This is a genomic window from Sphingomonas sp. NIBR02145 (assembly GCF_027359115.1).
In the GTDB taxonomy this organism is placed as follows: Bacteria; Pseudomonadota; Alphaproteobacteria; order Sphingomonadales; family Sphingomonadaceae; genus Sphingomonas; species Sphingomonas kyeonggiensis_A.
This window is the reverse complement of the sequence record NZ_CP114791.1, coordinates 3,497,159-3,552,376: the sequence shown is the minus strand read 5'-3', so window position 1 is coordinate 3,552,376 and position 55,218 is coordinate 3,497,159. Positions and strand designations below refer to the sequence as shown.

Below are 55,218 nucleotides of genomic sequence, written 5' to 3'. Positions count from 1 at the left end.
CGCATCGCCAGGTCGATCGCCTTGCGGATCACCGGCTCGCCGGCGCGCGCGACCACCCGCATCAGCGCGGCGCCCAGCCCGCGATCATCGGCGCTGTCGACCAGCTTGCCCGTCACCACCAGCGCCCAGGTCGCCGCGTTGACGAACAGCGACTTGCCGCCGAGATGCGCGCGCCAGTCGCCATCGGCCAGCTTGTCGCGGATCAGCGCGTCACGGGTGGCGTCGTCGGGGATGCGCAGGAGCGCCTCGGCCAGGCACATCAGCGCCACACCCTCCTCGCTCGACAGCGCATATTCCTGGACCAGCGATTCGACCGCGCCGCTGCGCTTGCGGGCGCGCAGCCCGGTGACGAGCTGCGTAGCGGTTGCACGGATCGCGGCGCGGGTGCCCTCATCAAGCGTCGCCGCCGCGATCAGCGGGGCCAGCGCCTCGGCCTCATCACGCCGATAGGCGGCGGTGATCGCCTGGCGGAGCGGAGTCGGCTCGCGGACGGGTGGAGCAAAGGCAGCGAAGGGCGCGGGCTGGGTCATAGGCACAATATAATCGCTTCGCGCAGGTCGATCCGACTTATCCGCGCCACTTCGCAGGCGGGATCGCCATATTATCGCACATCTGCTAGGCGGAAATCATGAAAAAACCCGCCCTCGCAGTCGAATTGGACGATTTCGACCGCAAGATCCTCGCCGCTCTGGCCGAAGATGGCCGAATGACGGTCACCGAACTCGCCAAACGCATGGGCCTGTCCAAGACCCCGGCGCAGGTTCGCCTGAAGAGGCTGACCGACAGCGGCGTGATCCGCGGCTTCCGCGCGATCATCGATCCGGCAAGACTGGGGCTCGATCATATCGCCTTCACCGAGGTGAAGCTGGCCGATACCCGCGAAAAAGCGCTGCAGGAGTTCAACGCCGCCGTCCGCCGCATCCCCGAGGTCGAGGAATGCCACATGCTGGCGAGCAATTTCGACTATCTGCTCAAGGTCCGCACCGCCGATATCCGCCGATATCGGATCGTGCTCGGCGAGAAGATCTCCAGCCTGCCGCACGTCGCCAGCACCTCCACCTATGTCGCGATGGAGACCGTCAAGGATTGAGGCGAGTGCCCTTGGCGCCGAAGTTCAGCCGCCGCGTGACGTTATAATCAAGCACCGCCATCACGAAATACGCCGCCGCCTGCTTGATCCGCATCCAGGGGCCGGTGCGCGCCTTGTAGAGCTCGGGGGTGATCCGCTCCGACTGCGCGATCTCGCCGTCGATGAAGCCGCGGATATAGGCAGCGAACGCCCTGTCCTCGATCCGGAACATCAGCTCGAGGTTGAGGAACATCGAGCGGATGTCGAAATTGGCCGAGCCGATGTTCACCACGTCGTCGATCAGGAACAGCTTCGCGTGCAGCTTGGTCGGCTGATACTCGTAGATCTGCACGCGCTTGCGCAGCAGGCCAGCATAGGTGAAGCGCGCCGCCCAGATCGCCGCGCCGTGATCGAGCTTGGAGGGCAGCACCAGCCGCACCTCGCCGCGCTTGCCCGCCCGGTCGAGCCGGCGGAGCATCGCCGGATTGGGGGCGAAATAGGCGGCGATGATGTCGATCGACCTGGCCTGCTCCATGTCGCGCTTGACCACCCGCGCCCAGGGCGAGAGCCGCCGCATCGGCCCGCCGAGCAGCCAGCGGGTCTTGCCCTCAGGCTCGCTCCAGGCACGCAAGGTGCGGCCGAGCCGGCGCAGCGACGGCCGCGGCTGCCTGGCCCAGTTCGACAGCGAATCGAAATAGCCGACCAGCCGCCGCGCCGCCGGCCCCTCGACCAGCAGGCCGAGGTCGCGCCATGCTTCCTCGGCGATCGTGCCGAAATAGCTGTCCTCGATGTTGAACCCGCCGACGATCACCCGCTCCTCGTCGGCCAGCGCCAGCTTCTGGTGGTTGCGCAGCAGGTAGCGCCGCCCCCAGCGCGGCACGAAGCGGCACACCTCCACCCCCGCCTCGTGCAGCGGGTCGAAGAAGCGCCGGCTCTGGGCATGCTCGCTGCCCAGCCCGTCGACGATAAGGCTGACCTTCACGCCGCGCGCCGCCGCGTCGATCAGCGCCTGGCGCACTGCGGCACCGGCCTCGTCATCGACATAGATGTAGTAGAGCACGCGCAGCGACCGTTCGGCGCGGCGCATCAGGTCGAGCAGCGCTTCCAGCCGCTCGGGGCCGTCGGGCAGCAGCGTCAGCCGGTTGCCCTCGACCTCGAAGCTCGGCTGGGAAAATTCCATCGGGCCGTGATGCGGGAGCGGCGGGACGGGGGCAAGGGGGGCGAGCGCTTCCATGCGGTTCCACTGAACGTTGCGACAGCGTTCCCAACGCGCCGCACCCGATTCGGTTCGGCAGCCGGGGCCGCAAGCCCATTTTCTTGACTTTTCCACAGCCGGGCCCTAGATCGCCGCCTTTCCCGGACACTCCGTTTTTCAAGGAAGCGTAGATGGCGCGCGTCACTGTCGAAGATTGCGTCGACAAGGTTCCCAACCGTTTCGATCTCGTGCTGTTCGCGGCGCAGCGTGCCCGCCAGATCTCGGGCGGCGCCGAGCTGACCCTCGATCGCGACCGCGATAAAAACCCGGTCGTCGCGCTGCGCGAAATCGCCGAAGAGACCGTGCGCCCGACGCACCTGGAAGAAGCCGTGGTGTCGAGCCTGCAGCGCGTCCAGATCGACGACGAGGAAGCACCGGACGAAGTCGGCTCGATCGCCGCGTCGGCCGAGGCGCTCCGCCTCACCGCCGCTGCCCCGCCGCGCAACCAGAATCTGGGCGGCGACTACGACGGCTGAGCATGCGGCCCGAGGCCAGCGCAAGCTGGCCGAGGACAAGCCGCATGCCGGCCGGCGGGCATCGCCCGATCGACGGCGTGGCTTTGCCGCGACGGGCAAGAGATAGAGAAGGGCCGGGGGCAACTCCGGCCCTTTTGCTTTGTTTGGCTATTCCCGGTCGAAGCCGGCGAAGGGGCTGAACGCTACCCCGTCTTCCGCGAGGTGCGCGGCGATCTCGTCCTGAGAAGGGAATTCTTCGCTGAATTCAGGCCACGCTTGGGCAACATATTCACCCCAGCCGGCCAGTGGCAGCATCAGGCCTTCGGGCAACACATCTTCGAAATCATAGCCCATGGCCTGAAGCGCGCGGACACTCTTTACCACCGCTTCACGCGGCTCGGCGGCAACCGAGAAAGCCGTAACATAGGCCGCGATCAAAGGGCTGGGCAGAGGCTGCGTTCCAGGGCGGACCTTCAGCCGAATGCCATGGATCGTGACGTCCTCACGCTTGCGGCCGGACAGTTTCACGCCCCGTCCGGCTCCGCCTTCCGCCCCTTGAAGCCCTGCGCCACCACGAACCACTCGACCGACCCCTTGCGGCTCGACGGCGGCTTGGCGTGCTTCACGGTGGCGAAGCTGCGCTTCATCGCGGCGACGAACTGCGAATCGGCACCACCGGCAAACACCTTGGCGACGAAATCGCCGCCCGGCTCGAGCACCTGGATCGCGAAGTCGAACGCGGCCTCGACCAGGCCCATGGTCCGCAGCGCGTCGGTCTGCGGATGGCCGACGGTGTTGGCCGCCATGTCCGAGATGATGAGGTCGGGATTGCCGCCCAGTTCCTCGATCAGCCGGTCGGGCGCGGCATCGTCCATGAAGTCCATCTGGAGGATGATCGCGCCATCGATCGGATCGACGGGCAGCAGGTCGATGCCGACCACCGGCGCCTTGGGCAGGCGCCGCCGCACCACCTGGGTCCAGCCGCCCGGCGCGATGCCGAGGTCGAGCACCCGCTTCTTGCCCTTGAGGAACCCGAACTTCTCGTCGAGCTCGATCAGCTTGTAGGCCGCGCGGCTGCGATAGCCCTCGGCCTTGGCGCGCTTGACGTACGGATCGTTGAGCTGGCGTTCGAGCCAGCGGGTCGATTGCGCGGTGCGCTTGCGCGCAGTCAGCACGCGGGTATGGCCGCGTCCGCCGCCTCTGCTCACAAGATTCTCCCGTTGATCAGGCGGCGGAGGATTCCCTCGCGAATGCCGCGGTCGGCGATCCCTAGCCGCTCTGCGGGCCAAAGGTCGAGGATCGTTTCGAGAATCGCGCAGCCGGCGACGACCAGATCGGCGCGTTCCGATCCGATGCACGGCACCTGGCTGCGCTCGGCCATGCTCATGCCCGAGATTCGCTGGCTCACTTCGCGCATCGCCGGCGCGGGCACGATCAGGCCGTCGACCACCGAGCGATCATAGGCCGCAAGCCCCAGATGCACGCTGGCAAGCGTGGTGACGGTGCCGGAGGTACCCAGCAGCCGCCGGGTGCCGCGCGGGGTGCGAAGGCGGCTGGCGAAGGGCGCGAAGCTCTCCGCCACCCGCGCCCGCATGCTCGCATAGAGCGCGGCCCGGTCTTCGGCGGTCTCGGCGCTGCCCGATGCCTCGGTAAGCGAGACGACGCCCCAAGGCGCGCTGTGCCAGTCGAGGATGCGGGGCACGTCGCCGCCGCGCGAATCGACCAGCACCAGCTCGGTCGAGCCGCCGCCGATGTCGAACACCAGCGCCGGGCCATCGCCGGGCTCGAGCAGCGCATGGCAGCCGAGCACGGCAAGCCGCGCCTCTTCCTCGGCAGTGATGATGTCGAGCGCGATGCCCGTCTCGCGGTAGACCCGCTCGATGAACGCCGATCCGTTCGAAGCCTGGCGGCACGCCTCGGTCGCCACCGATCGGGCCAGGATCACATGGCGGCGCTTGAGCTTCTCGGCGCAGATGCGCAGCGCCGCGATCGTACGTTCGATCGCGGCATCGGAAAGCTTGCCGCTGGTGGCGAGCCCCTCGCCCAGCCGGACGATCCGCGAAAAGGCATCTACCACCGCGAAACCCGCCCCCTGCGGACGCGCGATCAGCAGCCGGCAATTATTGGTGCCGAGGTCGAGCGCCGCATAGTGGCGCGCTTCTCCCGGTCGGCCGCGCACCGGGCGTTCCCGGGGCCGCTCCATCGGCGGCGGTGCCCTCCGGATTTTTCCGGAACCACGGCCGCGGGGCATCTTGGCAGTGCCATCCCCCATCATATCACTCGCTTATGTTCTGTTCCGTCACGGCTTTTCTGCCGCCGGTGCTTGAAAGCGAGGCTAGCGGAGAGCGGAGGCGGGAGCAAGAAGCCGACTGTACCGGGCCCGTTGACAGCGCCGGATCAGCACCGTATTGCGCCCCGCCTGCCGGCAGTGATGCCGCGTGATGCCCCGTCGTCTAAAGGTAAGACTACGGACTCTGACTCCGTCAATTGAGGTTCGAATCCTCACGGGGCATCCAATTTTCCTTCTGAATGAAGATCTTGCGCGAGAATGCGCTCCACATCCGATGGCATCGGTGCCGACGGAAGCGAATGCAATCTTCCGCAATCATCAGAATAAATCCGAGACGGGCAAATAATCCTCAAGGATATTTTGGCGATTCCGTCGAGAAGGCTATTCATTCTTCTCATACATCCATAGCCAAGCTTCAGAATACTTCAGGCACCCTTGGCAAGATTCGGCACACCATTCTGCCGGCATCTTGCATATGCTGAACTGACTTTTGGCCTGCTCGTCGCAAAACCCGCCGGAATGACCGACTTGGTCTTCTGGATAGCCGCCTATGTCGCAAAATGCGGGCCGCATCGCGCCCGAGCCCCCACCGGAAACACCGCCGAGCCGCGTCCGCGCCCGGCCATCCGAACCAGTAAAGAGGGGCTTATCTCGTGAAATCGACCCACAGCTTGAAGAATCGCACGTCCGCGCGCCGGTTTCAGGGTCGCGCGGGGCTCCTCCTGGGCAGCGCATTGCTGCCGCTCATCCTGGCCGGGACCGCGCACGCCCAGAGCACCGAACCGATGATTCTCGAGGAAGGCCAGGCCCCGCGCGAAGTGCATCTGGGCACCGGCGACGACCGGGTCGTTGCCGATATCGGCCGAGTCAACGCGGATACCGGTGTGCTCGACCTGAGCGGCCTCGTAACCGGCACGCTCACCGATGCCGGCGGCCTCGACACCCTGTGGCTGCGCGCTACCGGTAGCCGGACCGCAAATCTGGTCTTCACCACGCCGGCGAGCGGCACGGGCAGGCAATTCGTCACGGCGGACGGCACCCCGTTCGATGGCGGTATCGTCTATGAAGCCTCGGGAAACGACACGGAACTGCGCCTCGAGAATCGCTCGCGTTCGGATCCGCCCGGCGCCAATGCCAAGATGAAGCTCAATCACGAGCCGGTGCGGCTTGCCGGTGACGGCACGATCTTCGTCGGCGCCAGCCTCGATGCCCAGGACCAGGGCGGTGCCGCCGCAACCGATCAGAAGGCCATCTATGTGGAGCCGGGCTCCACCCTGGCCCAGCAGGGCGGCGATGGCGACGCGCTGCTTACAGTCGTGATCGCCGCCGACATGGACGGGCGACGCTCGGATACCGGTCTTGTCGATGTTGCCTATGCCCAGGAGCTCCGGCTCATCGACAGCGCCCGCGTGCGCTTCCAGCAGGGCCTCGGCATCGCCGGTGGATCCGCCGACATCTTCCTGGAAGCGAACACCACTATCGCCTCGACCGACCCGGAGATGGGGGACGTCCGGCTGATCCAGAGCAGCGGACGAGTCTTCAATTCGACCAAGATCACAGTGGGTTCGGTGAATGGCGGTACGACCGCCGGCGGTGTCGGCGTCGAGCTGATCGGCGGCAAGCTCTACAATACGCTCACCGAGAACAGCACGCGCAGCGGCGTGGCGAGTGGCGGTCTCGGCATCGTGCTTGCCAGCGGCAACGCGGTGCTCGCCAGCGAGGGCGCGAATTATATCGAGAATGTCGGCCGGCTCGAATCGGTGGTCGATGCCACGATCCGCAACGAGGGCCAGGTGCTGGTCACCCGCAACGCGATCAGGCAGTTCGCCAATGGCGGCTCGCAGGCGGGCGTGATCGTCGGTGGCACGCGATACATCCCCCTGACGGGATCCCTCGCTCCGACCGATAAGCTCGCCTATCAGGGCACCGGCTACGCGACCGACGTCCTAGTCAATTCGGGGACGATCGAAGGCGACGTCCAGTTCGCCGACGGCGAGAGCATGTTCCTCTACACCGGCGCCACCAATGGGGTGAACGGCCAGATCGACGGCGGCTATGGGATCGACGGCTATGGCAAGTCGTTCGGCGCCTCGGCGACCTACACCGCCAGCAACGCCATCCTGAGCCAGCCCGGCATCATCAATTTCGAGATGCACGGCATCGAGGCGAATGGTGCGGATACGGTTGTCACCGTCGCGAGCGCGGAGACGCTCGGCAATGGCCTGATGGCCATTGGTGACGGCACCGTGGTGAACAGCGCCAATATCGACACCGACGGCTTCGGTGTCTGGATCCGCGATATCGAGGGCGTCGGCAACAATATCGACTTCGTCAATCGAGGTAACATCCGGTCCAGCGAGGAGAGGGGCGTCTACGCGGAAACCCTGTCCAGCTTCCGCAACGAAGGCTCGATCCGAACGGAGACCTCGCTCGCGGTTCTGGTCAATGCCTTTGCCAAGGGGCCCGGATCGACCTTCCAGTTCACCAACACCGGCCTGATCGAGAACAGCAGCGCCTATGAATCGGCCGCGCTGGTTCTGTTCGAGAACCAGGCGACGACCGAACTGATGGGCGACATCGTCAATTCGGGCACGATTCGCACCACGGGCCATGTCGGCCCCACTGGTGACGCCCAGTACGCGCTCGCGGTGCAGAGCCGCATGTCTTACGGCCTCGGCACCAATTATCTGATGCGGGTGACCAATAGCGGCACGCTCGAAGCCACGGGCCAGGGCTATTCGGGCCTGCTGCTGTCCGGACACAAGATGGAAGTGGTCAACGACAGCCTGATCCGCGGTACCAACGCGGCCAGCGGCGGCGTTCGTTTTGCCACTGGTACCGACGGCCCGCGTCCGCGTACCGCCGCCTCGCTGACCAATCGCGGCACGATCAGCGGCGGCTCGGGCGCGGTCAGGGACGACGAGTTCGGCACCACGATCTCCTATGGCGCGCTGTTCGATTTCGGCGCGGCAACCGCAGGGGCGAATGCCAACGTCGTCAACCTGGGCACGATCGAAGTCGGCGCCGAAGGCGTCGCGATCGGCGTCGATGGTGGCAACGACCTGGAAGCGACCTTCACCCTCGACAATCGTGGCACGATCCGCGGCGGCGCGGGCTACACGCTTGGCGAGGAAGACTTCCTGGCAACCGCGCGCCTGCTGGACGATGGCGAGTACACGATCGCCGGTGCGATCCACACCCGGAACTCCACCGATCTGATCACCAATAGCGGCACGATCATCGGCAACATCCACCTCGGCGATCTCGGGGATTCCTTCGCCAACTACGGCACGCTCAACGGCGACCTCAATCTCGGCGGTGACCATGACTACTACGTCACGGGCTCAGGCGCCCAGATCATCGGCAGCGTCGATGGCGGCGACGGCATCGACGGGATCGCAGTCGATCTGACCGGCAGCGATGCCAAGAAGCTCGACATGAGCCAGTTCCGCAACTTCGAGGGGCTGACCAAACTGCAGAACAGCTTTGGCACCGGCACGGTCTCGCTCTTCGGCTCGATCGACCAGATGTCGATGCGCCTGAGCGACATCGCGCTGCGGATCGATGCCGGCGACACGATCGGTTCAGCCTCGGGCAGCACGGGATACACCTTCGACAATGCCGGTGCGGACAGCGTCGAATCGCTGACCAACAATGGCACGATCACCGGTGGCGTCGCACTCGGCGGCGGGGGCGATACGCTCGTCAACACCGGTACCATCGGCTTCGACGTCGACATGGGCGACGGCGATGACAATGTCGTCAACTCCGGCACCATCCATGGCAACCTGAACCTTGGCGCCGGCAACGACCGCTATGAGGCACTTGGCGGCGGCCTGGTCACCGGCGCGATCGACGGCGGCGACGGTACCGACACGTTCGTCTTCCGGATGCACGGCAACAGCGGCTCCATCCCCGGCGGCTTCACCAATTTCGAGTCGTTCGGCGCTTATGGCCCCGGTACCCTCACCCTCGGCCTCGACCGCAATTATGAGACGATCGAACTGTGGGAGCAGGCCAACCTCACCCTGCTCGACGGAACCGGCACGGTCGACCTGATCAAGGGCGACGACACCGCGCAGGCGGTGACGATCCAGGATGCCGACTTCACCGGCGGCGTGTCGCTGGGCGGGGGTGACGATACGCTGTCGATCGCGCTTTCCGGCGTACTGCGCGGCGCACTGGACGGCGGCTCGGGCACCGACACGCTCAACCTCAACCTGACCGGAGCCGCGTCGATCAACGACCTGTTCGGCTTCGAGATCGTCAATGCCGCGGGCGTCGCGCCGCTGACGCTCACCGGGCATCTCGGCGCGGGCCAGCAGATGAACTTCGACGGCGCGGACAGCCACTTCATCATCGGCACCGGCGCTGTGTTCGAAGGCAGCGCCAATGGCGGCGATGGCACCGACACGCTGGAGATCAACACCGGCGCGGCGAACAACCGCACGATCGTGGCAGGGCAGCTCACTTCGTTCGAAAAGCTGGTGGCCGGTGGTGCAGGCACGCTCGCGCTCCAGGGCGAAGCCTATCATTTCCAGACCGCGCAGGTGGAGGGCAACCTCTCCATCGGCACCGGGGCCTCGCTCACCTCGTCGGAAGGCGTGCACTTCGGCGCCGGCGACAATCGCCTGACGCTGCACGGCACCGGCACGGTCGGCAGCCCGGTCGATGGTGGTGGCGGCACCAACACGCTCGCTTTCGAGCTCGATGCCAACAACAGCCGCAACCTGAGTACTGCCGGCACCTTCACCAATTTCCAGCAACTCTCGACTTCGGGCACGGGCGCCTTGGTGGTCGACAGGGACGCGACCTATCAGCAGGTTCTGCTCGAAGGCGGCACCCTGAACATCGCCGGCGGCGCGACGCTCGCCGCGCCGGTACTCGGCAATGCGCAGGTCGACAGGCTCGGCCTTGCCGCGGGCGCCACGCTGAACGGTTCGGTCAATCTCGGCGGCGGTGACGATACGGTGAACAATGCCGGCACGATCCACGGCGACGTGCTGCTGGGCGACGGCGACGACCGCTACATCGCCCGTTCGGGCAGCACCGTCACCGGCACGATCGACGGCGGCGCGGGCAACAACACCTTCATCTTCAACCTCGCCGGCGCGAACGGCAGCATCCCGGGCTCGGTCACCAACTTCAATTCGTTCGGCGTCTATGGGCCGGGCACGCTGACGGTGAACCTCGACCAGGGCCAGACCTATCACAATCTCGAGATCCTCGAGAGCGCGAACCTGGTGCTTTCCGGCACCAACGGCTCGGTTGCCAATGTGATCGGCGACGACAGCAGCCAGTCGGTCACGATCGACGGCAGACTGACCGGCGGCGTGTCGCTGGGCGGTGGGGACGACAGCCTGACCATGCATCTGTCGGGCCTGCTCCAGGGTGCGCTCGATGGCGGCGCGGGCACCGACACGCTCAACCTGACGCTCGACGGCGCCTCGTCGATCGCCGGCATGTTCGGCTTCGAAGTGGCGAATATCGCCGGCACAGCGCCGCTGACGCTGGCTGGAGACCTGGGCGCCAACCAGCGGGTGAACTTCACCGGCAACACCGACAACGAGCTCATCATCGCGGCCGGCGTGAAGTTCCAGGGCAGGGTCGATGGCGGCGCGGGCAATGACACGCTGCGCGTCCAATCCGGCATGGCGGACAGCCGCACCGTGGTGGCATCGCAGATCGTCTCGTTCGAGAAGCTGATCTCCGAGGGCGCCGGATCGCTTGCGCTCACCGGCGGCGACTACAGCTTCGATTCGGTGACCGTGACCGGCGGCAATTTCGAACTGGGCGCCAACACCCGACTCAGCACCGCGACCGGCGTGACCTTCGACGGGGCGGACAATCGCTTCACGCTGGGCGCCGGCGCGACCGTGGCCGGCGGCGTGGATGGCGGCGCGGGCAATGACACGCTCGTGCTGCACCAGGCCGACAATACGGTTCGCCTGCTCAGCTCCGTACATCAGACCGGTTTCGAGCGGCTGGAAGCGTCGGGCGGCATCTCGGGCGAGCTGAGGATCGACCAGAATGCCAGCTTCGCCAACGGCGTCGGCATCGATGGCGGTGTGTTCAACGTGACGGCGGGCAACACCCTAACCGCCAACGTGGCCGGTGGCGCGAACCGTGACATCGTAACCGTATCCGGCCGGATCGAAGGCAATCTCGACCTGGGCGCGGGCCATGACTTCCTGACCATCTCGGGCGCGGGCACGATCACCGGCGCGCGGAACGGTGGGGATGGCACCGACACGCTGATCTTCAACACCAGCGGCACCTATGCGGCACCGACGCTGCTCGATCCCAACGCCTATACCGGCTTCGAGGCGCTCAACGTCGATGGCGGCGTGATCTCGACCACCGGCACCAGCAGCTGGGCCGCGATCACCCTCACCGGAGGACGGCTGATCGGACAGGCGGGCAGCGTGATCACCGCGACCAGCGGCGTCCTGATCGCCCGTGGCGCTACTTTCGGCACCGCCGGCACGGTGAACGGCAACATCCTGGTCGAGGGCACCCTCTCACCGGGCGCATCGCCGGGCACGATGACGGTGAATGGCGACGTCCATTTCTTCAGCGGCTCGAACCTGCTGCTCGAGCTCTCGCCGACGGCGAGCGACCTGCTCAACATCTCGGGCAAGCTGGTTATCGCCAATGGCGCCGGGATCGACATCACCGGCACGCTCCGCAACGCACCTGGCGCACGGCTCGACCTGGTGGTTGCGCAGGGCGGCATCACCGGCCGCTTCACGACGATCAACAAGTCGAACGACATCTTCGGCTTCGTTGTCGTCAACGGCAACCGGCTGCAGCTCCAGAGCGAGTTCCAGAACAGCGACACCTATCCACTCAACACTCGCGCGAGCATCGCCTACGCCAATGCCACGCTGGGCGCAGGCAAGAGCGTGCAGACCTATACGGCGGCGCTGCCGGCGCTGGTCAGCGCTACTGGCAGCGTGAATGAGCAGGCCTTTGCCCAGCTGACACCGGAAGCCTATGCCTCGGTCATCCAGCTCGGCATCGAGAACAGCCTGTCGCTGTTCGACAGCGTATCGGCGGACAGCGCCGCCAATGCCGGGCGCCGCGGCTTCTTCGCCTTTGGCCGCTTCACCGGCGGCACTGCGGATGTGGGCGGCGATTCCTACACGGGCGCCGTGAAGACTCATGGCTCGAGCCACGGTTTCCAGGGTGGGTTCGGCTATGGCCTTGACGAGGATATCCAGGTTGGCGCCTTCTTCGGCGGCGGCAGCAGCCGGCAGACCATGGCCTGGCTCGGCGCGCGTACCGATTGGGATCAGCTCTCGGGCGGCATCTTCGCCGATGCGCGACTGGGCGGGTTCGGACTGCACGGCGTCGCTGCACTCAGCAGCGGCACGGCGGAAACGAAGCGCCAGCTGCTCGCCGCGCCGACTGCGGTGAAGTCGAGCTACAATCTCAAGAGCTGGCTGGCTGCAGGCGGCGTCGATTACCGCCTGCGTTTCGGCAAGCTCGCGATCACGCCGCGGGCCGACCTGATCTACATCCATGCCGGACGCGAGGGGCTGAGCGAGCAGGGCGGCAACGGCTTCGCGCTCAACGTCGCGCGGCTCAACAAGAACAGCCTGTTCGGACGCGCGTCGCTCGCCGTTTCGGGCAGCTTCCAGGCCGGCGGCGTCGGGATCACGCCCTATGCCGAACTCGGTGTGCAGCAGCGGCTCGGCAGCGGCTCGCTGTCCGCCTGGGGCGGGCTGCAGGACACGACCGAGGGCTTGTACGCCTTTGGCGTCGAGCGGAAAGCGACCGCGGGCCGGGCCGCACTGGGGCTTGGGCTGGACGTCACGCCGGGCGTGCGCGTGCAGGGCGGCTATACGGTTGAGTTCTCCGGCACCAAGCGCCAGAGCTTCACCGGTGGCCTCTCGATCCGCTTCTGATCCGCGACGCGTTCACGCGGCATCGGAAAGGGGGGCGGTCCGGATTGTCCGGGCCGCCCCTTTTCGTTTCAGGTCAGTAGAAGGCGCCGCGGATCACGTCGACGACGCGGCGGGTGCGGATGTTCACCAGCAGCAGGTCCGGACCGTAGCGCACCCAGCGATAGCCCGGGGGCGGCGCGCCGAGGCCGAGATCGTACCAGCTGTCATAATAATAGTTGTTCGACAGGAAGAGCAGCGGCAGCAGCCCGCCGATCGACCAGCGCTGGTAGCGATAGCCCGGCGGATAGCGGAAGGGCGGACGGTGGATCGGCCGGAACTGGGGCGGGCGGCCTGCACCGGGACGGTGCGGCGGGCGAGCGACCGGCGGACGCGGCGAAGGCGGACGCACCACCGGCGGGCGCGGCGCGGGCGGACGAGTTCCCGGATGCCCGGGATTGGGCCGGCCAGGACCACCCGGTCCACCGGGGCCGCCATGATTGCCTCCCGAAGGCGGGCGCTGGCCTGATTGGCCAGGGCGATCGCCGCCCGGACGGTGCTGCTGCGCCTCGGCAAGCGCCGGGGCCAGGAGTATCGCCATTGCGGCGAGGGAAGTCAGCTTCTTCATGCTTGCTCTCCGACTTCGAGAAAACCCACCCCCGAAACGATCCGCCCCCGGAAAAGCTGCGCCGATCAGCCCTTCTGCCGGCTCTTCATCAGCGGCTGGATGCGCGTGCCGAAATTCTCGACGCCCTCGAGGAAATCGTCGAAGGTCAGCAGCACGCCCCCGGTGTTGGGCACTTCCGCCATCTCGTCGAGCATCCGCGCGACGCTTTCATAGCTGCCGACCAGCGTCCCCATGTTGATGTTCACCGCTCCCTCAGGCGCGGCGAGCTGGCGGACATTGGTCGTCGGATTGTTCTTGTCGGCCGCGCCCTGGTCGATCAGCCAGCGTACCGCATCGATATCCAGGCCGTCGCGGTACGACTGCCACTTGGCCATCGCCGCCTCGTCGGTCTCGTCGGCGATCACCATGATCAGCACGAACACCTTCACGTCGCGCCCGGTCTTGGCGGTCGCCTCCGCCAGTCGCTCATTGTTGAAGGCGAAGGCCTTGGGCGTGTTGACGCCCTTGCCGAGGCAGAAGGCATAGTCCGCCCATTTCGCCGAGAAGGCGAGACCCTCGTCCGACGAGCCGGCGCAGATGATCTTCATCTCGCCCTGCGGCGTGGGGCGGACGAGGCAATCGTCCATCTGGTAATATTCGCCCTTCAGGTCGCTACGCCCGGTCTCCCACAGCTCGCGCAGGATCTGGGCGTACTCGTCGAGCATCTGGTAGCGGTTGCGGAAATGCTCGTCGCCCGGCCAGAGACCCATCTGGCTATATTCGGGGCGCTGCCAGCCGGTGATCAGGTTCAAACCAAAGCGGCCATGGCTGATCGAATCGATCGTGTTGCACATGCGCGCGGCAAAGGCTGGCGGGATGATCAGCGTCGGGCAGGTGGCGTAGATCTTGATCTTCTCGGTGACCGCGGCGAGCCCGGCCATCAGCGTGAAGCTCTCCAGCCCATATTCCCAGAACTCAGTCTTGCCGCCGAACCCGCGCAGCTTGATCATCGAGAGCAGGAAATCGAGGCCATGCTCCTCGGCCTTCAGGGCGATCGCCTTGTTCATGTCGAAGCTCGGCATGTACTGGGGCGCGTTCTCGCTGATCAGCCAGCCATTGTTGTTGATGGGAACGAAGACGCCGACTTCCATGTGATTAGCTCCCCAGAAATGCGCGCACGCGGGCCTCGAAGCCCGTCGGATCGGTAACGTTGCAGGCGTGCCCTCCCCAGGGCATCCGGACAAGTTGCGCCCCCGGAATGGCTTGCGCAAGCACTTGCGAGCAGGCTGGCGGGACCAGCGCATCATCGTCGCTGGCGAGCAGCAGCACCGGCGTCTCGAGCGGCGTCGCTTCCAGCCGGCCGATCAGGTCGAACGCGAGCGCTTCGAGGATGCGCGCCTCGACCATCTCGACCGGGAAGCCGGCGACATGGTGCCTGGCCTCTTCGTCCAGCCGGTCGCTATTCTCGGAGATCCACTGCGGCGGGAACAGAAAGATCGGCTGGGCATCGACATATTTGCCGGCGCCATAGGCGCGCAGCAGCGCCAGCCGGGCATCGAAGCAGCGCCTGGTGTAGGGATCGAGCCGGCCCCAGCCATTGACCACCACCAGCCTGTCGACCCGCTCCGGCGTGTCGAGCGCCAGGCTCAGTCCGCCCATGCCGCCGATCGCATGGCCGAGGATCGAGGCCTTCTCGATCCCGAGTTCGTCCATCAGCAGCCGGATATCGTCGCCGATGCTTTCCAGCCGCGGGGTGACCGTCCGGTCCGAGCGGGCGGTGCCGCGATGATCGTAGAGAATAAGGCGGTAATGCTCGGCAAGCGCGGGCAGGTTGGGCCGCCAGTAATTGCCGGAACCGCCCATGCCGGCGGAGAGGATCAGCGGCGGTCCGCTGCCATGTTCCTCATAGTAAAGGCCCGCCGCCTCGGGCATCAGCCGATATGCGCCACCGAGGCGATCTCGACCAGGCAATCGGGCTTCACCAGATCCGCCTTGATGCAATAGCGCGCTGGCTTGGCGCCGGGGAAATACTCGGCATAGATCTGGTTGAAGACGGGGTAATCGGCGAAATCCTTGAGGAAGATGTGGTTCATCGCCACGTCCTCCAGCGTCGCGCCGGCCGCCTCGAGCGTGGTCTTAATGACTTCGAGGATGTGCCGGGTCTGGCCCGCGGCATCGCCGACATGGAGGACGATACCCCCCTCGCCGAGCGCCAGCACGCCCGAGACATAGACGGTGTTGCCCGCCTTCGCCCCGGCCGAATAGGGCGCGATCGGGGTAGGGAACTGGGGCGGGTTGATCGGTTCGAAGGGCATTGCTTACTCCCGGGGCAATTGGCCGAAGCTGCCGCAGAAATCGGCGGTGGTGGAGACCCAGCCGAAGAACTTCTCGACATTGTAGACCGTGGCTTCCTGCATCATCGGCGGGCCGAGATGATGCGTCGCGTCCTCGAGCATCACCCCGAAATATTCGAGGTGGAAGCCGTCGCGCAGCGTGCTCTCGACGCAGACATTGGTGGCGATGCCGACGAAGACGATGTTGCGGATGCCGCGCGCGCGCAGCGTCGAATCGAGCTGCGAGTTGAAGAAGGCGCTGTAGCGGGTCTTGTGGAGGCGGATGTCGCCGGGCTTCGGCGCCAGCGCATCGACCAGCTCATAATCCCAGGTACCGCGCGCCAGCAGCTTGCCGCTGAGCTCGGGCCGGGCGCGCATCGCCTTCAGTGCATTGGACTTGTGCCAGTTGGGCGAGCCGGGGCCGCCCGCCTCGACATAATCGGCATCCCAGCCATTCTGCAGATAGATGACCGGCATGCCGGCGGCGCGGGCGGTATCGAGCACCGCGGCGATCTTGCCGATCGTCCCGGCCGAACCGGAGATGTCGAAGCCGGCCTGGTCGACATAGCCGCCGGGCGAGGCATAGGCGTTCTGCATGTCGATCACGACGATCGCCGTTTCATCGGCATGCACGCGGATCGGCTCGGGCCGGGCGGGAAGCGTGACGATGCGCGGCCCCTGGAGGTCGCGCCCGACGGTAGGTTCGCCTGTCATTTCGGGGAGTGTTCCCGAGAATGGCGCGGGGCACAAGCCCCCTACATCAGGGGCCGGCCCGACTCGCCAAAGTACACGAAGTACAGGCCAAAGCGGATTTTGCGGGCCGCTATTTTCCCTATTTCCTCGGGAAAGCGCCACATCTCGCACGATCGTTGCGCGCGGCTGATCCTATCTTTCCTACAGCGTCAAAGAGCGACGGCCCGGGGAGCCGGGCGCTCGAGCCGAGCAGGCGAAATCCTACATTGCAAGGTGCAGCATGCCGTTTGGTTTCCCCGGCGAAAGCCGGGGGCCAGAACCAAAAGCGATACGGCAGAGAAACCCTGGGCCCCGGCTTTCGCCGGGGAAGCGGGGAGGGGCAATCCTAGCGCGCCTCGGCGAGCAGGGCCGCCGCCTTGGCACCCGCCCAGTCCATCTCGCCCGACAGGCGCCAGACTTCCTTGCCGGCCGAATCATAGAGGATGGTGGTAGGCAGGTTGGCGTTCATGCCGAGGCTGAACGCCATGTCGGGATCGGTCCAGGGCTTGAGGTTCTTGAACCCCGCCTTGGCGAAATAGGGATCGACCAACTCGCGGCCCTTCATGTCCTGGCTCAAGGTGATCACCGGCAGCGCATCGCCCTTTTGCCCGGCGAGCGTGTCGAGCGTCGGCATCTCGGCGCGGCAGGGAATGCACCAGGTCGCCCAGAGGTTGAGGAGCACCGGCTTGCCCTTGAACGCGGCCAGCGTGACCTTCTTGCCTGCCGGATCGACGAACGCGAAGTCCGGCGCGGCCTCGCCCTTGTGGCTGCGATCGAGCTGCCCCTTGTCGGCGACGGCAGCGGCCGGCGCCGCATCCGATGCCGCATTAGCCGCGGAGATAGTTTCGTTTGCTTGGCTTCCGGGCCCGGAGCGCTTATCGCACCCCGCGATCATCAGGGTGCCGAGCAGGAGAAGTGAGATAGCCGAGCGCAAGGACAGCTCCAATGCCATGTGGGGTGGGCGCTTCGCCGAAGGCCCGTCTGCAGTCATGCGCGAGATTAACGCATCCATTCCCTTCGACAAGCGGATGTGGCGCCAGGATCTGCGCGGGAGCCAGGCTCATGTGACCATGCTGGGTGCGCAGGGAATCGTCGCGGCCGAGGACGCAGCGGCGATCCACGCGGGCCTGAGCGAAGTCGCGGCCGATTTCGAAGCCGAGGGCGTGCCCGAGGACCTGGCGCTCGAAGACATCCACATGCTCGCCGAATCGCGGCTGGCGCAGAAGATCGGCCCGACCGCGGGCCGCCTGCACACCGCCCGCTCGCGCAACGACCAGGTGGCGACCGATTTCCGCCTGTGGGTGCGCGACGCGGTCGACCAGGCCGAGGCGGCACTGGGCGCGCTGCAGGATGCGCTGCTGGCGCGTGCGGAGGAACATGCCGACAGCGTGATGCCGGGCTTCACCCATCTCCAGGTGGCCCAGCCGGTGACGCTCGGCCATCATCTGATGGCCTATTTCGAGATGTTCGCGCGCGACCGCTCGCGGCTTCGCGATGCTCGTGCGCGCCTCAATCTCTGCCCGCTCGGCTCGGCGGCGCTGGCCGGCACCGGCTTCAACCTCGACCGCGAAGCGACGGCAAAGGCGCTCGGCTTTGACGGGCCGACGCGCAATTCGCTCGATTCGGTTTCCGACCGCGACTTCGCGATCGAGTATCTCACTGCCGCGTCACAGGCAGCGCTGCATCTCAGCCGCCTGGCCGAGGAGTTCGTGATCTGGGCAAGCCAGCCCTTCGGCTTCGTGTCGCTGAGCGATCAATGGTCGACCGGCAGCTCGATCATGCCGCAGAAGCGCAATCCCGACGCCGCCGAACTGGTGCGCGGGCACAGCGGCCGAATCACCGGCGCGCTCGTCTCGCTGATGATCACGATGAAGGGCCTGCCGCTCGCCTATTCGAAGGACATGCAGGACGACAAGCCGCCGGTGTTCGAGGCGCATGACCTGCTCGGCCTCAGCATCGCGGCGATGACCGGCATGGTGGAAAGTGCGACTTTCCGGCTCGACCGGATGCGCGCCGCCGCCGAGGCCGGTTTCTCGACCGCCACCGACCTGGCCGACTGGCTGGTGCGCGAAGGCGGCATCCCATTCCGCGAGGCACACCACATCACCGGACGCGCGGTGGCGGCAGCGGAAGCGGCAAGCATCCGTCTCGATCAGCTATCGATCACCCAACTCAAGGAAATCGACGCACGGATCGATGAACGCGTATATGACGTTCTGAGCGTCGATGCCTCGGTATCGAGCCGGACGAGCTTTGGCGGCACTTCGCCGAAGCGCGTACGGGAAGCCATCGCGGCGGCGCGCAAGAGCCGCGAGGAGGAAGCGTGATGAAGCGACTGGTGCTGCTGACCCTGGCCCTGGTGGGCGGACTTGCCCTGGCGAGCTGCGGCAACCGTTCGGCGCTCAAACCCGCGGCGACGGCGTCGCTGCCGGCAGCGCCCTATGGCGCGACTGCGACGCCGTCGCCCGGAGACCTGCTTAACCCGCCCGTCCAGACGCGCCCGGCACGTAGCGACGACCTTATCCAGAGTTCGGACCAGCGGCGCAGCGACGCCTACGACCTACCGCCGCGCTAAGCCCAATAGGAAGTTTTCCCGTGTCTCATTTCGAAGTGATCGGCGGCACCCTGCACGCCGAGAATGTTCCGCTCGCCCGCATCGCCGAAGCAATCGGCACCCCCGTCTATGTCTATTCGACCGAGGCCTTTCGCGAGGCCGCCCGCGCCTTCCGCAAGGGGCTGGAGCCGGTCGGTCGGCACCATGTCGCCTTCGCGGTGAAGGCCAATCCGAACCTCGCGGTGCTGCGCCTGCTCGCCAATGAGGGCTTCGGCGCCGATGTCGTCTCGGGCGGCGAGCTGTCGCGTGCGCTCGCGGCCGGCATCCCGGCGAACGACGTGGTGTTCTCCGGCGTCGGCAAGACCCGCAAGGAGCTCCACCAGGCGCTCGACGCCGGGATCGGCCAGTTCAACCTCGAACTCGAGGAAGAAGGCGTCGTCCTTGCCGAGATCGCGCATGCCAAGGGCATGGTCGCGCCGGCGGCGCTGCGCGTGAACCCGGACGTCGATGCCGGCACGCACGAGAAGATCTCGACCGGCAAGGCCGAGAACAAGTTCGGCCTGCCGATCGACCAGGCCCCGGCGATCTTCGACCGTCTGGCCAAGCTGGAAGGCATCAACCTGCGCGGCGTCGCCGTGCATATCGGCAGCCAGCTGCTCAGCCTGGCGCCGCTGGAAGCCGCGTTCGAGCGCGTCGGCAAGCTCGTCGCCGAGCTGCGCGCCGCCGGCCACACGATCACCCATGTCGACCTGGGCGGCGGCCTGGGCGTGGCCTACAAGCCGGAGGACGTGCCGCCGACCTCGGCAGCGTTCGGCGAGATGGTCGCGCGGGTGACGAAGGACTGGGATGTCGAGCTGATGTTCGAGCCCGGCCGCCACATCTCGGCCAATGCCGGCGTGCTGCTCACCGAAGTGCTGTGGGTGAAGCCGGGCGTGACCAATCCCTGGGTGGTGGTCGACGCGGCGATGAACGACCTGCAGCGCGTCGCGCTGTACGACGCCTATCATGGCTTTGCCTCGGTGACGCCGAGCGGCGAGACCATGGTCGCCAATGTCTGCGGCCCGGTGTGCGAGAGCAGCGACGTGTTCCTGAAGAATCGCGAGATCGACGCACTGAAGAGCGGCGACCTGGCGGTGCTGCAGAGCGCCGGCGCCTATGGCGCGACCATGGCGAGCACCTACAACAGCCGCGCGCTGGTGCCCGAGGTGCTGGTGTCGGGGGAGCGATTCGAACTGGTCGCGGGGCGGATCACCGCCGAGACGATCATGGGCGAAGAACAGGTTCCGGACTGGCTGAAGTAAGATGACGCTGACCGCCCTGCCGATCTTCGTGAAGCTGGCAGGGCGGCCGGTGATCCTGATCGGCAGCGGCGAGGCGGCGGAGGCCAAGCGCCGGCTGCTCGAACGCGCGGGCGCCGAGATCGTCGACGAGGCGGCGCAGGCCTCGCTGGCGATCGTCGCGACGGACGAGCCCGAACCGATTGTCGCGCGGCTGCGTTCTCGCGGCGTGCTCGTGAACACCGTCGACCGCCCGGACCTGTGCGACTTCACCCTGCCCGCGATCGTCGAACGCGATCCGGTGCTGGTGGCGATCGGCACCGGCGGCGTCTCGGCCGGGCTCGCCGCGGCGCTGCGCCAGAAGCTGGAGGCCGAGCTTCCCGCCGACCTGGGCGAGACCGCAAAGGCGCTCCATGCGGCGCGCACGGAGCTGCGCGCACGCTTTCCCGACATCGCCGACCGCCGCCGCGCGATCGGCGCGGCGCTGGCGGAAGGACTCGGCAGCGACGTGGTTGCGCGCATGCGGGCGCCGGAAGATGCCCGGCTGGTGCGCATCACGCTTGCCTCGGACGACCCCGACGATCTGACATTGCGCCAGGCGCGCGCGCTTGCGCAGGCCGAGCGGGTGTACCATTTTCCCGGCGTGCCGACTGCCATCCTGAACCGCGCCCGCGCCGATGCGCCGCGCATCGCCTGCTCCACCCCACCCGAAGTGCCCGGCCCCGGGCTCTCGATCTGGCTGGAGCCCGGCGCATGAGCGGCTTTGCCTATATCGTCCATGACGGGAAGGTGGAGCAGCCCATCCTGAAGGAAGCGCTGGGCAAGGATGCCGCGCTGAGCTGGATCCATCTCAATACCAATGACGAGCGCGCCCAGCTCTGGCTGAGCGGCGAGGCCAAGCTCGCCCAGCCGGTGATCGAAGCGCTGACCGCGATGGAGACGCGCCCGCGCTGCGACCTGTTCGGCCCGGCGGCGCTGATCAACCTGCGCGGCATGTCCTCCGACGCGCTCGACACCTCCGATCCGCTCGCCTCGATCCGGATGTACGCGCATGGCGGCTGCGTCTTCTCGGTCTCGCGCAAGCAGCTCAACGCGGTCCAGCCGGTGCGCAAGCTGGTCGAGGACGGCAAGGTCCTCGATCCGGGCGACCTGATCGCCGCGATCGCCCAGGCGATCACCGAGGAGCTGGACCCGATGGTCGCCGAGCTGGGCGATTCGCTCGACGATTGCGAGGAGCAGATCTCCCGCCACCGCGCCTTCGACCTGCGCCGGCTGGTCAACGAGACCCGGGTGAAGGCGATCGGGCTGCGCCGCTTCCTCTATCCGCAGCGCGCCGCGCTGGAGAAACTCGCGGGCCTGCCGGTGGAATGGCTGGCCGAGGACGACCGGCTCCACCTCGCCGCCGCCGCCGACCGGGCCGCGCGCATGGCGGAAGAGCTGGAGAGCATCCGCGAGCGCGCCGCGCTGACGCACGAGACGCTGACCGACCTGCGTTCGGAACTGATCGACCAGCGCTCGCTGATGATCGCGGTAGTGGCGATGGTGTTCCTGCCGCTCACCTTCATCACCGGCCTGCTCGGCATGAACGTGGCCGGCATTCCCTGGGCGCATGAGCCTTGGGCGTTCTGGGGCGTGGTGGCGCTGTGCGTGGCGGTCGCGGTGCTGATCACCGGCTATTTCCTCCGCCGGCACTGGTTCGAACGCTAGGCGCTCAGGCGCGCTGGAGGCGATCCAGCTCTGCGCGGGCGGCGGCAAGCTCGCCGCGTGCCTCGCCCAGTTCGATCGCGCGCGCGGCGATGCGGGCATCGAGCGCCAGGTTCGACCGCTTGAGCTCTTCCATCCGGTCCGAACGCGCCATCGTGCGCTCGATACGGGCGGCCAGCTCCTCGAAGCTGTAGGGCTTGGCGAGATAATCGTCGGCGCCGGCCTGCAGCGCCTCGACCGCGCCGGCGGGATCGTCCTGGCTGGTGACGACGATCACCGGCAGGTCCGACGTGTCACGCGTGCCGCGGATCTCCTGCAGCACGTGCAGGCCGGAGACTTCGGGCATCACCCGATCGACCAGCACCATGTCGAAACCGCGTGCCGAGATCAGCTCGAGCGCCTGGGTGCCGCTGTCCGCCAGCACGACGAGATAGCCGAGCTGGCCGAGCCGATGCGCGAGGACATGCAGGTTGGTCCGGCTGTCGTCGACCGCCAGAATGGTGCGCGTGGCACGTCGGCGATTGCCAATGCCTTCCTGTGCCGAAGCCTCGTCCATGGCCGGCAGCATAGCGCTGCAACAATCACGAAACAGTTAAGCGGCGCGCAACCAGCCCGATCAGCGATCGAGGAAGCTGAAGATCTGGCCGACCATCACGTCCATCGGGGCGCTGCACTTGTCGAGCGCGTCGCCCGGCTCGATCGTGTTGATCGCCAGGCCCATCGGCGTCGGCCAGCCACGCAGCGCATGGGTGATGGTGCGGAGCGCCTGCAGCGTCGAGACCGCCGCCTGCCAGCCTGCCGCGGTGGCGATCAGGCCGACCGGCAGCCCGTCGAAATAGGGGCGATCGTCCTTGCTCATCGCCTCGACATAATCGAGCGCGGTCTTGACCAGGCCCGAAAGCGTGCCGTGATAGCCGGGCGAGCCGACGATCACCGCATCGGCCGAGCGCAGCGCCTCGAGATAGCGCATCACCGCCGGATTGCCCTCGACATTGCCCGGCTCGTAATGCGGAAAGGCGATCGCCTCGCCGGTGAGCAAGGTGGTGCGGGCGCCGCGCGCCTCGGCCTTGGCGAGCGTGGCCGCGAGCAGGCGTCCGGTGGCGGATTCGGGTCGCAGGGTGCCGCCCAATGCGACGATATGAGGTGCCGACATGGCTTCCCGCTAGCCCAAAGGCTCGGCAAGCGCCAGCGTGGACCTGAGGTGCGGGCTGCGGCTATGCATCGGCAGAATCGCGCATGGGGGAGCCAAATGGTCGCAGCAACGCACGGTCCGCTGGCGGGGCTGCGCATCGTCGAACTCGATATGCCGGGCACGGTGCTGTTCGCCGGCATGCTGCTTGCCGACCTGGGCTGCGACGTGATCCGGATCCGCCGGCCGGGCAGCGAGGGCAGCGCCGTGGCCGCGCCGCTCTATCGCGGCCGATCGCAGGTACTGCTCGACCTCAGCCAGGCGGCGGGGCGCGAGCAGGCGCTGTCGCTGATTGCCGAGGCCGACGGGGTGATCGAGGGCTATCGCCCCGGCGTGGCCGAGCAGATCGGCCTCGATCCGGCGCGCTGCCTCGCGCTCAATCCCCGGCTGGTCTATGCCCGCACCAGCGGCTGGGGCCGCGAGGGACCGCTTGCCGGCACGCCCGGCAACGACATCAACCACCTTGCCTTGTCCGGCGCGCTCCATGCGATCGGCCCGGCCGCCGCGCCGGTGCCGCCGCTCAACCTGATCGGCGAATATGCCGGCGGCGCGCTGTATCTCGCGCTCGGGCTGGTCTCCGGCATCCTCGCCGCCCAGGCCACCGGGCGCGGCCAGGTGATCGAGGCATCGCAGATCGACGGCGTGGCATCGATGATGTCGCTCTATTATGCGCTCCACGCCTCGGGCCGCTGGGTCGATGCCCGCACCGCCAACATGGTCGATGGCGGCGCGCCCTATTATCGCTGCTATGCCTGTGCCGATGGCCGCCATGTCGCGGTCGGTGCGCTCGAGCCCCAGGCCTTCCGCGCGTTGTGCGCCGGGCTGGGGATCGCGGCGGACCGGTTCGACCCATATGACCGCGCCGCCTGGCCGGCGCTGACCGAAGTCCTCGCCGCCGCCTTTGCTTCGCGGGGGCGCGACGAATGGGCGGCGCTGTTCGAGAGCGGCGATGGCTGCGTGACACCGGTGCTGTCGCTGACCGAGGCACCGCTCCATCCGCAGAACCGCGCGCGCGGCACCTTCGCGGCGCGGGACGGCGGCGTGCAGCCCGTGCCGACGCCGCGCTTCTCGGCGACGCCCGCCGAGGCACTGCCGCCGGTGGACGAAAGCGTGGAGGATGTGCTGGCGCGCTGGGGGGCGGCCTAGGACGGCCCGCATTCAGGATTCTGCGGTTAGGCTGGCGGTTCCCCGGCGAACGCCGGGGCCCAGGGCAACAGAGCGATACGGCAGAGAAACCCTGGGCCCCGGCGTTCGCCGGGGAACTGAAAGGGTTGCGTGTCGGAGCCCCTAGGCCGCCGGGCCGGTCTTCAGGCTGCTCCAGGCGCGGGCGATCTCGTCGAGGCTGTTCGCCGCGTCGCGGAACGGTGCGGGATCGGTACCGACGGCGGCCTGCAGGATCTGGCCGCGCAGGCCGTGATAAAAGGTGGCGAGCGTCTTCGAGACATCGCCGCCCTTCTCGAAATCGAGCCCGGCCTCGAGCGCGAACAGGATCGCCGTCGCCCGCGCGACCCGCTCGCCGCGCACGGCATAATTGCCACGCTCGACCGCCCAGGCGGCCGTGCGCAGCGCGGCGACGCCTTCCTCGTAGAGCAGGCCGACCAGCGCGTGCGGATCGCCACCGGCGGCACGGCCGACGATGTCGATCTGGCGATAGGTTTCCGCGGGGTTGGCGGCGAGGGCCGAGGCGTAGCGCATCAGCTGCCGCTGCTGTTCCAAGCGGCGATCTGCTGCGTCAGGAAGCTCTGGGTCGACTTGTAGGCAGCGACCTTGGCATCCATCGCGGCGAATTGCTGCGTCATCCGATCGCGCATGTTGGCGGTATCGGTGACGACCTTGTCCTGTTGCTCGGAGAGCTTGTCCATCTGCTTGGTGTAGGTCTTGTTGCTCGACGTGAGCCCCGTCTCCTTGCCCGGCGTGCTGCTGCCGATCGCGGTGGCGACCAGGCTGGACAGCGCCTTGCTGATCCCCGCGCCTTCCGCGAAGATCGCCTCGACATCGTCGGGATAGGTGGACAGCACCTTGGACAGGCGCGCGCTGTCGACCGAGAGCGTGCCGTCGCGATTGGTCTTCACGCCGATATCGGCGAGCTTGTGCGGCACATCGTCGGTGGCGCCCGGCACCAGCTCGGCGAGCGACAGGCTCTTGAGCTGGCGCAGCAGGTCCTTCGCCGCCGGATCGGTGCGCAAGGGGCCGGTGATCGGATCGGTGGCGTCCTGCACCGACTTCAGCACCTGGTTATAGGTGTCGACGAAGTTGGTGACCGCCTGGCTGATCGCCGCGGTGGGCGTGGCGGCGCCGATCGCCACCTTGGTGCCGACCTGCGCCGCGACGAGATCGAGCCGCGCGCCGGGGATCAGGCCCGAGATGCTGTTGGTCGGGTATTTCGCCTCGACGCCGTCCATCGCGACGCGAGCGTCCTGCGCGACCTGATTGACCGACGAACTCGCGCCGACGCCGACATTGAGCGCCGACAGGTCGCCGGTGCCGCTCAGCGTGAAGGCCTGCGACGCGCCGGTCGCGCTCTTCAGCACCAGCCGCGCGCCATTGTTGTCGCTGAGGATCGAGGCGGTGACACCCGCCTTCTTGGCGTTGATCGCGTCGGCGATGCCCTTGAGCGTCGAATTGCCCGAGCCGACCGTGATGTCGATCGAGGCAGCGGGACCCTGGGTGAAATCGGTCATCGCGCCGTCGGTGACGGTGGCGGTGCCGAAGCTGAGCGTGAGCGTGCCGGTGCCGATCGCCGTCGCGCTGCCGCCCGAGAAGAGCTGCGAGCTGGTCACCTGGCCCTGGGCGAGCTGGCGTACCTCGACGGTGGCGCTGAGCCCCGACAGGTCGGCGCCGGGCAGCCGGGTGATGTTGAGGATGCCGGTGTTCGAGCTGGTCGGCTGGGTCGACAGCGAGCCCGAGCCGGTCAGCGAAGTGAGCGCCGCCGAGAAGTCGCTGATATTGCTCTTGATCGTGCTGATCTGCGAAATCTGCGCGGTCAGCGCGTCATTCTTCTGGGTGAGCATCGCGTTCTTGTTGGTGAACGCGTTGGTGACCAGCGAATTGACCAGCGCGGTGATGTCGATCCCCGATCCCGTACCAAGGGTGGTGGCGATCGAAGGCGTCGGAGTCGCAGTGGTGGCCGTTGTCGTGGTCATGTCTACCTCTCCCCCGGTAAACGGCCGGTGCCGCGCCGATTTTAGTGCGCGCGTGCCTGTTTGCGGCCGTTTTCGTCGAAAAGTGCGGTGTCGGGCACGGTGACCGGCGGCATCACCGCATTGGCCCGCTTGCTGAGCTGGAAGACGAAGGCGAGCACGGTGGCGACCGCCATGTAGAGATCGTCGCGGATCTCCTGGTTTTCCTTGCTGGTGTAATAGACGGCGCGGGCGAGCTGCGGGATTTCGAGGATCGGCACGTCGAGCTCGCCGGCGAGCTCGCGGATCGCCAGCGCGGTAGCTCCGCGGCCCTTGGCGACGAGCACCGGCACCTGGTCCTTGCCCTGTTCATAGCGCAAGGCCACCGCGAAATGGGTCGGGTTGGTGATGACCACGTTTGCGGTGGCCACTGCCTTGCGGAAGCCTCCCTTGAGGATCTGGCGCTGGCGCTGGCGCTGGGCCGCCTTGGCCTCGGGCGAGCCTTCGCTCTCCTTGTGCTCGTCGCGGACTTCCTGCTTGGTCATGCGCAGCTTGGCCATGTGGCGCAGGATCTGGATCGGCAGGTCGACGCCGGCGATCAGCAGCAGTCCACCGGCCATGACGAAGAGCAGGGTGAGGAACTCGCCGCCCATCGCCCCGATCGCGCCGTGCAGGTCCGCCTCGACCAGGCCGAGCGAGCGGCGCGTCATCGACCAGAGCAGCCAGGTGCCGATGCTGCCGAGCAGCACGACCTTGAGCAGGCCCTTGCCGAGCTCGATCCAGCCATTGGGACCGAAGATCCGCGCAAGGCCGGAAGCCGGGTTGATCCGCGAGGCCTTGGGCGCGAACAGCTTGGAGTTCCAGCGGATGCCGGCCAGCCCGGCATGGCTGAGGATCGCGCCGATCACCGCGAGCAGCAGCAGCGCGAGCATCGGGGTGGCGAGCTTCCAGCCCGCCTCGGCGATCGGACGCCAGGGCTCGAAATCCTCGACGTCGGCAACCCCGAAGGTGAAGCTGCCGACCATCACTTCCTTGCAGGCGCGTACCAGCGAGGGGCCGAAGAACATCATCCAGCTGCAGCCGAGCAGCACGATCAGCGCGGTGCCGAAATCCTTCGAGCTGAGTATTTGCCCGTCGTCTATCGCCTTGCGCTTGCGCTTGGCTGTTGGGGCTTCTGTCTTTTCGCCGCCGGACTCCGACATCAGCCGAGCACCAGCTGCGGCATCATCGTGAGCGATTCGCGGACGATGACGACGAGGTAGTCCCCCATGGCAGGGAGCGCGAGCAGCATCGCGACGACGCCGAAGAGCAGGCTGGCGGGCAGCCCCACCGCGAACAGGTTGAGCGCCGGCGCGGCGCGGCTGAGCATGCCGACGATCAGGTTGAGGCAGAGCAGCAGGAAGCCGATCGGCAGCGAGAGCAGCAGCCCGGCGAGGAAGGTATAGCCGCCGAACATCGCGATGCCGAGCAGCCGATCGGGTGCGATCCAGGCGCCGGGGGGCATGACGTCATAGCTGCGCACCACCAGCTCGACGAGGACGAGGTGCCCGTCGAGCGACAGGAAGATCAGGGTGAGCATCAGCGACAGGAAGGTGCCGATCGCCGGGGTTGCGTGGCCGCTATTGGGATCGACCGTGTTGGCGAAGCCCAGGCCCATCGACATGGAGATGACTTCGCTGGCCACCATCGGCGCGGAGAATGCGACCTGCAGGACAAAGCCCATCGCCAGCCCGGTCAGCGCTTCGGCGGCGATCGCGAGGAAAGTGGTGAGCGAGAAGATCTCGGCCGGCGGGGTGACGTGCGCGACGTTGAGCACGAGCACGCCGATCGCGCCGGTGAGCGCGATGCGCGCGGGCAGCGGGATCGCCATTGCGCTGAACACCGGCGCCGCGACGAAGGCCGCGCCGATCCGCACCATGGCGAACAGCAGGGCCCAGAGCTGCGGCTCGATAGAGAGGCCGAAGCCCATCAGCATGGCGGCGTTACTTCACCAGATCCGGAATGCGCTCGAAGATGCTGACGGTGAAATCGCCGAGCAGCCCGAGGATCATCGAGCCGAAGATGATCAGGCTGATGCCGACCACGATCAGCTTGGGCACGAAGGTGAGCGTCTGCTCCTGGATCGACGTTGCGGCCTGGACCATGCCGAGGACGAGGCCGGCGAGCAGCGCGGGCACCAGGATCGGGGTGGCGGCGAGCGCCAGCACCCACATCGCCTCGCGCCCGATGGTGAGGAAGTAATCGGCGTCCATCGTGCTAACTCACGAAGCTGGAGGCGAGCGAGCCCATCGTCAGCGCCCAGCCGTCGACCAGGACGAAGAGCAGCAGCTTGAAGGGCAGCGAGATGATCGTCGGCGACATCATCATCATGCCGAGCGCCATCAGCACGGTGGCGACGACGAGATCGATGACGATGAAGGGCAGGAAGATCAGGAAACCGATCTGGAAGGCAGTCTTGAGCTCCGAGGTGACGAAGGCCGGCAGCAGCACCGAGAAGGGCACGTCCTGCGGCTTGGCATAGGGACCGCTCTTGGCGAGCCCGGCGAACAGGGTGACGTCCTTGGTGCGGGTCTGCTTGATCATGAAGCCATGCAGCGCCTCGCCCGACTTGGAGATCATCTCGGTCGCGCCGATCTTGCCGGCGGAATAGGGCTGGATGGCAGTCGTGTTCATCGTGTTGAGCGTCGGCGCCATCACGAAGAAGCTGAGGAACATCGCCAGGCCGATCAGCACCTGGTTGGGCGGAGTCTGCTGGAGACCCAGAGCCTGACGCAGGAGCGCCAGCACGATGATGATCCGGGTGAAGCTGGTCATCATCAGCAGGATGCCCGGCAGCACCGTGAGCAGGCCCATGATGATGAGGACCTGCAGCGACAGGCTGAGCGGGGCATTGCCGCCACCCAGATCGCCCAGCGCGCGATCGACCGCATCGCCCACGCCCGGAGTCGCCACCGGCGTCGGCACGGCCGGCGCCGCGCCCTGCGCGAAGGCCGGGAAGGCGAACAGCACCAGGAAGGCGAGGATGCCGATGAACAGCGCGGCGCGCCCGCCCATCGTGCGGGGGGCATGGACGATCGCGCGGGTCATTGCTGCTTGTCCACCAGGGTGACGCCGCTGCGGCTCACCGAGACGAGCAGCTTCTGGCCTTCGAACTCGATGACGGCGAGGCGCAGGCCCGGGGAGAGCATCATCGTCTCCTTGAGCTGCACCATCCGGGTCGTCTGGTTCTTGGGCAGGCGCGATTCGAGCTTGCGCCAGGCATAGAGGCAACCGACCAGCAGACCGCAGACGAGCGGCAGCAGCACGATCAGCTTGATGATGTACCAGGTCATGGGATCAACGCGCCGCGCGCTTGTCCGGGCTGACCAGCTCGGTCATCCGCACGCCGAACTTCTCGCCGACCGTGACCACTTCGCCGCGGCCGATCAACGTACCGTTGACGAACACGTCGAGCAGCTCATTGGCTTCGCGATCGAGCTCGATCACGCTGCTTTCGCCGAGCGCGAGCAGCTCGCGCAGGGTCAGCCGGGTCGAACCGATCTCGACGGTGAGCTTGACGTCGACATCCTGCAGCAGCCGGAAATTGGCGGCGACGGCAGTATCGACCTGAAGGGAGGCCGTCATGTCGTTCATTGGAAGTCCTCTGCGTTGAGCGGTTCGAGCGAAGTGAGGCGGACCGCGGCGCGGCCGTTGGCGGTGCCGACAAGGCCGGTGCCGAGGCGGCGCTTCGCCACCATCACCGGAACCTCGGGGCCGAAATCGATCGGGATGACGTCGCCTTCCTTGAGCTCGAGCAGGCGGCCGAGCGGCATGATCGGTTCGGCAAGGACCGAGCGCACGGGCAGCGTCACCGCCATCACCGCGCGGGTGAGGCCGGAACGCCATTCGGGCTCCACCTCGTCCTTGTTGCCGTGGACCTTGACCATCAGCGCGGCGCCATGCGGCTTCAAAGCGGCGACGGGATAGAGAATGTCGAAGAAATGCGGGCGGTCCTCGCCGGCCGCGAGGCCGAAGCGCGTGACCACCACCGGGTCGTCGGCGCCGAGATCGGGCGCGGCGGCGAGATTGGATGCGCCCTCGGCCCGGAAGGCGATGCGCGACAGCGGCTCCCAGGCCTTGTCGAGCAGCAGCGCGCTGGACTGGGCGAGCCGGGCAACCAGGGCTTCAGCCGCGGGCGTGAACTCATTCGGCAGCGGATTGGGTGCTTCACCGTCGCCGCCGAAGAATGCATCGAGCATCTCGAAGACCAGCCCGGCCTCGAGCACGAACTGGGCGCGGGCACGGGCATTGCCCATCACCATCGGCTGCCAGGCGGAAAGCATTCCGCCCCGCTCGGCCTTGTAGTCGGCAAAGCGCTGGACGGAGAGCGGCTCTGCCCAGGCACGCAGGTCCTTGCGCAGCAGCCCTTCGAAACTGCCCTTCAGGGACTTGGCCAGGCGCGCGCTGAGATGCTGCAGCGTGACCAGGTCGCCGAACGGATTCAGGTTGGCCGTCCCCAGCACCGGCGCGTGTTCCGCGCTGGTCCGGGGGCGTTCCCGCCGATCGGCCGAGCCGTCTGGTGAAGGGCTGTTAACCATGCCCGTTCACTGAACGATGAAATTGGTAAAGTAGACGTTACTAACCCCGCCAAAACCTTCCTTTTCCTTCAAAACGCCGTTGATTGCCTTGGCCAGCCGGTCCTGGATGTGGCGCTTGCCCTCGGCCGTGAACACCTCGTCCTCGGTCGTCTCGCCCAGCGCCATCAGCACCGCCGAGCGAATCGCGATCTCATGCGTCTTGATGTTCTCGAGGACGCGCTCGTCATAGGGCGTCGACACCGCGATGCCGACCTGGACGAAATGGACGCTGTCCTGGAGGTTGGAGGTGAACTCCTTCTCCATCGGATAATAGCTCGACGCGTACTTATCGCCGCCTTCGCCCTTGGGCGTCGGCTTGCCGCCATGGCCAGGGGCCTCGCCGCCCTCTTCACCGCCATGGCCGCCCTCGCCGCCTTCCTTCATCGAGGCGCGCTTCTCGTCGCTCTTGGGCACGAGATGCGGCTCATCCTTCTCCTCGGCATGCGCCGCAGCGCTGAACCAGCCCGCCTGCATGCCGTAGAAGGCCGCGCCACCGCCGCCGCCGAGCAGCACGACCGGCAGGCCGACGAGCAGCAGCAGGTTCTTCTTTTTCTTCTTCGGCGCCTCGGTGGCGCCCGCATCCTTGATATCGGCCATCATCTATCTCCGCGGGCCTCAGGCGACCCGTTCATCCTGACTGGTGGAAGAGGAAGCCTCGCGCCGCTGACCGGGCAGCGGCGCCGAAGGCTGGTTGCGCTGGGGCTGCGCATCCTGGCGCTGGCCCTGATTCATCTGCGAGCTGGCGGTGTTCGTACCGGTGCCGCCGCCATTGGAGCCGGCCGCATTGGTATCGACGCTGGTCGAGCCGATACGGATGCCGCGCTCCTGCGCGATCTCGGCAAGCTTGGGCTGGGCGTCGGCGATCAGCTGGCGCGCCGACTGGGTATCGGTGCTGAACTGGACATGCAGCCCGGCATCGTCCTGGCGGATCGCGATATCGACCTTGCCGAGCCCTTCGGGCATCAGGCTGATCTTGGTCTCGCGGACGGGCGCGGCATCGCGCAGCGCCTCGATCCGATCGAGCATCTTCGCGGTCCATTCCTGATGCTGCGTGTCGAGCGGCGCATCCTGTGCCTGACCGGCGGCTGCAACAGCGGAAGTGGTCTGGGTACCGGTCGTCGGCGCGGCGAGCGTGGAAAGCGCGGATTGCGGATCGCCTGCGGCGGTCGCACTGCCCTGCGTGCGCGGGCGATCGAAGGCGGCGAAGATCTGATCCGCGACCGACGGCGACGCGATAGCAGCGCCTTGCGCCTCAGCCGGTGTGACATCGGCAATCGACAGCTTCTGCGGCACCGCCGGCTTGTCGAGCGTGATCCGCACTACCGGCGCCTCTGCCGCGGCCTGGCGCAGCTCGCGCGGGGCCTGGGGCAGCGGAGCCTGGGATACCGGCCCGGCATCGGCGGCCGCGTCCGCAATCGTGGTCGTCACGGCAGTGGCCATGGCAGCTTCGACGGCGGGATCGACCGGCACGGCGCGCGCGGCTTGCACGGCGGGACCCGTAGCAGGCGAGGGCCCTGAAGCGACGACAGCGTCGGCTACGGGCTGGCGCGGCGCAGGCACGGCGGGACCCGCTTCGGCCACCGGCTTCGCTTGCGGCACCGCCGGCGCGGCGACCTGCGGGGCGGCCGCCTCGGCACTGGTCGCCTTTGTCGGCGCCTCGACGGCCGGCATTTCCGGCAGCGCAACCCCGGCCCGGGCATGGCGCTTGCCGCCTCCCTCGACGGTGACCGCCGACGCGACCTCGGCCTGCGCCTCGGGTTCGACTGCCGGCGTGGCTGCGGTGGCGAACCAGGCGAAAGGCGGGGGTGGCGCGTCCTCGGCGCTCGCATCCTTGTCGCCGCCATCGGCCTCGGCGCCAGCCTGCTCCTCGCTGCGCCCCTCCAGGCCCAGCACGGCATCCGGCAATTCCTTGCCGCCCTCGGCAACATCCTGCCGGCCGGGCACCAGGACCGCCGCTTCGCCCGGCTTGCCCTGGGGAGCGGCGACAGGCGCGGCGATCTTGGGCATCAGCGCTCCCAGGGCCAGCGCAAAGCCGCTCACATCCGCGGAAATCGCGGCATTCGGCTTGACGGGCCCTACGGTTACAGTGGGAAGCGCGGTGGCGAGCTGGATCAACTTCTGGTCCCCGTGAAACTGGTTCACGGAGTACTCAGCAAATATCGTGCCGATTTTTGCCCATGGGCGGAAGCTGCTCGAGCTCGCGCAATGCCTTGAGCGCGGCATCGGCTTCGGCACGGGTAATCAGCTTCTCGATGGCGTTCTGGTCGCGCCGCGCCTCACGCGTGGCGGCACGGGCCATTTCCAGGCTCTGCTCGGCGACTTCGACCCGCTTGTCGGCGGCAAAGGCGGACTGGTGGAGACGGTCGCGGAAATGCGCAGCGGCGGCGAGGCTCGACGCCGATTCGGAAGCGCTGGGCGCGGGCGCGACGTTCGCGGCGAGGTTAGCGATACGCTCGCGAAGCTTCGCTTCCTGATCGACCTTGGCGAGCGCACGAACCTCGTCGGCGCGCACCAGATCGAGCTGGAGCGTACGGACGCGGAGCAACCGGTCGAGCTTCTTGACCGACCTAGCCATGACCGAAGACGCCGACCAGCTCGGTCACGGCATCGGGCAGCGAGACGATCTCGTCGGATGCCTGGCGGATATATTCCATCACCGCCGGGTGGCAGGCGATCGCCGCGTCGATCTCGGGATCGGCGCCGGCGCGATAGGCACCCATCAGGACGAGGTCGCGATTCTCTTCATAGGTCGCGAGATGGCGGCGCAGCACGCGGGCGGCGGCGACATGATCCCTGGGCACGATATCGGTCATCACGCGGCTGACCGAGGGGCCGAGATCGATCGCGGGATAGACGCCGCGTTCGGCAAGCGCGCGGCTGAGCACGATATGGCCGTCGAGGATCGAGCGGGCCGAATCGACCACCGGATCATTGCCGTCATCACCATCCGCCAGCACCGTGTAGATCGCAGTGATCGATCCGCCGGTATGGACGTCGGTGCCGGCGCGCTCGATCAGGCTGGGCAGCATCGCGATGGCCGAGGGCGGATAGCCGCGCGCGGATGCCGGCTCGCCCAGCGCCAGGCCGATCTCGCGGCCGGCATGGGCGACGCGGGTGAGCGAATCCATGATAAGCAGCACCTTCTTGCCCTCGGCGCGGAACGCCTCGGCAATGGCAGTGGCGCGCAAGGCACCGCGAATGCGGAGCACCGGCGAATGATTGGCGGGCACCGCGACGACCACCGAGCGCGCACGGGCGGCGCCGGCGACCTTGGTCTCGAGGAAATCGGCGACTTCACGGCTACGCTCGCCGATCAGGCCGATGACGATCACGTCGGCCTGGGCGGCGCGGACCATCATGCCGAGCAGCACCGACTTGCCCACGCCCGAGCCGGCCATGATGCCGACACGCTGGCCCTGGCCGATGGTGAGCAGCCCGTTGATCGCGCGCACGCCGACATCGAGCGGCTGGAGCACGCGGCCACGGTCCAGGGGCGACTGGAGCTTGCCGGCGAGCGGCCAGCTACCCGCGCCGCGGATCGGGCCGAGCCCGTCGATCGGCTTGCCCGAGCCATCGACGACACGGCCGAGCATCGCCGCACCGACTTCCGCTTCGCCCGGCGCGCCGATCGGGCGGACCGGGGCGTTGGGGAGCAGGGCGGCGGGGCCACCAAGGTTCATCAGCAAGGTCTTGCCGGCGCGGAAGCCGATCACCTCGGCTTCGACCCGACTGTCGCCATCGCCGATCGCGCAGACCGTGCCGACGGGAAGCTGGAGGCCGACCGCCTCCATCAGCAGCCCGTCATAGGAGGACAGGCGTCCGGAGATGCGCGGGCGCGGGGCGAAATCGCTGCCGCCCAACCCCTGCAGATAGTCTTCGGCGAACAGGTTCAGCATGCGGGCGGAATCGGCACGCGGTCGATCGCCTGGGCGAGCTGTTCGAGCCACAGATCGGGGCCGTCCTCGACGATGGTCGAGGCGCTTTCGATGACGAAGCCGCCGCGCTGGACATGCGGATCGCCGACCGGGAAGACGCTGGCGGGCAGCTTGCCCTGGACGAAGGCGACATCGTCGGGATTCAGGCGAAGCAGCGCGGATTCGGCGCTGTCGGCGAGCAGGTCGACCGCGGCGTTGATCCGGGTGGCGAGGACATCGGGCGCGACGCCGACTTCGCCGACCAGCCTGGTGACCAGGTGGAGCACGGTCTGGCGGAGCTGGCCGGCCATGCGATCGCGATCGAAATGGGCACCGCTGGCGAGCGCGGCCGAGACCTGATCGAGCAAGGCCGTCTCGCGCGCGCGGACGGCATCGGCCTCTACCAGTGCGGCGGCATGGCCTTCCGCGAAACCGGCATCATGCGCGGCGGCGATCGGATCGATGAACGGGCCCGGCTCGACATGGTGCTGCGTGTCGGCGGCGAAGGGATCCCAGCCTTCGGTGGGATTGGCCTGGGGATTGGCGGGCGCGAAGTGGCGCGGCTGGGCCGGCGCTTCCTCGAACACACGGCGGCCGATCCGGTCGACCTCCGACGGCGCGAAGCCGACCCCGTCGCCAAAGGCGCGGGCCAGGACATGTTCGGCGGCGCGGATCCGCCCGGAAAAGCCCGGTGCGAACTCAGACATAGTCGTCGTCCCCGCCCTTTGACGGCATCTGCAGCGTGCCGTCCTTCACCAGGCCGCGCGCGATGGCGATCATCGCCTTCTGCGCATCGAGGACATCGGCCATCTTCATGGGCCCAAGCGATTCCATCTCGTCGCGGATGCCATCGGCGGCGCGGCTCGACATGCAGCCCAGGAAGCGTTCGCGCACCTCTTCCTCGACGCCCTTGAGCGACTTGACCAGGATCGTGGTGTCGATGTTGCGGATGAGCGTCGACAGGTTCTTGTCGTCCAGCTCGAGCAGGTTGTCGAAGACGAACATCGCCTCCTCGATCGCACGGGCGACCTCACGGTCGATCTTGGCGAGCTTGGGCATGACGCGCTGCTCGGTGATCTTGCGGGCGCCGGACAGGATCTTGGCCGCTTCGCGCGTGCCGCCGAGCTGGAGTCCGCCGCTCGACTTGCGGCCGCCCATGCCGGCACGGCCCTGGAGCATCGTCTTGAGGGTCTCGATCGCCTCGGGCGGGATCGGGCCGAGCTTCGCGATGCGGCGCAGGATCTGCGGCTGCGCGGCTTCGGGCAGATGCTCGAAAACCTTGGCGGCGATATCGGGATCGAGATTGGCGAGCAGCACCGCGGCGATCTGCGGATGCTCGTTCTCGATCATCCCGGCGATCTCCTCGGGCTCGAACCAGTCGAGCCATTCGATCGAGGCGGCCTGGCTGGCGGGCATGACGCGGGCGAGCACGCCCGAGGCACGCTCGGGGCCGAGCGCCTTGTTCATGATGCTCTCGATCCGGGGCGCAGGATCGAAGGTGACGCCGGTGCGCTCGCGTGCCTTGAACACGAAATCGTCGAGGACGATCTCGACCTCGGCTTCGCTGACATCGGCGACGTTGAACATCGCCTTGCCGAGCGAACGCACCTCTTCCGGGTCCAGCTTCTGGAGGATGGCGGCAGCCTCCTCCTCACCGACCAGCATCATCAGGACCGCGGCGCGCTCGACGCCGTTGAAGCTGCGGATGGCGTTCATTGCGCGTCTGCCTTGATCATGTCGCGCACTGCCAGAGCGGCGCGGGCCGGATTGTCGCGCGTGAAGCCGCGGACCAGGCCGACGCGCTCGTCATAGCTGTTGCCGGCGCTTTCGAGCATGTCGATCGAGACCGGCGGGGCGCCCGGGCCGGCTTCCTCGCCGGACGGACCGCTCATCGACAGCGCCGGACGGTTGCCGGCGCCGGCAGGCTCCTCGCGCTTCTTGAGCAACGCCTTGGTGAGCGGGCGGACGCCGAGGAAGAGGACGAGCAGCGCGATGACCAGCGCAGTGGCGTTGCGCGCGGCGAGCGGAACCCAGGGCGCGTCATACCAGGCCGGCCCCTTGTCGGCGGCATCGGCAGTGGTGGTGAACTTGCGGCTGATCACGGTGACCTGATCGGCGCGGCCCTGATTATAGCCGACCGCGGCCTGGACCAGCTGGGTGACCTGCTGGATCTCGACCTGCGAGCGCGGCTTGCCCGATTCCTCGCGCAGCAGCACCGCGACCGAGAGGCGCTTGATGCCGCCCGGGGCCTGGCGGGTGACCGAGACCTGCTTGCCGGTCTCATAGGTGCGAGTGAAGCTGTCGCTCTGCTTCTGCGGCGTCGCCTGGCTGGCGCCGGCCGCAGTGGTGGTGCCGGGGGCGGCAGCTGCACCGGGGGTCGGCTGGGCGTTGGGCGCGGTGATCGTGCTGGCGGGCGGCGGTGTGTTGGAGAGCGCGCCGGGAATGCCGCCGGGAGCCTGGCCATCCTTGGAGCCGGTCCAGGCGCCCTGCTCGGCGGCGAGGACGGCGCCTTCCTTGTCATAGCTTTCGCGGGTCGCCTGGTTCTCGTCCAGGTCGACATCGGCCTGGACTTCGGCGGTGAAGTTGCCTGCGCCGACCAGCGGGGTCAGCAGCTGGACGAGCTGCTCGCGATACTTGTCCTCGATGCGGCGCTGATAGTCGATGCGGGCGTCGCTGGCCGAATTGGCGTCGCCGCCCTTCTTCGAGAGCAGGGCACCCATCTGGTCGACGATGGTGACGCCCTCCGGCGCCATGCCGGGGACCGACGAGGCGACGAGGTTGACGATCGCGCGGGTCTGCGCGTCGCCGAGCGCGCGGCCGGGTTGGAGCTTGAGGATCACCGAAGCGGTGGGCTGCGCCTTGTCGCGCACGAAGACGCTGGCCTCGGGGGTGGCGAGGTGGACGCGGGCCTCGGCGACCGAATCGATCTCCTCGATCGAGCGGGCGAGCTCGGTCTCGCGGGCCTGGCGCAGGCGCTCGCCCTCGACGGCGCGGGAAACGCCCATCGGGAGCTGGTCGAGGATCTGGTAGCCGCCAGGCGCTGCCTTGGGCAGGTTCTGGCTGGCGAGCAGCATCCGGGCCTTGTGGAAATCATCCTCGGCGACGGTGATCGAGCCCGAGCTGTCGATGCTCGACTTGATGCTGGCGCCGTCGAGTGCGGTGGTGATCGCCGCCTTGTCGGCATCGGTCACGTTGGCGAACAGGATCCGCTGCGGCGGGGTCGAGACCAGCGACCAGGCGAGGAAGCCGGCGGCGACCAGGCCGATCAGGAAGATCAGCGGCATCGCGCGCTTCACGGCGGGCTGGGCGAGGATGCCGCGCATCTGGGCGAGCGGCGCGCCGAAACGGCCCGCGGAGGCAGGCAGGAGGGGCGCATCGGTGGAGGTGAGGGCGTTGCTCATGGATTACACCGGCATGCTCATGATGTCCTTGTAAGCGGACAGGAGTTTGTTGCGGACCTGCAGGGTCGCCTCGAAGCCGACCGAGGCTTGCTGGCGGGCGAGCATCACCTTGGCGATGTCCACGGTCTCGCCGCGTTCATAGGCCTCGGACAGTGCACCGGCCTGAGCCTGGGACTGGTTGACCTGCTTGAACGCCTCTTCCATCGACGAGGTGAAGCTGGTCGACTTGGTGCCCGAGGCGCCGGTGATCGTGCCGGCGGGCGTCTCGTTGGCCTTGGCGAGCGCGGCGTTGCGCTCGAGGATCTGGGCGCGGAGCGCCATGACCCGATCGACGCTCATCGCGCCGCCGCCGATACCGTCAACGCCGCTCATGCCGAAGCCCTCGCCTTACCGAAGTCGATGCTCTCGCCCTGCTCGCGCGCCTTGGCGAGGCGGTAGCGCAGGGTGCGCTCGGAGATGCCGAGCCGCTTCGCCGTCTCGATCCGGCTGCCGCCGCATTCGGCGAGCACGTCGCGGATCGCCGCGAATTCGTGGATCTGGACGATGTTCGACAGCGTGCCCGCAGTCTCGACCTCGATACGGCGCGCCACGGGGCGGTCGAAGATCAGGTGCTCGGGATCGATGGTGCGGCCGCCGCAGAGCAGCAGCGCGCGCTGGATGACATTCTCGAGCTCGCGGACATTGCCGGGCCAGTCATGGCCAAGAAGCGCGTCGAGCGCGGCGTTCGAGATCCACGGCATCGCGCCGCGGCCGCCGGCGTGGCGCACCACCATCGCGGCCGACAGCGCGGCGATGTCGCCGGGGCGATCGGCGAGCGCGCGGGTGGCGAGCGGGAAGACCGAGAGGCGATAGTACAAGTCGGCGCGGAAGCGGCCGGCGGTGACTTCGCCCTGCAGATCGCGGTTGGCGCAGGCGATGACGCGGACGTCGACCTTCTCCGGCATGGTCCCGCCGATCGGCACGACTTCGCGCTCCTGCAGCACGCGGAGCAGCTTGGCCTGAAGGTTAAGCGGCATCTCGGCGATCTCGTCGAGCAGCAGGGTGCCGCCATGCGCGGCGCGGAAGAAGCCCTGGCCGCCCGAGGAGGCACCGGTGAACGCGCCCTTCTGGTGGCCGAACAGCATCGCCTCGAGCATAGTCTCGGGCAGCGCCGCGCAGTTGATCGCCACGAACGGCCCGTCCTTGCGGGCGGAGTTGTGGTGGATCGCGCGGGCCAGCACTTCCTTGCCAGTGCCCGTCGGGCCGTTGATCAGCACGGTGATGTCGGATGCGGCGACGCGCTCGGCCAGCGCGAGCAGCGCCAGGCTCTCGGGATCGGCGGCGACGGGCTCGTGCGGGCCGCGCAGCAGCGCGGTCGCGAAGCCGGCACCGACCGCGGCGTCGTCCGAGGTATAGGAAAGGCGGGCGGGGTTGCCGTCGCCGAACGCGATCGCCTGACGGCCTTCGTCGCCGAGGATCAGCGTGCGCGCGGCGGCCGGGGGCACTTCGCCTTCCGCCACCAGGAACAGGTCATGCGCGCTCGCGCGGCCGTCCTCGCCCGCGCCGATCGCAAAGCCCTGGGCCCGCAGCGACGAGACGAGCGCATATTTCTGGCGAAGCACGGCGGCCGACGGAAGGATGGATCGCATTGTTACCCCCTGAGACACATCCCCTTTTGAGACTAATCTGGTTAACGACGCGTAAAATTGCCCATTTCGAGACCGCTTTGGTCCGGGCGCGTCTACGCGTGCGCACGTAGAGCCGAAATTTTTCGCTTAAGCCGGGCGAAAGCCGGCCGTTCCTTGCCTTGGCGGCTCCGAGCTCCCGTTCAGGGGGGTACGCGGGAAGCCGACGAGCATGGAGTAACGAACATGACTGTTATCGCGACCAACACCGCGGCGCTGCGCGCCGCCAATGCTTCGAGCGGCGCCAACAAGGCGCTGAGCACTGCCATGGAGCGCCTGTCGACCGGCAAGCGCATCAACAGCGCGAAGGACGACGCCGCCGGCCTGGCGATCGCCAACACCATGACCGCGTCGATCCGCGGCATGAACCAGGGCATCCGCAACGCCAATGACGGCATCTCGATGGCGCAGACCGCAGAAGGCGCGCTGAGCGAAGTCACCAACATGCTGCAGCGTATCCGCGAGCTGGCCGTCCAGTCGGCTTCGGGCACCTATTCGGACGACGACCGCAGCAACCTGCAGACCGAAGTGACCGCGCTCACCACGCAGATCACCAACATCCTGAGCAACACCACCTTCAACGGCGTCGCCCTGTTCGACGGCACTGCGGGTGATTCGGGCTCGGTCACCATCCAGGCCGGCGCCAACGCCGCCGACAAGGTGACCCTGGACTTCAGCGACATCGACCTCGACGACGCCGTCGCGGTCGACATCTCGGACGCGGACGGTGCGGAAGACGCGCAGACCACGATCGACGACGCTCTGAAGACCGTGAACACCGCCCGCGCCAGCCTCGGCGCCGGCCAGAGCCAGCTCGAGTCGGTGGTGAACAACCTGCAGTCGAACGTGGCGAACCTTAGCGACGCCCGCAGCCGGATCGAGGACACCGACTTCTCGACCGAAACCGCGGCGCTCGCCAAGGCACAGATCCTCTCGCAGGCTTCGACGGCGATGCTCGCCCAGGCGAACCAGAGCCAGCAGACGGTTCTTTCGCTTCTCCGATAAGCGCGTGCCGGTCGGGGTGTCACCCCCCTGACAGGCGCCGCGGCCGGTCACCCCTTGCCATACCAAGGGGGCGCATGGGGAACCCCGGTGGTCGCGTACCACCGGGGTTTTTCTTTGCGCATGTTCCCGTGCGCTCCACGCGGACCGGAATGTCGAGATGGATCGGCCGATTCCCGGCGAAGGCCGGGGCCCAGTTGCAATGTCGTTCGAGAGGTTCCAGCGCCGACGATAGGGCGCTGGGGAACCGTAAGGCCGATGAACGCCCGGGCTTACTTCTTCTCCGGCCGGCCGCCCGGCTTCCATTCAGGCTTGGCGGCGCTGTTGGCCAGCGACTGGAGCGGCGCAACCAGCGACTGGATCGCGCGGGTCATGAACGCGATGTCGAGATTCTCCAGCGTGTCCTGCGCGGTGTGATAGTTGGGCGTGACCGCCCAGCCCGAGATGGTGTGCGCCACCACCCCGCGCACCGCGAGCGAATAATTGTCCGAACGCTCGAAGAAATGCTGGTCCGGATAGGGATCGGAAGTGACCAGCGCGCCATGCGCCTTGAGCGTCTCGCCCAGGGTCGAGCGCTCGAAGCCGGTCATCATCATCGTGCCGGCGGGAAGCTTGGGATCCTGCGCGCCGATCATCTCGATCTCGATATTGGCGACAATCTGGTCGAGTGGCACCGGCGGGTGATCGCCGAAATAGCTGGAGCCATAGCCGCCGATCTCCTCGCTGCCATAGGCGACGAACAGCAGACCGCGCTTGGTCTGCTTCGCCGCAGCCAGGGCGCGGGCGAGCTCGAGCACCGCAGTGGTTCCCGAGGCATCGTCATTGGCGCCGTGCATGATCGTGCCGTCGGGCCGCACGCCGAGGTGATCGAGATGCGCGCTGACCAGGATCACGCCCGCCTTGGGATCGCTGCCCGGCAGCCAGCCGATCGCATTGGTGGTGATCGCTTCTTCCTTCACCACCGGCAGCACGAAGCTGACGGGCGCGCCGGCCTGGGCGATCGCCTTGTCGAAATCGGCCGAGGGCAAAGTCGCGAGCGCGGCGTAGCTCGGCGGCGCCTTGCCCTCGAGCCCGGCGGGCAGGCGCGGCTTGCCGCCCAGGCCCTTGACCATGTTCTGGGTCATCTCGCTCTCGCGGACGATGACCAGCTTAACGCCCGCGGCAGTGGCGGCGCGAACCAGCGCCATCGGCGAGCCCTTGCCGCCGGTGACGAACAGCACGTCGACATGCGGGACCTTGGCGGGATCCTCGCCGTCGAACACCGCCGAAGTGCCCGAGACCGGATCGACCGAGCCGACCAGCACGGTAGGCGCTGCCGCCGGCTTGCCGCCGATCGTCAGCGTCGCCGGGCCGCCGGCCGCATAGCGGATGATCTTCGCGGGCTGCAGATAACCGGGCATGCCCGGCGCCGGCTTGAGCCCATAGCCTTCGAACTGCGAGGCGACATAAGCGGCGGCGATCGCCTCGTCGCGGGTGGCGCTGCCGCGGCCCTGCAACGCATCGCTGGCAAGGAAGCTCTCATGCGCGCGGACCCATTCGGGGCGGACGGTCCATTTGTCCTGCGCGAGCGCCGGCGAGGCCGTCATTGCGAACGCCAGCGCGCCGGCCAGGAACAGATGCTTGGTCACGTGAAATCCCCCGAATTGTTCGGGGCGGATGTGTGCGGCATGCGCCGGGGCCGCGCAAGCGGGGCGCGGGCGGAAAGTTTCGAAAGTTACGATTTGGCGCCGCAGCACAGTTATCCGGGCGAAAGCCGGGATAACGGATTATGTCAGCCTTCGCGCGAGGCCCTTTTTCAGCTTCGCATGCGCCGAGGCCTTGATCTGGCAGATGCGCGCGGCGCCGACGCCGAGCACCTGGCCGATCTCCTCGAGGTTCAGTTCCTCGACATAATAGAGCTGGATCACCTGCTGCTCGCGCTCGGGGAGTTCGGTGATCGCAGCGATCAGTGCCTGGCGCTGGTCGCTTTCGGCGAGCTGGTCGAAGGCATTGGGCTCGTCGGACATGAACCAGGGGCTCTCGTCCGAATAGGTGTCGTCGATCGAATCGAAGCGCACCGCCTCGGCATTGGCATAGTCGGTGCGCAGCTTCTCGGTCGTGACGCCGAGCCTGGCCGCGACCTGGTCGTCATCGGGCGCATGGCCCAGCTCCTGGGTCAGCACCGATACCGCCTCCTGATAGGCCTTGCGCCGGCGCATCGCCCCGCGCGTGGTCGTCGCCTGGCGGCGCAGCTCGTCGATCATCGCGCCGCGCAGCCGGGTGGCGAGATATTGCTCGAAGGTCACCTGCCCGCGATCCTCGAAGCTCCCCGCCGCCTCGATCAGCGCGACCAGCCCGACCTGGATCAGGTCCTCGACCTCGACCAGCGAGCTCATCGAACCATGGATGTGCCAGGCGATGCGGCGGACCAGCGGCAGGTGCTTGCGCACCAGCGCCTCCGGATCGCGATGCGGCGTGGTCGGCGTATAGACTAGGGGCGAGAGAGCCAGTGATGCCATGGCGTCAAGTTTCCCTGGGGTGAAAGCATTCATGCGGGCAGCGCCTCCGGCGCACCGATCACGGCGATGACTTCGACGGCCTTGTCCTCGGGCACTTCGAAGAAGCTCATCACCGGCGTGTCGGGCAGGACGTTGCGGACGAGCTTGCGGATCGCGATGCGGATCGAAGGCTGGACGACAAGCGCGAAGGGCTTGGCCTCGGCGATTAGCGGCTGGGCGGCGCGCTGGAGCGCATCGGCGATGCGGCGGCCGAGATCGGGCTCGATCGTGTGGCGGCGCGACGGATCGGAACGAACCGCCTGGCCGAGCAGCGCTTCGAGCTGGCCTTCGAGTGTCATCACCCGCAGCGGCTCGCGCACGCCGCACAGGCGCTGGATGATCAGCGGGCCGAGCTCGGGACGGATCAGCTCGATCAGCTCCTCGGCATCGAGCGTGCGCTGGGCGGCGACGGCGATGGCGGCGGCGATGCGACGGAATTCCTTGAGCGGGATGCTCTCGGCGAGCAGGCCGCGCAGAATCTGGGTGAGCGTGGTGAGCGGCACCGGCGCCGGGGTGAGCGCCGCGACCAGCTGGGGCGAGCGCTCCTTGAGCCCTTCGAGCAGCGACTGGACCTCATCGGCGCCGAGCAGATCGGACGCGTTCTGGATCAGGCACTGGTTGAGGTGCGTGGCGATCACCGTGCCCGGATCGACGACGAGATAGCCAAGGCCGATCGCAGCATCCGAATCGCCTTGGGCGATCCACATCGCGTCGAGCCCGAAGGTCGGGTCCTTGACCTGCTTGCCCTGGAGGCGGCCGGCGGCCTGGCCGGTGTCGATCGCCAGCACCTCGTCGGGCGAGACATTGTCCTCGGCCATGACGACGCCGCCGATGACGATGCGATAGGTGAAGGGCGCGAGGTTGATGTCGTCGCGCACGCGCACCTGCGGGACGACGAAGCCGAGCTCCTTGGAGAGCTGCCGGCGCACCCCGGTGATCCGGCCCATCAGCGGGCCGCCGCGACGCTCGTCGACCAGCGGCACCAGGCCGTAGCCGATGTCGAGCATCACCTGCATGTTGTCGGTGACTTCGTCCCAGCCGATCTTCGACAGGTCGGTCGGCTCGGCCGGGGGCGCGGCGACAATCTTCGGACGGAGCGAAACCTTGCGGAGGTGCCAGGCGGCGAAGCCCGCGCCCGCGGCGGCCGGCAGCATCAGGAAATGCGGCATGCCCGGGAAGACGCCGAGCAGGCCGAGGATGACCGCGACCGGGGTCCAGGTCTTGTGGCTGGCGAACTGGCTGCCGATCTGGCCAGCGAGATCGTCGCTCGACTTGACGCGGGTGACGATGGCGGCGGCCGCGATCGAGAGCAGCAGCGCCGGAACCTGGGCGACCAGCGCGTCACCGATGGCGAGCAGGACATAGGTCGAGGCTGCCTCGCCCACCGCCATCTGGTGGCTGGCGACGCCGAGGATCAGGCCGCCGACCACGTTGATCGCGAGGATCAGCAGGCCGGCGATCGCATCGCCCTTCACGAACTTGGACGAACCGTCCATCGCGCCGTAGAAATCGGCTTCGGTCGAGACTTCGAGGCGCTTGGCGCGGGCATCGTCGGGAGTGATCAGGCCGGCATTGAGATCGGCGTCGATCGCCATCTGCTTGCCGGGCAGGGCATCGAGGGTGAAGCGGGCCGACACTTCGGAGACGCGGCCGGCACCCTTGGTCACCACGATCATGTTGATGATGACGATGACGGCGAACACGACCAGGCCGACGACATAGTCGCCGCCGATCATGAAGGTGCCGAACGCCTCGATCACATGGCCGGCGGCGCTTTCGCCCTCATGGCCATGGACCAGCACGACGCGGGTCGAGGCAACGTTGAGGCCGAGGCGGAACAGCGTGGCGAACAGCAGCACGGTGGGGAAGGCGGAGAAGTCGAGCGGCTTCTGCGCGTTCAGCGCCACCATCAGCACCGCGAGGCTGATCATGATGTTGAGGATGAAGAAGGCGTCGAGCAGGAAGGCCGGGATCGGCACCACCATCAGCGCGACGAGCAACAGGATCGCGCCGGGCAGCGCGAAGCTCTTGGCGGCGGGCACTGCGCCCGCGGGAAGCGACATGGCAGACACTAGGGGTTACGCTCCCAGGTTCGCGAGCATGAGATAGGCGAGGCGGGCGTTTTCCGGCGTCGGGCGCAGCGGATCGATGCGGCGGCCGAGCGGATCGCTGGCATTGGCGCCCTGCGAGACATTGAGCTGGGCGAGTGTGTTCTGCACCCAGTGCCGGTCGCTATCGACAGCGCCGTTGCCGAGTACGACTTCATTGTCGCCATCGCTCCAGGCGCGGGCGGCGGCGCTGAAACTGCCATCCAGGCCGTCCGAGGCGAGGCCGCTGGCACCGCCTGCGGCAGCGCCCTGGTCGAGCTTGCCGGCGAAGCGGCTGTAGATCTCCGAAAGCGTGCGCGGCTGGCCGTTCGAAGCGTAGAACACGCTGCGATTGGCGCGTGCGGCGGCGGGGAACATGCTGGCGCCGGTGCGGCCCGGGCTCTCCGCCATCGCGCTCAGGAACTTGTCGGCGCCGCCCAGGCCCAGAAAGTGCGCCATATAAAGGTCGGTGCCGGTGGCCGGGCGGCCAAGGCTGTCCTCGAGCGACGCCTTGTTGTCGGCGGCATGCTCGGCGGCCATCAGCGAGGCGGTCTGCGGATCGCTGCGCAGGTTGAGGATCGCGCTGCGGGCGGCGGGATCACTCACCACATAGCGCCCGGTGCTGGTCTGCTTGATGCTGTCGGCGGCCCAGGACAGGCCGTGCTCGGCGCCGTGCTGCTTGACCACGCCGAGCCAGCTCTGCTCGATGAACTGGTAGAGGCCGGTCGCCGAGGAGGTGCCGGCGCGCGCGTCCGCCTTCAACCCGCTCTCGACCTGTGCCTGGCCGAGCAGATAGTTGAAGTCGATGCCGGTCTTGCGGCTCGCCGCGGCGATCGCCGTCTGGACGCTTGCCCTGGTATTGACCGAAGTGACGCTCATCTGGTCCTGATCCGGATTGCCCTTATTCGGGGCTATCGGAGCAAGTACCGTGCCAGTTCTGGTTAATGCGGGTTAGGGACGCCCGCTCAGGCGAGGGCGTAGCCGCCGGCCTTGTAGGAAGGCGCCTGCTGACCGGAAAGGATTTGCAGGCGGCGGCGAACATTTGCCGCCATCAGGTTCACATAGATGCGGCAGGTCTCGTTGAGCTTGTGCGCTTCCGCCGCCAGCTCGCGGATCTCGGGGCCCGGAGCCTCGCCGTCATAGAGTGCCACCGTGTCGATCGCGGCAAGCTTGGCCTGGGTGGCCTTTTCCAATCCGGCGACATCGCTCGCCTTCAGCGCCGCAATCTCGGCATGGAGGCATTCGATCACCTGGATGAGCGCGTCGCGCCGGGTCATTGGTTCGGCTTCCATTCGAGCTTGTACGCGAGCAGGCGATCGGCGATCTCGGCCGGATAGAGCGGGAAGCGCTTCTCCTGGATCGCCTTGCGGATCCGGGCGACGCGCTCGGCATCGACCGGCGGCCGGGCCGCCTCGCTGCTCGCTATATCCGCCGCGGCGCTCTGCACCGCCGGCGTGTCGCTCGCCACCGGACGCACCGAAGCGACCCGGGCAGCGGGTTCAACGGGCACAGTGCGACGGTCGGTAACCGCGCCTGCCTTCGTGCCGATTGATTCCACCATTGCCTGCAATCCTCGCTATGCCTGCAGCCCTTCAAACGGCCGCCGCACGCGAAACTTTACCGAAAAATTTCAGCCACCCTCGGCATAGCCCGGCAGGCGCGCACGGCCGGGCTCGATCGCGATCGCCTGGATCGGCGGCTGCTTGTCATCGACCTTCACGCTCATCCGGCCGCCGGCGGGCGCGTCGTTCACCGCAACGCCCTGGCGCGAGATCGAGAAGCCCTCCGACCCCGCCTCGACCGTAACGGAATCGCCGCGCTTGATCACCGGCTCGGCCTTCACCGCAACGGGCGGGCGGACGACGATATTGGCAGGCATCGGCGCAGGCACCGCGGCCTTGGGCCGGGGTACCGCGGCGACCGGCACGAAGATCTTCCAGGCCGGCGCCATGCAGCGAACCACGACCGCGTCATGCCCCTCGCTGCGCCATTCGAGCTGGGGCGCGGCGCAGCGGGTGAGCTTCAGGCGCGCATCGATCGGCGCGATCGCCCCACCCTGCTCGCCGACCGACTTGCCGGTAAACTGCGCGACGACGGTATCGAGCACCGCAGTCGACTGGAAATCCTGCGCGCCGGCGGGCGCGGCGGCGATCATGGCAATGGCGAGGAGCATCTTCTTCTCCTTGTGGAAAGAGCGGCAAGGGGCGGCAATTGCCGGACGGCAAATCATTGCCGCCCCCCTTCAAAGCCGAGGGCGAGGACGGCGCGGCGCTGGCCGCGCCCGGTGGAAATCACGATGCGCGACGGATCGATCGCATGCTCGCGGATGAGCAGCGCGGCGACCGCACGGGCACGATCGGCAGCCAGGATCGGCCCGCTGCCGGTGGCCGGATCGACGTCCTGCGCCGACCCATCGACTTCGCCGGTGATGCGCAGGCGGGTACGCGGATCGCGCGCAGCACTGCGTGCCCATTCGAGCGCTGAGGCCGTATCGACCGGCACGGCCGAGCCCGGTGCGAAGCCGGTTGCAGTGGCGATATCGACCGGCATCGGCGCCGGCACTGCCACGCTTTCACTCGCGCCGAAGCCCGAACGGATGCCCGCGGCGAGCTTTATCGGATCGACCTGGCTGGCCTGGAGGAAGACGAAGAAGCCGACGAGCAGCAGCGACAGATCGGCCAGGGTGACCAGCCAGGGCGCGCGCGTGGGCTCCTCGTCGTCGAACACGGTCACGCCGCGATCTCCTTGAGCGTACCGCTGCCCGGCTCGATCCCGGCAAGCGTGGCCAGTGCCGGCTGGAGGCGGAGTCGCTCCTGCGCCTCATGCCGGGCACGGCGCTTGAGCCGCGTTGCGACGGGCAGCAGTGCAAGATTCGCGAGCAGCGCGCCATAGAGCGTCGCGAGCAGCGCCACGGCCATCGCGCCGCCGATCGCCTGGGGGTCCTTCATCGCGGCGAACATGCCGACCAGGCCAATCAGCGTGCCGACCATGCCCATCGCCGGCGCAAGCTCTGCAGCGCCCGACCAGACTTCCCAGCCGCCACGATGCCGCTCGAACCGGGCGCAGCGGCGCTGCTCGAGCAGGGTCTCGACGTCCTTGGCACTCGCGCCATCGACGATCGCGGCGACCGCGACGGCGATGTCCGGATCCTCGATCTTCGAGCGATCGAGCGCGATCACACCATGGCGCCGCGCGATCCGGCCGAGCGCCGAGACCTGGGCGACCAGCGGCTCGACATCGAAGCGGCGGCGCGGCAACTGGCCCAGCGCGACAACACCGCGGGCAAGATCGCCCGACGCGTTGCGCAGCACGGTGCCCGCCACCACGCCCCCGCCGACAATGGCGAGCGCGAGCGGATCGAGGAAAGTCCCGAGCGCGGGAAGCACATTCATATCCATGCCCGCATGGGTGCAAGAGGCGGGCCAATTGCGTGCGCCTCAGAGCCCGGCAACCTGCCCCGCCCCGACCGGCAACCCCGTGCCGACACACCGGCAAAACCTTGCCGCCCCTTGCCGTTCCTGAGGGGAATAGCGGTTTTTTCGCCCTTCCGGGCAATTTGGCACGACGGTTGCAGGGACCCCGCCGAACTTTTGTGCGGGAGACGTGCAATGCCCAATGACAACCTCTTCGGCGTACATGGCACAGCGCTCGCCGTGCGCTCGCAGCGCATGGGCATGCTGGCATCGAACATCGCGAATGCATCGACGCCGGGCTACAAGGCCAAGGACGTGGACTTCCGCGCCGCGCTCAACAGCGCGACCAGCGGTACCGGCTCGATCGATACCGCGATCGACGCCAACACGCTCTACCGCGTGCCGCTCCAGCCCTCGGCCGACGGCAATACCGTCGAGCTGACCACCGAGCAGACCGCCTTCGCCGAAAACGCCGTCGCCTATCAGACGACGCTGTCGTTCCTGAACGGCCGCATCGGCCAAATCACGCGCGCGCTGAAGGGAGAATAAGAAATGGGCGACCAGCCGCTTTCGATCTTCCAGGTCTCCGGCCGCGCGATGAGCGCGCAGCTGGTGCGGATGAACACCACGGCTTCGAACCTGGCCAATGTCGGCACGGTCTCGTCGAGTGCCGAAGCCGCCTATCGCACGATCAAGCCGGTGTTCCGCACCGCCTTCGACCAGGCGAGCGGGATGTCGACCGTCGATGTCGAGCAGGTGGTCACCGCGGGCTCCGAGCCGACCAAGCGCTACGATCCCGGCAACCCGATGGCCGACAAGGACGGCAATGTCTGGGAAGCCGCCGTGGATGAGACCCGGGAGCTGGTCGACATGATGGAGACCGCCCGGAACTACCAGAACAACGTCGAGGTGATGCAGACCGCCAAGTCGCTGATCATCGACACCCTCAAGCTGGGCCGCTGATCATGAGTGATTTCGATACTACCCTCGCCGGACTGGGCATCTCGCGGTACAACACCACGAGCACCACGAGCGGCACCACGCTCGACACCAAGGACACCTCCAACCTCGGCAAGACCGACATGGACGTATCCGACTTCCTGGCGCTGATGACGGCCCAGCTGAAGAACCAGGATCCGTTCGAGCCGGTCGATAACAGCCAGATGGTCGCCCAGATGGCGCAGTTCTCGTCGCTCTCCGGCATCACCGAGATGAGCTCGACGCTGAAGTCGATCTCCAGCCAGCTGAGCACCTCCACGCTCAACGACGCGATCGGCTATGTCGGCAAGACCGTGCTGGTCCAGGGCTCGACCGCCTATCCGCGCACCACCGGCGGCCTCGCCGGCGCCGTCGCGCTGGAGAAGGACGCGACCAACGTCACGGTGTCGATCAAGGATGCCAACGGCAACGCGGTCAAGACGATCGAGATGGGCAAGGAGACCAAGGGCGCGGTCGCCTGGGACTGGGACGGCAAGACCGATGCCGGCGAAGATGCCGGCGACGGCCCGTTCACCGTCAGCGTCACCGCCACCGACGGCACCGGCAACGTCAAGGCCTATCCGCTGGTCTGGGCGCCCGTCACCGCCGTCTCGATGGGATCCGACGGCAAGCCGCTCTTGACGCTTCCGGGCATCGGCAACGTTTCCACCGACGCCGTCTGGCAGGTCGGCTGAACCAGTTTTTCCAAGGAGTAACGGAAAATGTCCTTCTTCACTTCGCTCTCCGGCCTGCAGGCAGCGCAGACCGACATGTCGACGATCTCGCACAATCTCGCGAACGTGCAGACCAACGGCTTCAAGAAGAGCACCACCCAGTTCGCCGACGTCATCGCGTCGACCGCCAACATGAACCCGACCCAGATGGTCGGTTCGGGCGTGGTCGTGAAGGCAGTGCGCCAGCAGTTCGGCCAGGGTGGCTTCACCCAGTCGTCCTCGGCGCTCGACGTCGCGATCTCGGGTGACGGCTTCTTCATCGTCAAGGGCGACGAGAAGAGCGGCAACGGCGTTGCGTACACCCGCAACGGCAGCTTCCAGGTCGATGCCGACCGCTATGTGGTCGACGCCCAGGGCAACAAGCTGCAGGTTTATCCGGTGGACGGCTCGGGCGCGGTGGTCGCGACCGGTCTTTCCTCGACCGTCAGCCTGCGCCTGCCGCAGACCAGCGGCACGCCGCAGGCCACCGAGAACGTCAAGCTGGGCCTCAACCTCAACGCCGGCTCGGCGCTCCCGGCTGACAACGTCAAGTTCGACAGCACCGAATACAAGTTCGACCGCTTCGACCCGACGACCTACAACCAGTCGGTCCAGACCACGGTCTATGACGCGAACGGCAACGCGCTGACGCTGACCAACTATTTCGTCCGCGAGACCAAGCCGAGCGACACCGACGCGACCAGCAGCTGGAAGGTCTATTCGTTCGTCGGCGACCAGCAGCTGAACGCCGGCGACGATCCCAACACGATCTCGCAGTTCGAGCTGAAGTTCGACAGCACCGGCAAGCTCTCCGAGCCCACCACCCCCGTGACCTTCATGGGCTTCCTGGCGCCGGGCGCGACTTCGGAGCAGGTGCTCAAGCTCGACCTGACCCAGGGCACCACCCAGGTCAGTTCGCCGTTCAGCCTCAACTCGACCAAGCAGGACGGTTCGCCCGTCGGCCAGATCGAAGGCGTGACCATCGGCGACGACGGCACCGTGACCGCGAGCTTCTCGAACGGCGACACCCAGGCACTGGGCAAGGTCGTGCTGGCCAGCTTCACCAACAATGCGGGCCTGCGCCAGCTCGGCAACTCGACCTGGGCCGCCACCGGCTTCTCGGGCGATGCGCGCCTTGGCGAGCCGGGCACCAACGGGTTCGGCGGGCTGATGTCGGGCGCGATCGAGCGCTCGAACGTCGACATCACCGAGGAGCTGGTCAATCTGATCGCGGCGCAGCGCAACTTCCAGGCGAATGCCAAGGCGCTCGATACCGCCAGCCAGATGTCCCAGACCATCTTCAACATCCGCAGCTGATCTGATCGGCTGAGGAGGAGCAACCCATGGACCGGCTTGTCTATACCGCGATGTCTGGGCTCAGGAGCCAGATGCAGTCGCAGGCGACGATCGCGAACAACATCGCGAACGCCTCGACCATCGGCTTCCGCGCCGAGCGCGTCAGCTTCGACCGGCTGGTCCTCCAGGGTACGGGCATGGATTCGCGCCAGCTGGCGGCGGAAGAAGTCAACGACATCGACCGCACCAAGGGCACGATCGTCCAGACCGGCAACCCGCTCGATGTTGCCGTGAACGGCGATGCCTGGATGACCGTCCAGGCGACCGACGGCAGCGAAGCCTATACGAGGCGCGGCGATCTGAAGATCGCGCCCTCGGGCGTGCTGGAAACCGGCGACGGTTTCCCGGTGATGGGGTCGGGGGGCCCCATCACCGTGCCGCCCGCCGACAAGGTTTCGATCTCCGAGGACGGCACCGTCTCGATCGTGCCGCGTGGCGGCGATCCGACGCAGCCGCAGGTGGTCGACAAGATCAAGCTGGTCAGCACCGACGGTTCGCAGACCGTCAAGGGGCTGGACAATCTCCTCCATGTGAAGGGCGGCGGCGTGCTGCCCGAGGACATGGACGCCAAGGTGACCTCGGGTTCGCTCGAGCAGTCGAACGTCAATCTGACACAGGCGCTGGTCGACATGATCGAGAACCAGCGCGCCTACGAAGTGCAGGCCAACCTGCTCAAGGAAGCGAAGAACATGGACGAGAGCACCGCATCGCTGATGCGGATGCCGTCCTGATAGGGAGTAAGACCGATGGGTTCGGCAGCATTGCACATCGCGCGCACGGGTCTCGACGCCCAGGATACGCGCATGCGGGTCATCTCGAACAACCTCGCGAACGTGAACACGACCGCGTTCAAGAAGGACCGCGCCAGCTTCCAGACGCTCGCCTATCAGGTGGTCACGGCGCCTGGCGCCGCCTCGACGGCTGAGACCAAGTACGCGACCGGCCTCAACCTCGGCACCGGCGTGCGCGTGCAGGGCACGCAGCGGCTGGAGACCCAGGGATCGCTGCAGACGACCGGCAACGGCCTCGACATGGCGATCGACGGCAATGGCTATTTCCAGATCCAGCTGCCCGGCGGCGGCCTGGGCTATACCCGCGCGGGCAATTTCTCGCGCTCGGCGGAAGGCCAGCTGGTCACCTCCGAGGGCTATCAGGTGATGCCGGGCGTCACCATTCCCGAGGGCGCGATCTCGGTCACCGTCGGCACCGACGGCACCGTCTCGGCGCAGATGCCGAACCAGACCGACCTCACCCAGATCGGCCAGATCCAGATCGCCAGCTTCCCCAATCCGGCGGGCCTGCAGGCGGTGGGCGACAACTATCTGATCGAGACGCCGGCAAGCGGCACGGTCGCGCTCGGCAATGCCGGCGTCGATGGCCGCGGCACGATCCGGCAGGGCATGCTCGAAGGCTCGAACGTCAACGTCGTCGAGGAGCTGGTCGACATGATCGAGACCCAGCGCGCCTATGAGGTGAACTCGAAGATGATCTCGGCGACCGACGAGATGCTCAAATACGTCAACCAGAACATCTGAGGCGACGGATCATGACGCATCTCACCCGCATCGCCGCCGCCGCACTGACCGCCGCCGGGCTCGCCTTCGCCGCGACGCCGGCCCAGGCCCAGTTCCTCGGGATCGGCAAGAAGAAGCCAAAGGAGGATTTTTCCGTGACGCTTCCCAGCGCCGCACCCGCGACGCCGGCGCCGGCCAATGGCGGCATCTTCCAGGTGAACGACGGCTACGCCGCGCTCTACGAAGGCCAGCGCGCGCGCCGCGTGGGTGACCCGCTGTCGATTCTGCTGGTCGAGAAGACCGCAGCGTCCAAGTCGGCCGGCACCAAGCTCGACAGCTCGGGCGGCTTCGGCCTGACCCCGCCGAGCACCGGTGCGCTGTCGCTGTTCAAGGAAAGCGACGCCAGCGTGAGCGGCAAGCGCAACTTCAACGGCACCGGCACCGCCGACCAGGCCAATGCGCTGTCGGGCGAGATCAGCGTCACGGTTGCCGCGGTCTATCCGAACGGCACGATGCTGGTGCAGGGCCAGAAGCGCGTGACGCTCAACCGCGGCGACGAGTTCGTCCAGATCAAGGGTATCGTGCGCGTGGCGGACATCGACGCGAACAACCGCGTGCTTTCCACGCGCGTCGCCGATGCCCGCATCGCCTATACCGGCAAGGGCGATGTCGCCCGCGCCAGCCGCCAGGGCTGGCTGAGCCGGTTCTTCTCCGTGATCAGCCCCTTCTAAGCCGGAGCAGACCGATGATCCGCCGCTTCCTCGCGCTCGCCGCCCTCGCCCTTCTCGCAACTGCCCCGGCACACGCCCAGCGCGTGAAGGACCTGGGTGGGTTCCAGGGCATCCGTACCAACCAGCTGACCGGCTATGGCGTGGTCGTGGGCCTTCCCGGCACGGGCGACGACAATCTGGAATATACCGTCCAGTCGATGAAGGGCGTCACCTCGCGCTTCGGCCTGCAGCTGCCCCAGGGCGTGGCGCCGGGCCTGAAGAACGCGGCGGTAGTGATGATAACCGCCGAGCTGCCCGCCTTCGCCAAGCCGGGCCAGAAGCTCGACATCACCGTCTCGTCGATGGGCAAGGCCAAGTCGCTGCGCGGCGGTACGCTGATCCTCACGCCGCTCCAGGGCGCCGACGGCCAGATCTATGCGATGGCGCAGGGCAACCTTGCCGTGGGCGGGCTCGGCGCCGAGGGCGCCGACGGCTCGAAGATCGTGGTCAACACGCCGAGCTCCGGCCGCATCCCGGAAGGTGCCACCGTCGAGCGCAGCGTCGATACCGGCTTCGACAAGTCGCCCTTCATCACCTTCAACCTCGCCCGTGCCGACTTCACCACGGCGCAGCGGGTGCAGGACGCGATCAACCTTCGCTTCGGCCCCGGCCGCGCCCGCGCGATCGACGGCGTGTCGATCGCCATCCAGGCCCCCGAGGGCCGCGACGTGCGCGCCGAGCTGATGAGCGAAGTCGAGAACCTCAAGGTCGAGGCGGCCGAGGCCGCTGCCCGGGTGATCGTCAACGCGCGCACCGGCACCGTCGTGATCAACTCCGCCGTCC

General features: G+C 67.4%; 58 protein-coding genes and 1 tRNA gene (2 of these 59 only partly in view). 19 read left to right on the top strand and 40 right to left on the bottom strand.

Annotated elements, in window-relative coordinates; genetic code table 11:
* Positions 1-530, bottom strand: the 5' end (the start) of a protein-coding gene (putA, locus tag O3305_RS16115; RefSeq protein WP_269573438.1) for a trifunctional transcriptional regulator/proline dehydrogenase/L-glutamate gamma-semialdehyde dehydrogenase. It extends 3,058 nt beyond the left edge of the window; the window shows 530 of its 3,588 coding nt (coding positions 1-530); it begins with the start codon at positions 528-530; its stop codon lies beyond the left edge, outside the window.
* Between the two features lie 98 nt (positions 531-628).
* Between putA and O3305_RS16110 the strand changes: the two genes are divergently transcribed.
* Positions 629-1,090: an Lrp/AsnC family transcriptional regulator gene (locus tag O3305_RS16110; protein WP_269573437.1), complete on the top strand. Its 462-nt coding sequence runs from the start codon at positions 629-631 to the stop codon at positions 1,088-1,090.
* Here the strand turns inward: O3305_RS16110 and O3305_RS16105 are convergent.
* On the bottom strand, positions 1,080-2,249 hold the full coding sequence (locus O3305_RS16105) for a phospholipase D-like domain-containing protein (RefSeq protein WP_269573436.1): 1,170 nt from the start codon (positions 2,247-2,249) through the stop codon (positions 1,080-1,082). The genes O3305_RS16110 and O3305_RS16105 overlap by 11 nt on opposite strands.
* A gap of 206 nt (positions 2,250-2,455) precedes the next feature.
* Here O3305_RS16105 and rpoZ point away from each other — a divergent pair, with 206 nt between their 5' ends.
* Complete coding sequence (gene rpoZ / locus O3305_RS16100; protein WP_184162953.1) at positions 2,456-2,800, top strand: DNA-directed RNA polymerase subunit omega; 345 nt, start codon at positions 2,456-2,458, stop codon at positions 2,798-2,800.
* Between the two features lie 147 nt (positions 2,801-2,947).
* On the opposite strand, the gene O3305_RS16095 is transcribed toward rpoZ, so the two are convergent.
* The 3 genes from O3305_RS16095 to O3305_RS16085 are packed head-to-tail and all read right to left on the bottom strand — an operon-like array spanning position 2,948 to position 4,982.
* Positions 2,948-3,307, bottom strand: a complete 360-nt coding sequence (locus O3305_RS16095; protein WP_269573435.1) for a hypothetical protein — start codon at positions 3,305-3,307, stop codon at positions 2,948-2,950.
* The gene (locus tag O3305_RS16090; RefSeq protein WP_269573434.1) at positions 3,304-3,987 is read right to left on the bottom strand and encodes an RlmE family RNA methyltransferase; all 684 of its coding nucleotides are present in this window, start codon (positions 3,985-3,987) and stop codon (positions 3,304-3,306) included. The genes O3305_RS16095 and O3305_RS16090 overlap by 4 nt, the downstream gene beginning before the upstream one ends.
* A complete protein-coding gene (locus O3305_RS16085; protein ID WP_260395907.1) occupies positions 3,984-4,982 on the bottom strand; it encodes a Ppx/GppA phosphatase family protein in 999 nt (332 codons plus the stop codon). Before O3305_RS16085 ends, O3305_RS16090 begins: the two co-directional genes overlap by 4 nt.
* A gap of 239 nt (positions 4,983-5,221) precedes the next feature.
* On the opposite strand from O3305_RS16085, the gene O3305_RS16080 reads away from it, so the two are divergent.
* Together O3305_RS16080 and O3305_RS16075 are read left to right on the top strand one after the other, a co-directional pair.
* Positions 5,222-5,295: transfer RNA gene (locus tag O3305_RS16080), tRNA-Gln, on the top strand.
* A 508-nt stretch (positions 5,296-5,803) separates the two neighbouring features.
* The gene (locus O3305_RS16075; RefSeq protein ID WP_269573433.1) at positions 5,804-12,979 is read left to right on the top strand and encodes an autotransporter outer membrane beta-barrel domain-containing protein; all 7,176 of its coding nucleotides are present in this window, start codon (positions 5,804-5,806) and stop codon (positions 12,977-12,979) included.
* A gap of 73 nt (positions 12,980-13,052) precedes the next feature.
* Here O3305_RS16075 and O3305_RS16070 read toward each other — a convergent pair whose 3' ends face one another.
* The 6 genes from O3305_RS16070 to O3305_RS16045 form a co-directional block, all read right to left on the bottom strand.
* On the bottom strand, positions 13,053-13,583 hold the full coding sequence (locus O3305_RS16070) for an RcnB family protein (protein ID WP_269573432.1): 531 nt from the start codon (positions 13,581-13,583) through the stop codon (positions 13,053-13,055).
* A 65-nt stretch (positions 13,584-13,648) separates the two neighbouring features.
* Complete coding sequence (gene rutA, locus O3305_RS16065; RefSeq protein WP_269573431.1) at positions 13,649-14,713, bottom strand: pyrimidine utilization protein A; 1,065 nt, start codon at positions 14,711-14,713, stop codon at positions 13,649-13,651.
* A gap of 4 nt (positions 14,714-14,717) precedes the next feature.
* Positions 14,718-15,494: a pyrimidine utilization protein D gene (gene rutD / locus O3305_RS16060; RefSeq protein ID WP_269573430.1), complete on the bottom strand. Its 777-nt coding sequence runs from the start codon at positions 15,492-15,494 to the stop codon at positions 14,718-14,720.
* Positions 15,494-15,877: a pyrimidine utilization protein C gene (gene rutC / locus O3305_RS16055; RefSeq protein ID WP_184162974.1), complete on the bottom strand. Its 384-nt coding sequence runs from the start codon at positions 15,875-15,877 to the stop codon at positions 15,494-15,496. Before rutC ends, rutD begins: the two co-directional genes overlap by 1 nt.
* A gap of 3 nt (positions 15,878-15,880) precedes the next feature.
* Positions 15,881-16,609: a pyrimidine utilization protein B gene (gene rutB, locus O3305_RS16050; protein WP_269573429.1), complete on the bottom strand. Its 729-nt coding sequence runs from the start codon at positions 16,607-16,609 to the stop codon at positions 15,881-15,883.
* Positions 16,610-16,973: 364 nt separating this feature from the next.
* Positions 16,974-17,561, bottom strand: a complete 588-nt coding sequence (locus O3305_RS16045) for a TlpA family protein disulfide reductase (protein ID WP_353739199.1) — start codon at positions 17,559-17,561, stop codon at positions 16,974-16,976.
* Positions 17,562-17,577: 16 nt separating this feature from the next.
* Here O3305_RS16045 and argH point away from each other — a divergent pair, with 16 nt between their 5' ends.
* From argH to O3305_RS16020, 5 genes are read left to right on the top strand one after another with little or no spacing between them, the layout of a single operon-like run.
* On the top strand, positions 17,578-18,954 hold the full coding sequence (argH, locus tag O3305_RS16040) for an argininosuccinate lyase (RefSeq protein ID WP_269573428.1): 1,377 nt from the start codon (positions 17,578-17,580) through the stop codon (positions 18,952-18,954).
* Positions 18,954-19,202, top strand: coding sequence for a hypothetical protein (locus tag O3305_RS16035; protein ID WP_184162983.1), 249 nt, complete (start codon positions 18,954-18,956; stop codon positions 19,200-19,202). The genes argH and O3305_RS16035 overlap by 1 nt, the downstream gene beginning before the upstream one ends.
* 20 nt (positions 19,203-19,222) lie before the next feature.
* A complete protein-coding gene (gene lysA / locus O3305_RS16030) occupies positions 19,223-20,482 on the top strand; it encodes a diaminopimelate decarboxylase (protein WP_269573427.1) in 1,260 nt (419 codons plus the stop codon).
* Between the two features lies 1 nt (position 20,483).
* Positions 20,484-21,215, top strand: coding sequence for a precorrin-2 dehydrogenase/sirohydrochlorin ferrochelatase family protein (locus tag O3305_RS16025; RefSeq protein ID WP_269573426.1), 732 nt, complete (start codon positions 20,484-20,486; stop codon positions 21,213-21,215).
* The gene (locus O3305_RS16020) at positions 21,212-22,165 is read left to right on the top strand and encodes a CorA family divalent cation transporter (protein ID WP_184162991.1); all 954 of its coding nucleotides are present in this window, start codon (positions 21,212-21,214) and stop codon (positions 22,163-22,165) included. The genes O3305_RS16025 and O3305_RS16020 overlap by 4 nt, the downstream gene beginning before the upstream one ends.
* Positions 22,166-22,169: 4 nt before the next feature.
* Here the strand turns inward: O3305_RS16020 and O3305_RS16015 are convergent, their stop codons facing one another.
* Both O3305_RS16015 and O3305_RS16010 read right to left on the bottom strand, forming a co-directional pair.
* Positions 22,170-22,718, bottom strand: coding sequence for a response regulator transcription factor (locus O3305_RS16015; protein ID WP_269573425.1), 549 nt, complete (start codon positions 22,716-22,718; stop codon positions 22,170-22,172).
* Between the two features lie 60 nt (positions 22,719-22,778).
* Positions 22,779-23,315, bottom strand: a complete 537-nt coding sequence (locus tag O3305_RS16010; RefSeq protein WP_269573424.1) for an NADPH-dependent FMN reductase — start codon at positions 23,313-23,315, stop codon at positions 22,779-22,781.
* 96 nt (positions 23,316-23,411) lie between these two features.
* Here O3305_RS16010 and O3305_RS16005 point away from each other — a divergent pair, with 96 nt between their 5' ends.
* A complete protein-coding gene (locus O3305_RS16005; RefSeq protein WP_269573423.1) occupies positions 23,412-24,497 on the top strand; it encodes a CaiB/BaiF CoA transferase family protein in 1,086 nt (361 codons plus the stop codon).
* A gap of 141 nt (positions 24,498-24,638) precedes the next feature.
* On the opposite strand, the gene O3305_RS16000 is transcribed toward O3305_RS16005, so the two are convergent.
* From O3305_RS16000 to O3305_RS15915, 18 genes are all read right to left on the bottom strand, one after another.
* Positions 24,639-25,067: a flagellar export chaperone FliS gene (locus O3305_RS16000; RefSeq protein ID WP_353739198.1), complete on the bottom strand. Its 429-nt coding sequence runs from the start codon at positions 25,065-25,067 to the stop codon at positions 24,639-24,641.
* The gene (gene fliD / locus O3305_RS15995; protein WP_269573422.1) at positions 25,046-26,494 is read right to left on the bottom strand and encodes a flagellar filament capping protein FliD; all 1,449 of its coding nucleotides are present in this window, start codon (positions 26,492-26,494) and stop codon (positions 25,046-25,048) included. Before fliD ends, O3305_RS16000 begins: the two co-directional genes overlap by 22 nt.
* A 41-nt stretch (positions 26,495-26,535) precedes the next feature.
* Positions 26,536-27,672 (bottom strand): flagellar type III secretion system protein FlhB, encoded by a 1,137-nt coding sequence (gene flhB / locus O3305_RS15990; protein WP_184163006.1) that lies wholly within the window; start codon positions 27,670-27,672, stop codon positions 26,536-26,538.
* Positions 27,672-28,445, bottom strand: coding sequence for a flagellar biosynthetic protein FliR (gene fliR, locus O3305_RS15985; RefSeq protein ID WP_269573421.1), 774 nt, complete (start codon positions 28,443-28,445; stop codon positions 27,672-27,674). The genes flhB and fliR overlap by 1 nt, the downstream gene beginning before the upstream one ends.
* Before the next feature lie 7 nt (positions 28,446-28,452).
* Positions 28,453-28,722 (bottom strand): flagellar biosynthesis protein FliQ, encoded by a 270-nt coding sequence (gene fliQ / locus O3305_RS15980; RefSeq protein WP_269573420.1) that lies wholly within the window; start codon positions 28,720-28,722, stop codon positions 28,453-28,455.
* 4 nt (positions 28,723-28,726) lie between these two features.
* Complete coding sequence (gene fliP, locus O3305_RS15975; protein WP_446745987.1) at positions 28,727-29,557, bottom strand: flagellar type III secretion system pore protein FliP; 831 nt, start codon at positions 29,555-29,557, stop codon at positions 28,727-28,729.
* Positions 29,554-29,802 (bottom strand): flagellar biosynthetic protein FliO, encoded by a 249-nt coding sequence (locus O3305_RS15970; RefSeq protein WP_184163017.1) that lies wholly within the window; start codon positions 29,800-29,802, stop codon positions 29,554-29,556. The genes fliP and O3305_RS15970 overlap by 4 nt, the downstream gene beginning before the upstream one ends.
* A gap of 4 nt (positions 29,803-29,806) precedes the next feature.
* Entirely contained in the window at positions 29,807-30,103 is a 297-nt protein-coding gene (gene fliN / locus O3305_RS15965) for a flagellar motor switch protein FliN (protein WP_184163020.1), read from the bottom strand.
* Positions 30,100-30,972: a flagellar motor switch protein FliM gene (locus O3305_RS15960; RefSeq protein WP_269573419.1), complete on the bottom strand. Its 873-nt coding sequence runs from the start codon at positions 30,970-30,972 to the stop codon at positions 30,100-30,102. The genes fliN and O3305_RS15960 overlap by 4 nt, the downstream gene beginning before the upstream one ends.
* An 81-nt stretch (positions 30,973-31,053) precedes the next feature.
* Entirely contained in the window at positions 31,054-31,683 is a 630-nt protein-coding gene (locus O3305_RS15955) for a flagellar basal body-associated FliL family protein (RefSeq protein WP_269573418.1), read from the bottom strand.
* 18 nt (positions 31,684-31,701) lie between these two features.
* Positions 31,702-33,228, bottom strand: a complete 1,527-nt coding sequence (locus O3305_RS15950; RefSeq protein ID WP_269573417.1) for a flagellar hook-length control protein FliK — start codon at positions 33,226-33,228, stop codon at positions 31,702-31,704.
* A 7-nt stretch (positions 33,229-33,235) separates the two neighbouring features.
* Positions 33,236-33,661 (bottom strand): hypothetical protein, encoded by a 426-nt coding sequence (locus tag O3305_RS15945; protein ID WP_269573416.1) that lies wholly within the window; start codon positions 33,659-33,661, stop codon positions 33,236-33,238.
* The gene (locus O3305_RS15940; protein ID WP_269573415.1) at positions 33,654-34,982 is read right to left on the bottom strand and encodes a FliI/YscN family ATPase; all 1,329 of its coding nucleotides are present in this window, start codon (positions 34,980-34,982) and stop codon (positions 33,654-33,656) included. The genes O3305_RS15945 and O3305_RS15940 overlap by 8 nt, the downstream gene beginning before the upstream one ends.
* Positions 34,976-35,707 carry a FliH/SctL family protein gene (locus O3305_RS15935; RefSeq protein WP_269573414.1) on the bottom strand — a complete coding sequence of 244 codons (732 nt, stop codon included), beginning with the start codon at positions 35,705-35,707 and terminating at the stop codon, positions 34,976-34,978. Before O3305_RS15935 ends, O3305_RS15940 begins: the two co-directional genes overlap by 7 nt.
* Positions 35,700-36,716 carry a flagellar motor switch protein FliG gene (gene fliG, locus O3305_RS15930; RefSeq protein ID WP_184163042.1) on the bottom strand — a complete coding sequence of 339 codons (1,017 nt, stop codon included), beginning with the start codon at positions 36,714-36,716 and terminating at the stop codon, positions 35,700-35,702. The genes O3305_RS15935 and fliG overlap by 8 nt, the downstream gene beginning before the upstream one ends.
* Positions 36,713-38,401, bottom strand: a complete 1,689-nt coding sequence (gene fliF / locus O3305_RS15925) for a flagellar basal-body MS-ring/collar protein FliF (protein ID WP_269573413.1) — start codon at positions 38,399-38,401, stop codon at positions 36,713-36,715. Before fliF ends, fliG begins: the two co-directional genes overlap by 4 nt.
* A gap of 3 nt (positions 38,402-38,404) precedes the next feature.
* A complete protein-coding gene (gene fliE, locus O3305_RS15920; protein WP_184163048.1) occupies positions 38,405-38,773 on the bottom strand; it encodes a flagellar hook-basal body complex protein FliE in 369 nt (122 codons plus the stop codon).
* Entirely contained in the window at positions 38,770-40,029 is a 1,260-nt protein-coding gene (locus tag O3305_RS15915) for a sigma-54 interaction domain-containing protein (protein ID WP_269573412.1), read from the bottom strand. Before O3305_RS15915 ends, fliE begins: the two co-directional genes overlap by 4 nt.
* 222 nt (positions 40,030-40,251) lie before the next feature.
* On the opposite strand from O3305_RS15915, the gene O3305_RS15910 reads away from it, so the two are divergent.
* Positions 40,252-41,070 carry a flagellin N-terminal helical domain-containing protein gene (locus tag O3305_RS15910; RefSeq protein WP_269573411.1) on the top strand — a complete coding sequence of 273 codons (819 nt, stop codon included), beginning with the start codon at positions 40,252-40,254 and terminating at the stop codon, positions 41,068-41,070.
* A gap of 269 nt (positions 41,071-41,339) precedes the next feature.
* Here the strand turns inward: O3305_RS15910 and O3305_RS15905 are convergent, their stop codons facing one another.
* From O3305_RS15905 to O3305_RS15865, 9 genes are all read right to left on the bottom strand, one after another.
* Entirely contained in the window at positions 41,340-42,695 is a 1,356-nt protein-coding gene (locus O3305_RS15905; RefSeq protein ID WP_269573410.1) for a M28 family metallopeptidase, read from the bottom strand.
* Positions 42,696-42,833: 138 nt separating this feature from the next.
* The gene (locus O3305_RS15900) at positions 42,834-43,565 is read right to left on the bottom strand and encodes a sigma-70 family RNA polymerase sigma factor (RefSeq protein ID WP_269573409.1); all 732 of its coding nucleotides are present in this window, start codon (positions 43,563-43,565) and stop codon (positions 42,834-42,836) included.
* A 29-nt stretch (positions 43,566-43,594) separates the two neighbouring features.
* The gene (flhA, locus tag O3305_RS15895) at positions 43,595-45,667 is read right to left on the bottom strand and encodes a flagellar biosynthesis protein FlhA (protein WP_269573408.1); all 2,073 of its coding nucleotides are present in this window, start codon (positions 45,665-45,667) and stop codon (positions 43,595-43,597) included.
* Between the two features lie 15 nt (positions 45,668-45,682).
* Positions 45,683-46,570: a lytic transglycosylase domain-containing protein gene (locus O3305_RS15890; protein WP_269573407.1), complete on the bottom strand. Its 888-nt coding sequence runs from the start codon at positions 46,568-46,570 to the stop codon at positions 45,683-45,685.
* An 86-nt stretch (positions 46,571-46,656) separates the two neighbouring features.
* Entirely contained in the window at positions 46,657-46,968 is a 312-nt protein-coding gene (locus tag O3305_RS15885) for a flagellar protein FlgN (protein ID WP_269573406.1), read from the bottom strand.
* On the bottom strand, positions 46,965-47,252 hold the full coding sequence (locus O3305_RS15880) for a flagellar biosynthesis anti-sigma factor FlgM (RefSeq protein ID WP_269573405.1): 288 nt from the start codon (positions 47,250-47,252) through the stop codon (positions 46,965-46,967). The genes O3305_RS15885 and O3305_RS15880 overlap by 4 nt, the downstream gene beginning before the upstream one ends.
* Positions 47,253-47,321: 69 nt before the next feature.
* Complete coding sequence (locus O3305_RS15875; RefSeq protein WP_269573404.1) at positions 47,322-47,864, bottom strand: flagella basal body P-ring formation protein FlgA; 543 nt, start codon at positions 47,862-47,864, stop codon at positions 47,322-47,324.
* Positions 47,865-47,917: 53 nt separating this feature from the next.
* Complete coding sequence (locus tag O3305_RS15870) at positions 47,918-48,424, bottom strand: flagellar motor protein MotB (protein ID WP_269573403.1); 507 nt, start codon at positions 48,422-48,424, stop codon at positions 47,918-47,920.
* A complete protein-coding gene (locus O3305_RS15865) occupies positions 48,421-49,083 on the bottom strand; it encodes a motility protein A (protein ID WP_269573402.1) in 663 nt (220 codons plus the stop codon). The genes O3305_RS15870 and O3305_RS15865 overlap by 4 nt, the downstream gene beginning before the upstream one ends.
* A 216-nt stretch (positions 49,084-49,299) precedes the next feature.
* Here O3305_RS15865 and flgB point away from each other — a divergent pair, with 216 nt between their 5' ends.
* The 8 genes in view from flgB to O3305_RS15825 are tightly spaced (at most 27 nt apart) and all read left to right on the top strand, a layout consistent with a single transcriptional unit that may run on beyond the window.
* The gene (gene flgB / locus O3305_RS15860) at positions 49,300-49,653 is read left to right on the top strand and encodes a flagellar basal body rod protein FlgB (protein ID WP_269573401.1); all 354 of its coding nucleotides are present in this window, start codon (positions 49,300-49,302) and stop codon (positions 49,651-49,653) included.
* Between the two features lie 3 nt (positions 49,654-49,656).
* Positions 49,657-50,067 carry a flagellar basal body rod protein FlgC gene (gene flgC / locus O3305_RS15855; RefSeq protein ID WP_269573400.1) on the top strand — a complete coding sequence of 137 codons (411 nt, stop codon included), beginning with the start codon at positions 49,657-49,659 and terminating at the stop codon, positions 50,065-50,067.
* Between the two features lie 2 nt (positions 50,068-50,069).
* The gene (locus tag O3305_RS15850) at positions 50,070-50,777 is read left to right on the top strand and encodes a flagellar hook assembly protein FlgD (RefSeq protein WP_269573399.1); all 708 of its coding nucleotides are present in this window, start codon (positions 50,070-50,072) and stop codon (positions 50,775-50,777) included.
* 27 nt (positions 50,778-50,804) lie between these two features.
* The gene (locus O3305_RS15845) at positions 50,805-52,112 is read left to right on the top strand and encodes a flagellar hook protein FlgE (RefSeq protein ID WP_269573398.1); all 1,308 of its coding nucleotides are present in this window, start codon (positions 50,805-50,807) and stop codon (positions 52,110-52,112) included.
* 26 nt (positions 52,113-52,138) lie between these two features.
* Positions 52,139-52,882, top strand: coding sequence for a flagellar basal-body rod protein FlgF (flgF, locus tag O3305_RS15840; protein WP_184163088.1), 744 nt, complete (start codon positions 52,139-52,141; stop codon positions 52,880-52,882).
* A 15-nt stretch (positions 52,883-52,897) separates the two neighbouring features.
* Complete coding sequence (gene flgG, locus O3305_RS15835; protein WP_184163091.1) at positions 52,898-53,686, top strand: flagellar basal-body rod protein FlgG; 789 nt, start codon at positions 52,898-52,900, stop codon at positions 53,684-53,686.
* 11 nt (positions 53,687-53,697) lie between these two features.
* A complete protein-coding gene (locus O3305_RS15830; RefSeq protein ID WP_269573397.1) occupies positions 53,698-54,396 on the top strand; it encodes a flagellar basal body L-ring protein FlgH in 699 nt (232 codons plus the stop codon).
* A 14-nt stretch (positions 54,397-54,410) separates the two neighbouring features.
* Positions 54,411-55,218, top strand: partial view of a flagellar basal body P-ring protein FlgI gene (locus O3305_RS15825; RefSeq protein ID WP_269573396.1) — the 5' portion only. Its footprint extends 290 nt past the window's final position; only the first 808 of its 1,098 coding nucleotides appear in the window; its start codon is at positions 54,411-54,413; its stop codon lies off the right edge, out of view.

What these genes read in the sequence shown, in the direction of transcription:
- O3305_RS16070 (WP_269573432.1), bottom strand. Translation starts at nt 13,583, where the DNA reads ATGAAGAAGCTGACTTCCCTCGCCGCAATGGCGATACTCCTGGCCCCG.
- O3305_RS16015 (WP_269573425.1), bottom strand. Translation starts at nt 22,718, where the DNA reads ATGGACGAGGCTTCGGCACAGGAAGGCATTGGCAATCGCCGACGTGCC.
- rutA (WP_269573431.1), bottom strand. Translation starts at nt 14,713, where the DNA reads ATGGAAGTCGGCGTCTTCGTTCCCATCAACAACAATGGCTGGCTGATC.
- O3305_RS16035 (WP_184162983.1), top strand. Translation starts at nt 18,954, where the DNA reads ATGAAGCGACTGGTGCTGCTGACCCTGGCCCTGGTGGGCGGACTTGCC.
- O3305_RS16020 (WP_184162991.1), top strand. Translation starts at nt 21,212, where the DNA reads ATGAGCGGCTTTGCCTATATCGTCCATGACGGGAAGGTGGAGCAGCCC.
- fliP (WP_446745987.1), bottom strand. Translation starts at nt 29,557, where the DNA reads ATGACCCGCGCGATCGTCCATGCCCCCCGCACGATGGGCGGGCGCGCC.
- O3305_RS15880 (WP_269573405.1), bottom strand. Translation starts at nt 47,252, where the DNA reads ATGGTGGAATCAATCGGCACGAAGGCAGGCGCGGTTACCGACCGTCGC.
- fliD (WP_269573422.1), bottom strand. Translation starts at nt 26,494, where the DNA reads ATGACCACGACAACGGCCACCACTGCGACTCCGACGCCTTCGATCGCC.
- O3305_RS15940 (WP_269573415.1), bottom strand. Translation starts at nt 34,982, where the DNA reads ATGCTGAACCTGTTCGCCGAAGACTATCTGCAGGGGTTGGGCGGCAGC.
- flhA (WP_269573408.1), bottom strand. Translation starts at nt 45,667, where the DNA reads ATGTCGCTTCCCGCGGGCGCAGTGCCCGCCGCCAAGAGCTTCGCGCTG.
- O3305_RS16025 (WP_269573426.1), top strand. Translation starts at nt 20,484, where the DNA reads ATGACGCTGACCGCCCTGCCGATCTTCGTGAAGCTGGCAGGGCGGCCG.
- fliE (WP_184163048.1), bottom strand. Translation starts at nt 38,773, where the DNA reads ATGAGCGGCGTTGACGGTATCGGCGGCGGCGCGATGAGCGTCGATCGG.
- flgF (WP_184163088.1), top strand. Translation starts at nt 52,139, where the DNA reads ATGGACCGGCTTGTCTATACCGCGATGTCTGGGCTCAGGAGCCAGATG.
- rpoZ (WP_184162953.1), top strand. Translation starts at nt 2,456, where the DNA reads ATGGCGCGCGTCACTGTCGAAGATTGCGTCGACAAGGTTCCCAACCGT.
- O3305_RS16005 (WP_269573423.1), top strand. Translation starts at nt 23,412, where the DNA reads ATGGTCGCAGCAACGCACGGTCCGCTGGCGGGGCTGCGCATCGTCGAA.
- argH (WP_269573428.1), top strand. Translation starts at nt 17,578, where the DNA reads ATGTGGGGTGGGCGCTTCGCCGAAGGCCCGTCTGCAGTCATGCGCGAG.
- O3305_RS16085 (WP_260395907.1), bottom strand. Translation starts at nt 4,982, where the DNA reads ATGGAGCGGCCCCGGGAACGCCCGGTGCGCGGCCGACCGGGAGAAGCG.
- fliG (WP_184163042.1), bottom strand. Translation starts at nt 36,716, where the DNA reads ATGAACGCCATCCGCAGCTTCAACGGCGTCGAGCGCGCCGCGGTCCTG.
- O3305_RS15935 (WP_269573414.1), bottom strand. Translation starts at nt 35,707, where the DNA reads ATGTCTGAGTTCGCACCGGGCTTTTCCGGGCGGATCCGCGCCGCCGAA.
- flgC (WP_269573400.1), top strand. Translation starts at nt 49,657, where the DNA reads ATGGGCGACCAGCCGCTTTCGATCTTCCAGGTCTCCGGCCGCGCGATG.
- O3305_RS15845 (WP_269573398.1), top strand. Translation starts at nt 50,805, where the DNA reads ATGTCCTTCTTCACTTCGCTCTCCGGCCTGCAGGCAGCGCAGACCGAC.
- O3305_RS15865 (WP_269573402.1), bottom strand. Translation starts at nt 49,083, where the DNA reads ATGAATGTGCTTCCCGCGCTCGGGACTTTCCTCGATCCGCTCGCGCTC.
- O3305_RS15900 (WP_269573409.1), bottom strand. Translation starts at nt 43,565, where the DNA reads ATGGCATCACTGGCTCTCTCGCCCCTAGTCTATACGCCGACCACGCCG.
- fliF (WP_269573413.1), bottom strand. Translation starts at nt 38,401, where the DNA reads ATGAGCAACGCCCTCACCTCCACCGATGCGCCCCTCCTGCCTGCCTCC.
- flhB (WP_184163006.1), bottom strand. Translation starts at nt 27,672, where the DNA reads ATGTCGGAGTCCGGCGGCGAAAAGACAGAAGCCCCAACAGCCAAGCGC.
- O3305_RS15830 (WP_269573397.1), top strand. Translation starts at nt 53,698, where the DNA reads ATGACGCATCTCACCCGCATCGCCGCCGCCGCACTGACCGCCGCCGGG.
- O3305_RS16105 (WP_269573436.1), bottom strand. Translation starts at nt 2,249, where the DNA reads ATGGAATTTTCCCAGCCGAGCTTCGAGGTCGAGGGCAACCGGCTGACG.
- rutC (WP_184162974.1), bottom strand. Translation starts at nt 15,877, where the DNA reads ATGCCCTTCGAACCGATCAACCCGCCCCAGTTCCCTACCCCGATCGCG.
- O3305_RS15915 (WP_269573412.1), bottom strand. Translation starts at nt 40,029, where the DNA reads ATGCGATCCATCCTTCCGTCGGCCGCCGTGCTTCGCCAGAAATATGCG.
- O3305_RS15890 (WP_269573407.1), bottom strand. Translation starts at nt 46,570, where the DNA reads ATGAGCGTCACTTCGGTCAATACCAGGGCAAGCGTCCAGACGGCGATC.
- O3305_RS15875 (WP_269573404.1), bottom strand. Translation starts at nt 47,864, where the DNA reads ATGCTCCTCGCCATTGCCATGATCGCCGCCGCGCCCGCCGGCGCGCAG.
- fliR (WP_269573421.1), bottom strand. Translation starts at nt 28,445, where the DNA reads ATGCTGATGGGCTTCGGCCTCTCTATCGAGCCGCAGCTCTGGGCCCTG.
- O3305_RS16110 (WP_269573437.1), top strand. Translation starts at nt 629, where the DNA reads ATGAAAAAACCCGCCCTCGCAGTCGAATTGGACGATTTCGACCGCAAG.
- O3305_RS16010 (WP_269573424.1), bottom strand. Translation starts at nt 23,315, where the DNA reads ATGTCGGCACCTCATATCGTCGCATTGGGCGGCACCCTGCGACCCGAA.
- flgG (WP_184163091.1), top strand. Translation starts at nt 52,898, where the DNA reads ATGGGTTCGGCAGCATTGCACATCGCGCGCACGGGTCTCGACGCCCAG.
- flgB (WP_269573401.1), top strand. Translation starts at nt 49,300, where the DNA reads ATGCCCAATGACAACCTCTTCGGCGTACATGGCACAGCGCTCGCCGTG.
- O3305_RS15850 (WP_269573399.1), top strand. Translation starts at nt 50,070, where the DNA reads ATGAGTGATTTCGATACTACCCTCGCCGGACTGGGCATCTCGCGGTAC.
- O3305_RS15885 (WP_269573406.1), bottom strand. Translation starts at nt 46,968, where the DNA reads ATGACCCGGCGCGACGCGCTCATCCAGGTGATCGAATGCCTCCATGCC.
- O3305_RS15910 (WP_269573411.1), top strand. Translation starts at nt 40,252, where the DNA reads ATGACTGTTATCGCGACCAACACCGCGGCGCTGCGCGCCGCCAATGCT.
- rutB (WP_269573429.1), bottom strand. Translation starts at nt 16,609, where the DNA reads ATGACAGGCGAACCTACCGTCGGGCGCGACCTCCAGGGGCCGCGCATC.
- O3305_RS15970 (WP_184163017.1), bottom strand. Translation starts at nt 29,802, where the DNA reads ATGACCTGGTACATCATCAAGCTGATCGTGCTGCTGCCGCTCGTCTGC.
- fliN (WP_184163020.1), bottom strand. Translation starts at nt 30,103, where the DNA reads ATGAACGACATGACGGCCTCCCTTCAGGTCGATACTGCCGTCGCCGCC.
- rutD (WP_269573430.1), bottom strand. Translation starts at nt 15,494, where the DNA reads ATGCCCGAGGCGGCGGGCCTTTACTATGAGGAACATGGCAGCGGACCG.
- O3305_RS15955 (WP_269573418.1), bottom strand. Translation starts at nt 31,683, where the DNA reads ATGGCCGATATCAAGGATGCGGGCGCCACCGAGGCGCCGAAGAAGAAA.
- fliQ (WP_269573420.1), bottom strand. Translation starts at nt 28,722, where the DNA reads ATGGACGCCGATTACTTCCTCACCATCGGGCGCGAGGCGATGTGGGTG.
- O3305_RS15945 (WP_269573416.1), bottom strand. Translation starts at nt 33,661, where the DNA reads ATGGCTAGGTCGGTCAAGAAGCTCGACCGGTTGCTCCGCGTCCGTACG.